This is a genomic window from Pseudomonas carassii (assembly GCF_036324045.1).
Taxonomy (GTDB): domain Bacteria; phylum Pseudomonadota; class Gammaproteobacteria; order Pseudomonadales; family Pseudomonadaceae; genus Aquipseudomonas; species Aquipseudomonas peradeniyensis.
Map to the genome: position 1 here is coordinate 1 of NZ_JAZDCT010000003.1, position 57,503 is coordinate 57,503.

Sequence of the window (57,503 nt, forward strand, 5' to 3'; positions counted from 1 at the left end):
GGGGGCGCGGCGCGGCCACCCCCCGGCCGGAAAGGGCTGCGCAGCAGCCCCAGTGGCGCCGATCAGTCAGCCAGGCGCCAGGTAGTGGTGCCCTTGCTGTCTTCCAGCACCACGCCCATGGCGGTCAGCTGGTCGCGGATGCGGTCGGACTCGGCCCAGTTCTTGTCGGTGCGCGCCTGCAGACGCGCCTGGATCAGCGCCTCTACTTCGGCGGCATCGACCTTGCCCTCGGCGCCGGCACGCAGGAAGTCATCGGCTTCCAGCTGCAGCACGCCCAGCACATCCCCCAGCTCGCGCAGGCGACCCGCCAGGCCGGCGGCGGCCGCGGGGTCGCTGTCGCGCAGGCGGTTGATCTCGCGCACCAGGTCGAACAGCACGGCGCAGGCTTCCGGCGTGCCGAAGTCGTCGTTCATCGCCACGGTGAAACGCTCGACGAACGCCTCGCCACCCTTGGCCGCGACCCGCGGCAAACCGCGCAGCGCGTGGTAGAAGCGCTCGAGCGCGCCCTTAGCGTCGCGCAGGCTGTCCTCGGAGTAGTTGATCGCGCTGCGGTAGTGGCTGGCCACCAGCAGGTAGCGCACCACTTCCGGGTGGTACTTGTCGAGCACGTCGCGGATGGTGAAGAAGTTGTTCAACGATTTGGACATCTTCTCGCCATTGATGCGGATCATGCCGCAGTGCATCCAGGCGTTGGCGTACTGCTTGCCGGTGGCCGCCTCGCTCTGGGCGATCTCGTTCTCGTGGTGCGGGAACTCCAGGTCGCTGCCGCCACCATGGATGTCGAAGCTCTCGCCCAGGCAGCAGGTGGACATCACCGAGCACTCGATGTGCCAGCCCGGACGGCCCGGCCCCCACGGCGAATCCCAGTAAGGCTCGCCCGGCTTGACGCCCTTCCACAGGACGAAGTCCAGCGGGTCCTGCTTGGCCTCATCGACCTCGATGCGGGCGCCGATGCGCAGGTCTTCGATCTTCTTGCGCGACAGCTTGCCGTAGCCGACGAACTTGCCGACCCGGTAGTACACGTCGCCGTTGCCCGGCGCGTAGGCATAGCCCTTGTCGATCAGGGTCTGGATCATCGCGTGCATGCCGGGGATATGGTCAGTGGCACGCGGCTCCTGGTCCGGCGGCAGGATGCTCAGGCGGCGCTCGTCCTCGTGCATCGCGTCGATCATGCGGGCGGTCAGCGCGTCGAACGACTCGCCGTTCTCGTTGGCCCGGTTGATGATCTTGTCGTCGATGTCGGTGATGTTGCGCACATAGGTCAGCTCATAACCGCTCTTGCGCAGCCAGCGGGTGACCAGGTCGAAGGCCACCATGCTGCGGCCGTGGCCCAGGTGGCAGTAGTCGTACACGGTCATGCCGCACACGTACATGCGCACCTTGTTGCCGTCCAGCGGCTTGAAAACTTCCTTGGTTTTGCTCAGCGTGTTGTAGATGGTAAGCACGAAGGTTCCTCAGCTGCCCCACGAATCGCGCAGGGTCACGGTCCGGTTGAATACCGGGCGACCCGGCTGGGAGTCTTTCAGGTCGGCGCAGAAGTAGCCTTCGCGCTCGAACTGGAAGCGGTCTTCTGGCTGGGCCTGGCCCAGGGAAGGTTCCGCGCGACAACCGCTGAGCACCTGCAGCGAATCGGGGTTGATGTTGTCGAGGAAGCTGCCGCCGTCTTCGGTCTTCTCCGGGTTGGCGGAGCGGAACAGGCGGTCGTACAGACGCACATCGCACTCGACGCTGCCTTGCGCCGGCACCCAGTGGATCACGCCCTTGACCTTGCGGCCTTCGGGGTTCTTGCCCAGGGTGTCCGGATCGTACGAGCAGCGCAGTTCGACGATGTTGCCGTCGGCATCCTTGATCGCCTCGTCGGCGCGGATCACGTAGCTGCCACGCAGGCGCACTTCACCGGCCGGCTCCAGGCGCTTGTAGCCCTTTGGCGGCTCTTCCATGAAGTCGTCGCGGTCGATGTACAGCTCGCGTGCGAACGGCAGCACGCGCACGCCCATGTCTTCCTTCGGATGGCGCGGCAGTTCGAGCTGCTCGACCTGGCCCTCTGGGTAGTTGGTGATCACGACTTTCAGTGGGCGCAGCACGCACATGGCGCGTGGCGCGGTGCGGTCAAGGTCGTCGCGGATGCTGAATTCGAGCATCGCCATGTCGACCACGCCGTCGGAGCGGTTGGTGCCGATCATCTCGCAGAAGTTGCGGATCGACGCCGGGGTGTAACCGCGGCGGCGGTAGCCCGACAGGGTCGACATGCGCGGATCGTCCCAGGCCTCGACGTGACCTTCGTCCACCAGCTGCTTGAGCTTGCGCTTGGAGGTGATGGTGTAGTTCAGGTTCAGGCGGCTGAACTCGTACTGGCGCGGGTGCGCCGGCACCGGCAGCTTGTCGAGGAACCAGTCGTACAGCGGACGGTGGCTTTCGAACTCCAGGGTGCAGATCGAGTGGGTGATGCCTTCGATGGCGTCCGACTGACCGTGGGTGAAGTCGTAGTTGGGGTAAATGCACCACTTGTCACCGGTCTGGTGGTGGTGGGCATGGCGGATGCGGTACAGGATCGGGTCGCGCAGGTTCATGTTCGGCGAGGCCATGTCGATCTTGGCGCGCAACACGCGTTCGCCGTCCTTGAACTCGCCGGCCTTCATGCGCGCGAACAGGTCAAGATTCTCCTCGACGCTGCGCTCGCGGAACGGGCTGTTCTTGCCCGCCTCGGTCAGGCTGCCGCGGTATTCCTTGGCCTGCTCGGGGGTCAGGTCGCAGACATAGGCGTTACCCGACTTGATCAGCTCCACGGCCCAGGCGTGCAGCTGCTCGAAGTAGTCCGAGGCATAGCGCACCGGGCCTGCCCACTCGAAGCCCAGCCATTTGACGTCACGCTGGATGGAGTCGATGTACTCCTGGTCTTCCTTGGCCGGGTTGGTGTCGTCGAAACGCAGGTGGCAGGCGCCGCCGAACTCCTTGGCCAGGCCGAAGTTGACGCAGATCGACTTGGCGTGGCCGATGTGCAGGTAACCGTTGGGCTCCGGCGGGAAACGGGTGACGATGCTCTGGTGCTTGCCCGAGTCCAGGTCGGCCTGGACGATCGGCCGCAGGAAGTTCACAGGGACGGCGGGTGCGCCTTTGGCAGCGGCGTTTGGCGCGTTGTCGGCAGTGGGCTTGCTCATAGTGTCCTTGAATGCAGGTAGCCGGCCCGGGTAGGCCGATTGAATCAAAGCGCCTATCATAGCCGAAGCAGTCAAGCTGCTGACAGCCGGAGCACCGACAAAGTGGCGCGTTTTGTCGCCGCAGCGGTCTACAATCCGGCACAATGGCGCCCCAGTGGCGTGTGCCGCGGCGGCCTGCTCCTGCGTCAGGTCATCCGAGCGCACCGCGCACCCTATTTCCCGAATGCCTTGAAAGAGCGAATTTCAGCATGTCCAAAGTCAAACTGAGCACCAACCACGGCGATATCGTCATTGAACTGAATGACGAAAAAGCCCCGATCACCGTGGCCAACTTCCTCGAATATGTGAAGGCCGGGCACTACAGCAACGTCGTGTTCCACCGTGTGATCAAGGGCTTCATGATCCAGGGCGGCGGTTTCGAGCCAGGCATGAACGAAAAACGTGACAAGCGTGCCAGCATCCAGAACGAAGCCGACAACGGCCTGAAGAACGACAAGTACACCATCGCCATGGCCCGTACCATGGAGCCGCACTCGGCGTCGGCGCAGTTCTTCATCAACGCCTCGAACAACGACTTCCTCAACCACAGCGGCAAGAATGTCCAGGGCTGGGGCTACGCAGTGTTCGGTAAAGTGACCGAAGGTACCGAGGTTGTCGACGCCATCGAAAAGGTCGCCACCGGTTCCAAGTCTGGCCACCAGGATGTACCGAAAGAAGACGTGATCATCGAGAAAGCCGAGATCATTGAGTGATACTGCTGATCTCCGATCTGCACCTGCAAGAAGAACGCCCGGACATCACCCGGGCGTTTCTTGATCTGCTCGACGGCCGCGCCCGCCACGCCAAGGCGCTGTACATCCTCGGCGACTTTTTCGAGGCCTGGATCGGCGACGATGCGATGACGCCGTTCCAGCAGTCGATCTGCCAGGCCCTGCGCCGGCTGAGCGACAGCGGCACGGCGATCTACCTGATGCACGGTAATCGCGACTTCCTCATCGGCCAGGCGTTCTGCGACGCCGCTGGCTGCACCCTGCTGGCCGACCCCAGCGTGGTCGAACTGGGGGGCGAGGCGGTGCTGCTGATGCACGGCGACACCCTGTGCACCCGCGACGTGGCCTACATGAAGCTGCGCCGTTACCTGCGCAACCCGCTGACCCTGTGGATCCTGCGGCACCTGCCGCTGGGCACGCGGCAGAAGCTGGCGCGCAAGCTGCGTAGCGAAAGCAGCACGCAGGTGCGCATGAAGAGCACCGAGATCGTCGATGTCACCCCCGAGGAAGTGCCCAAGGTGATGGCCGCCCATGGCGTGCGCACCCTGGTCCACGGCCACACCCACCGGCCGGCGCTGCACAAGCTGGTGGTCGACGGCCAGCCGGCGCGGCGTATCGTGCTGGGGGATTGGGATCGTCGGGGCTGGGCGTTGCAGGTGGACGAACAGGGCTTCCAGCTGGCGCCGTTCGAGTTTTCCTGAACGACAGACGCGCCCCCCTGTAGGAGCGGCCTCGTGCCGCGAAAGGGCCGCACAGCGGCCCCCGATTTCAGCGATTATGCAACGATCGCCGGGGCTGCTTTGCAGCCCTTTCGCGGCACGAGGCCGCTCCTACATCATCTGACGCCTGATCACTGGGCGCTGACCACCCGCCCTTTATCCCGCTCACTGATCACATACCGCCGATACTGCGGATCAGCCTTGATTTGCGCCTCGGTAAACGGGATCAGCGCCAGTTGCTTGGCCGCGAAAGCCCGCGTCTGGTCGGCGGCATGCTCCGACGCCTTTTCGCTCGACAGCGAGAACGCCAGCAATCCCTGAGCCTGTGGCCCTTGCTCGGTGAAGCTGACCACCTGCAGATAGCTCGAGCCACTGACCACCAGGCGCTTGCCCGGCCCCACCGGCACACTGACCATCGCGTTGTAGACCCCCAGGGCCTGCGGACCACCGGGTACCGGCGTGCCATCGACGGCCTGCTGGATCTGCCCCCAGCGCTGGTCGGCGGCGATACCTGCCTCGCCAACCTGCTCCAGTGACGCCAGCGCCGCCTCGCGCAGCAGCTTGCCTACCGCGGCCTGCTCCACCGCCAGGCCACGAGGCGTGTGCTGCGGATCGGCCGGATCGAATGGCACGCGCCAGCTTTGCGGGTGTTCGGCCAACGCACCGGCGATATTGATGAAGTGGACCAGCCCGATTCCGCTGTCCAGGTCGGCCTTGCCATTCCAGTCCCGCAAGCTGGCGCACACTGACTCAAGGTCCGCCTCAACGCCCTTGCACCACTGCAGCAGGTCTGGCAGCAGCAGGCTGGCCTGGTACACCTCGTCGTCAAACACCATGCGCCGCAGCTCGGCGACACCCAGCTTGTCCTTGCCCTGCAGGCGCTGCAGGGCAAAGCGGCTGCGCATGCCCAGGGGCTGGTCGGCACGGCTGACCAGCGGCGAGAAGCCGGTCAGTGGCTGGGCCGGGTTGGCCATCCACGCCGAATCGTTGGCATGCTGCACATAGTCGCGCCGCTCCAGGTTCGGCAGCAGGCTCGCCGGGAAGATCCCCGGCTGTGCCGCTTGATCATCGACCTTCCACTGGCAGGCGCTGCGCGAGCCATCGAGCACCACCAGCGGGCCGGAAGCCGCCGGATTGCTGCACTGCGCCAGCAGCGCCTGGTCGACATAGGGCACCACCGACTGGTTCAGGTACAGGGCCTGGCCGGCGGCATCCACCGCCAGGGTGTTGACCCAGGGGATACCCTGCAACTGCCCCACCGAAGCCTTGAGCGCCTCCAGGCTATCGGCGCGGTTGATCCGGTACCACTGTTGCAGGACCCGGGTATTGTCCAGGTTGGCGTCGCGCAGGCTGTAGGCCGCCTGGTTGTCCCAATCCAGCCGCCCTGGCCACTGCACCACCGGGCCGAACTTCGACAGGTGGATGGTGCGCTCCACCTCGCTCAGCGTGCCGTCCTTGCCCTTGACCGTGACCTTGAGCTGCTGGCGCTCGAGCGGCAGCGACTGGCCGTCATACAGGTAACGGGTCGCGTCCTTGGGGTCCAGCTGCAGGCGGTAGAGGGTGAAATGCTTCGAGGTATCGACGGTATGGGTCCAGGCCAGATGGCGGTTGAAACCGATATTGACCACCGGCAGGCCCGGCAGGGCCGCGCCCATCACATCCAACTGCCCCGGGATGGTCAGTTGCATCTGGTAGAAGCGCATCCCGCCGATCCAGGGGAAATGCGGGTTGGCCAACAATAGCCCGCGACCGTTGGCCGAACGCTCGCTGCCCACCGCCACCGCGTTGCTGCCACGCTCGGCGGCGAACTGTGCCTGGCGCGCCAGGGCCACGCTGTAGTCGACCGTCGGGCGTTGCGCCGCCAGCTTCGGCGGAGTCGCGGCCACCACCGCCTCGACGAACTGGCCGACACCGCCTTCGGCCAGCAGGCGTCGGGTCAGTTTGACCAGGTCGCGGCTGCTGATTGGCCGCACCCAGTCCCCTGCCCCGCACTCGGCCGGCAGGCCTTCGGCGCGCCGCTCACCCAAGGCACGGTTGTAGCCGCTGGCATAGCCGTCGAGCAGGTCGCGTACCGCCACCGGCTGCGCCTGCAGGAAGGCATCCACCGCCGCCGGTTGGTTGAGCCAGGTGAAGAACAGGTCGCTGGACAGGTTGTCACGCTGCTCGACCGTTTTGCCGTCGCCGCCAAAATAGCGTGAACGCTCGCCATTGACCGTCAGCACCTCGTTAGCCAGCAGGCACAGGTTGTCCTGGGCGTAGGCGTAGCCGATGCCGTAGCCCAGGCCGCGTTCGTCCTTGGCCAGGATATGCGGCACGCCGAAGCTGGTGCGGCGGATCTGCGCGGTGGCCTCGTCGGCGACCTCCCGGGCCTGGACGGCCAGGCTGGAGGCAACCAGGGCGGCGGCAAGGCCCAGGCGGAACAGGGGAAGAGGGATCACAGGCACTCCTCGTGCTATCGGGGTCATCCCGAACAGACGAATGGCCGGATGAAAATTTTACGTTCGACACGAGGCTGCAACGTTCTCAACAGAGCGTGTCAGATTTTTTTCACCGAGGGTTGCAGTTTTGTCGATCTCATTCGTCTTTAGATGTGAGGCACCCATGATTTCGGGACAGTCCACGAAAAGGAGCATTCACATGTACAACCCGCAACAATCGCTATCGGCGCCGCCTGCCCCAGGCCAGGCCGCCGTCCCCCAGGAGGAACGCGTGGGCAACGAACAGATCCGCGAACTGCTGCGCGCCTATGGCCTGCGCACCAGCCTGATCCGCCTGAAGGTCATCGACGCCCTGCACACTGCCGGGCGCAATGGCCGCAGCATCGGTGTGCGCGGCGTGCACGCGCAACTCGAGCAACTGGACATTCCGCTGTCGTTCCTGAGCGTGCGCGAGGTGCTCAAGCGCCTGTGCAGCGAAGGCGTCATCAGCCTGGGCAGCGACAAGTGCTACAGCCTGAACCCCCAGGCCCGGGCCGTGCTCGAGCAGCCCGCCTCGCGCTGAGCGCATGGCCGGCAAGGATATGCCGGCCCGCCCGTCTCAGGGCTTGACCTTGCGCCGCAGGATCCCGTTGATCACCACAACCACCACCGCGATGGCGATGGCGATGTACTGGAACGTCTGCTCGCTGATAGTGCCCTGCTTCTGCAGGTAGCTTAGGCCGAGCATGATCCCCAGGACCACCAGGATGATCAGGATCGAGTATTTGAGGCGCTGCACGTGGGTCATCGGTAATTCCTTGCGACATCGGGGACATGAGGCTCCAGCGGAGCCGACGCCATGATACCTCGCCCGCTTTTCCCCCGCTGAAGTTCCTGCCCGCCGCCTTTCCCTGCGCCTCCCTCCTCACTCCTTAGCCCCGGGAATGTCCCTGGATGCACGCCTGGGTCACCCACCCAAAACGCCATCATGGAACCCCTTCACTAGACGGTTTGGGGCCTGTAGCTAAAGGGTGAAGGCCTTTCCTACTTCGCGACATCAGGTTGCCCGCAAACAACAGGCAGCTACGACTACAAGCTCCGGTCCGCTTCGCGCCTAGCGACCCTTTCCACTGCTGTTCGAAAATCGGACCACGCCACTCGGACCGCCACCCGTGGCCGACCACGCCGCAGCCATTCGGGCCTCGGCGTCTGCCAAACCTACATGACGGAAGGAACCATTTCGTGGAAAAGCCAGACCTGAGCAATATCGACATCACCCAACTGCCCCAGTCGCTGCAGGCGCTGATCGAGTGCGTCGGCCTGGACAGCGCCTACCGCCTGACCTGTGCTTTCGGCGGACGCCCCAAGTACATTCCCAAGCACCGCGACCGCAGCAAACTCGCCGATGTGCTGCCATCCGCGGCGCTCGACGCGCTGATCGAGCGCTATGCCGGCCTGGCCCTGGAGATCCCCAAGCCCGACCACTTCCAGCGCCAATTGCGCAACCAGCAGATCCAGAGGGAAAGCGCCAGTGGGCTGTCGCGCAGCCTGCTGGCCAACAAGTATGGTTTGAGCCTGCGACAGATCGGCAATATTCGGCGCCAGGAGTGCCATGCCCGCTGAGCAGGCACTCCACCGGGCTTAGAAATCGCGCTTGTAGAAGATGTCCAGCGAACTGGCCAGGCCGCTGGCGGCCTCCAGGTAGACCTTCTTGCTGAGCTTGTAGCGCAAGGCAATGGTGTTGGCAGGCTCGAACACGCCGACACCATAGCGCAGGCTCAGCCGCTCGGTGAGGTTGCCGCTGGCCACCACGCTGGTCTTGTTGCCCGAGCCTTGGGTGTCGAGCTGGAAATCGTCGATACCCAGGTTCGAGGCCAGGCCCCCGGTCAGGCCGGCGCTACCCATCAGGCCCAGGCCCAGCGCCGCCTCGGCCAGCATGTTGTTGTCCTCGCCGGAGCTGTTCAGCGGCCGACCAAGCACCAGGTAGGACAGCGCCTGCTCCTGGCTCATCGCCGGCTCCGAGAACACCTTGGTGGTAGGCTGCTCGGCGCTGCCGCTCAGGCGGATACCGGCAATCACGTCATCGACCTGGCGGATGGCCTCGATGTCGAGGTACGGCTGGTCGATAGGCCCGGCGAACAACAGGCGCGCACGACGGATGCTCAGCTTCTGCCCGTAGGCGCGGTAGCGTCCGTCGGCCAGGCTCAGTTCGCCGCGGGTGTCGAGGTTGTCGCCGATATGCACATGCCCCAGCAGGTTGGCGGTGAGGCCGAAGCCCTTGAACGACAATTTTTCGCTGCCGACCTCGACATCGATGTCCATGGCCACCGCCATCGGCGGCTTGCCCTGCTCGGTCTGGTGGCCGACGATTACCGTGTCGTCCGAGACCTTGACCGTCGAGGGCGGCAACTCGCGCACGGTGATCTTGCCCTTGGGCACCCGCACCTTGCCGATGACCGCCAGGCGGTCGTCCAACAGGCGGATGGTCAGGTCGGGCGCCACTTCCAGCGCCGCGTAGGGCTCGACACTGACCGGCAACTGCTGGCCCTGCAGGCGCAGGTCCACGCCCAGCGCCTGCCCCCAGCTCAGGTGGCCGGCCAGTTGCCCGCGGCCGGCGGCGCCGCTGCGCCAATTGCCGTTCAACTGCACCTGCTCGCCGGCGATCAGTGCCTGCAGCGACAGGTCCTCGAGGCTGACCGGCAGCTCCGCGCCACTGACTTCGCCGCCGCTCAGGGCCAGGTTGCCATTGACCTGGGGCGCCAGCAGGCTGCCTGACAGGCGCCCGCTGCCGTTGAGCTGGCCGGCCAGGCGCTCGACCATGGGCAGGAAAGGGCGGATGACTGACAGGTCGAGCCCGGCCAGGCGGAAGTCGCCGGACAGTGGCTTGTTGCGGCCCAGCGGGTCGATGCGGGCATTCAGGTTCAGCTCGCCCAGGCGCTCGCCACGGAAATCCACGCGGGTGTCGACCCGGCGCGGCGCCAGGGCGCTGTCCAGGCGTAGCACCTGGTAGGGGAAGTCGATCCAGCGGTCCTTGTCGCGCACGCGCAAGGTGCCGCCGCCGGCATCAATGCGAATACTGCCCTTGGGCCCGCTGGCGGGGATGTCGAGGTTGATGTCGGCATTGAGCAGACCCTGCCAGGCGAAGTCCTTGGGCAGCCACTGGGCCAAGCTGTCCAGCGGGAACTGCTTGAGGTGGTAGCGCAGACGCGGCTCCGGTGCCAGACGCTGGTCCTCGCCGCACAGGCTGGCCTGCCCGGAACGCCAGCAGTGGGCGCCGAAATCGAGCTGGCCGCTGGCCAGGCGTTGCAGGCGCGCCGGTGCCTGCAGCTGCCAATCCTGCCCGCCGGCCTGGATGCGCCCGCTGGCCAGGCGGCCACGCCAGTCGCCCTTGCTCAAGGCACCATCCAGCGCCAGGTCGAGCTTGAGTTGCGGGCCGTCGAGGGCCAGCGTCACGGCCTGCTGGCGGATATCGCCCTTGCCTTGCACGTCGAGGCTGCCCAGGGCGGTATCCCCCAGGCGGATCCCACCGGCCTTGAGCGTCAGCTGGCCGCGCTGGGCGTTGTCCAGTCGCGCATCCAGGTTCAGGCGCTGCACACGGTTGTCCGCCTGGCCCAGTTGCTGCCCCTGCAGGGCCAGAGTGCCTTGAGGCGCGGCCAGGGTCCCGGCCAGGTCCAGGCGACCCTTGGCCTGCCCTTGCAGCTGCGGCCAGAGCTGGCCCAGACGCGGCAGATCGAGGTCGATGCGCCCAGCCAGACGCTGCTGCAGGCTGGCGCTGCCGCTGATGCGGTTGTCACCCAGTTGTACCGCCAGGCTGCCCAGGGTCCAGTGCTCTCCCGCGCCCTCGGCGTCGACCTTGACCAGCGCCGGCTGGCCACGTAGTCGGCCCTTGAGGTCCAGTTGCGCCTTGAGCGTCAACTGCTCGTGCTTGAGTTCGCCCTGACTGCGCAGCGGGCCGGCCAGGGTGCCCGGCAGTTCCGCCAGCCAATAGGCAGGATCCAGCGCCGACAGTTGCAGGTCGACATCCCAAGCCACTGCGTCGGCGAAACGCAGGGCGACACTGCCCGCGGCCTTGCCCTGCCCCGCACTGAGCAGCAGTTGCGGCAGGCGTACCTGGCCCAGGTCGCCCTCGAACGGGCTGGCCAGGCTAAAGGCGCCCGCCGGACCGTCCAGATCACCATTGAACGTGCCTTTGTAGTTGCCGTCGCGGTACTGCACCTGGGCATTGAAGCGCTTGAGGGTGACCTGGGGCGCCTGCTCCAGCGGATACAGGCGCAACCAGGGGAAGTCCAGCCAGTCGAGGCTGGCGTCGGCGCTCAGGCCCTGCTGCCAGTCGGCGCTGGCCTGCAGCTTGAGGCGCTGCGTGTCGCTGGCATTGAGGTCCAGCGCATCGATTCGGGCGCCCTTGGCGTCCACCTTCCCGGCCAGCACCAGGCCCACCGGCCCTTGCTCGGCGGGCAAAGTAGCCGAGCCAGACAATTGGTAACCCTTGAGCAGATCGCCCTGGGCGTCGAGCTTGAGCTGGTTCAGTTGCAGGGTGTCGGGCAACTCGCCGGCCGGCTTGAAGGCCTCCGAGCGGATGCTCAGGCGGGCCGGCAGGTGTTCTGCCAGGGCCTGCAACTCGCCGTTCAGCCGGGCATCCAGGTAACCACTGCTGGTAGCCTCGATGACGAGGGTCTTCTGCAGCTCGCCCTTGGCGCTCAAGGCCAGCTGCCACGACTTGCCATCGACCGCGGGCAGTTGCAGCGTGCCCTGCAGTTGCAGCGGCCAGTCGCCCTGGGGCGTCAGGTCGCCTTGAACGTCCAGGTGCAGATCGTCTCGGCGCAGTTGCAGGCTGTCCACCCGCAGGCCGCTTACAGTCCAGTGCGCGGTCAGGCTCAGGTCGCCCAGCAGGTCGCTGCCATCCAGGCGCAACTGACCCACCTTGACCTCGCCCAACTCGATGGCCAGCGGCAGGTTCAACGCAGGCAATTGCAGCGGACCGCTGTCGGGCTGGTCTTCACCCGACGCGAAGTCCATATCGATGCGCTCGGCCTGCAGGCGCTCCACGCACAGGGTGGCACGCAGCAGGCAGGCAGGCGACCAGGCCAGTTGTGGTGCCAGCAACTCGACCCGATCGTCGCCGGCAGACCAGCGCAGCAGGCTGGCCTGCCAGCTGCCGCCAAGGCGCCCGGTAAAATCGCTGACCTCGAGCCCCGGCACCCGCGCCAACACCCAGCGGCTGCCCGCCTGGGTGCCGAACACCAGCCCCAGCGCCAGGACGATCAGCAGCAGCAGGCCCGCCAGCACCAGCAGGATCGGTTTGAACACACGCATCACAGCTCGGGCCCCATTGAGAAGTGCAAGCGAAAACCACCGTCATCATCCAGCGCGCGGGCAAGGTCAAGGCGCAGCGGACCGACCGGCGACACCCAGCGCACACCGATACCTACACCGGTCTTGAGGCTGGGGAATTCCAGCGAGTTGAACGAGTTGCCCTGGTCGACGAAGGTCGCCAGGCGCCACTTTTCCGCGATCGAATACTGGTACTCGGCGCTGCCGGCCACCAGGTAGCGGCCGCCAATGCGGTCGCCCTGGTTGTTCTTCGGCGACAGCGACTGGTAGTCATAGCCGCGCACGCTCTGGTCGCCACCGGCGAAGAAGCGCAGCGACGGCGGGATGTTCTGCTGGTAGCCGTTGGTGGCGCTGCCGCCGAACTGCACGCGACCGAGGAAGCGATGGTTCTGGCCTAGGGTGGTCAAGCCTTTGAGCAAGACGTTGCCGTGGATCAGGTTGGTGTCCGAGCCCAGGCCTTCCTTGGCGGCCTGCAGGTCGAACTGCAGGCGGTAGCCGTTATGCGGGTCGATGCGGTTGTCGCTGCGCAGGTACGAGAAGCTGACGCCCGGCATCAGCAGGTTGCTCAGGCCCGAGTCGTCGCCCAGGCGGTATTCCTCGCGCTGGTACTTGAGCGAGATCACACGCTGCCAGCCACTGGGCAGCTTGCTGTGCCACTCGGGGCCGACGGTGAGCAGCTTGCTCAAGGTGTCGGTGCCGGAAATATCCTCGTTCTGGTAGCCGCCGGCGAAGCGCAGCTTGTCGGTGAGTGGCGGGTCGAGCGGGATGTCGTACCACAGCCCGACGTTCTGCCGGGGCGCCGACAGCTCGGTTTCCCAACCATAGCTGTGCCCTTGCGGGTTGACCCAGTGGCGGGTCCAGTTGGCCTTGCCGCGCGGCCCGACGTCAGTGGAAAAGCCCAGGCCCAGGCCCAGGGTACGCGGCTTGCGGGTATCGAGGCGCACATCCACCGGGATGTCCTCGCCCACCGCGGCGGTGGGCGCGGCGTCCACCCGCACGCTGTCGAAGTAGCCGCTCGATTGCAGGTCGTTGTTGAGTTCGGCGATCAGTTCCGAGTCGTAGGGGGTACCGGGCTTGAACGACACCATGCGCTGCAGCAGGTCGTTGTCCAGCGGCGCGTCGCCGCCGAAGGTCACCGCGCCCAGGCGGTAGCGCGGGCCGCTCAGGTAGACCAGCTCGATGTCGGCCACGCCGGCCTGCGGGTCCACCGCCAGCCGCTGGCGCTCGAAACGGCCGGCGAAGAAGCCGTAGCGCGATGCCTGGTTCTGGATCAGCCGCTTGGCATCCTCGTAAATGCCGTGATTGAGTTGCTCGCCCGGGCGCAGCGCCTTGCTGTCGGGGATGCGAAAGGCCTTGAGTTCGCTGGCCGGCCCGTCGATGCGCACGGTCACGTTGCGCAGGCGCACCGGCTCGCCGGGCTCGACCCGGATGATCAGTTGCGCGGGTTTGTCCTTGTCGCTGGCGGGCTTGACCTCGGTCTCGACCCGCGCCTGGTAGTAGCCCAGGGCCTGGGCAGCCTTGCGCGTCTGCTCCTCGGCGCCCCGGCTGAAGCGCAGCAGCGCTTCTTCGTCGCGCTCGCCCAAGCTGCCGATATACCCTTCGATATTGGACTTGAGCGCCTTGTTGGCGGGTTTGACCCGCACCAGCAATTCGCTCTGCGCCCATGCCATGGAGCTGGCGGCCAGCAACAGCAGGCCCCAGCCAAGTCTTCCTGAATACGTCATGCGCGGCATGCTACCAGAGCAAAGGGGTCAAGAGGGCTGTCGGCAAACGCCTGTCACAGGTTCGCCACCCTGGACGAGCAGGGATTGGGATGGAAGAACACCCGTTCCCTGATCGGCCCCACCGCGATCTCGCCGATCTCCTCATAGCCCTGGCGCTGGTAGAACGCCAGGTAGTGCGCATTGCCGGTGTCCAGCACCACGCCCTCGGTGCTGGCGTCCTCCGCGCACCAGTCGTGCACGGCCTGCAGCAGTTGCTCGCCGTAGTGCTGGCCCTGGAACTGCGGGTGCACGCCCAGCAGCGGCAGGACATGAACATTGTCGCCCGGCAGGCAGCCGGCCAGCGCCGCCTGGTAGTCCAGGTAGCGCCGGGTGCAGCGCAGGCCGGTGCCGAGGATCATGCGCAGGCGCCAGGCCCAGCTGTCGGCCACGCCCAGGCGCCGCTGCGGCGGCACGATCAGCGCCAGGCCGATCAGGCGGTCCTCCAGCAGCAGGCCGATTGCCGGCAGCTGCAGATAGAAGTGCTGGCGCACCCACTCGCGCACCATCACCCGCAGGCGGCGCTCGTAGCCGGGGCGCTGGCCCTCGAACAGCCAGGCGAAGGTCGGCTCGTGGCGATAGGCATGGTAGAGCAGCGAACGCGCCTCACGGGCGTAGCCGGCGTCGAGCAGGCAGGTCCGGGCCGGGGCGGCGATGACGTCGGGCATTGCGGGCAGTCCTCCTGGAATGGGCGTACAGTGCCTTGGAGCCAGATTCCGGCGCTGGGTTCACCTCCTCCAGCACGTTAGCAGTGCCCGCCGCGCGGCGCCATGCTGGCCGTGGCCGGCGATGTCGGCTAGCATCCGTGGCTTTTACCAGGATTATCTTTCCATGAAGATCGTCTCGTTCAACATCAATGGCCTGCGCGCCCGTCCGCACCAGCTGGCGGCGCTGATCGACAAACACCAGCCGGACGTGATCGGCCTGCAGGAAACCAAGGTCAGCGACGATCAGTTCCCGTTGGCCGACGTCGAGGCGCTCGGCTACCACGTGCACTACCACGGCCAGAAGGGCCACTACGGCGTCGCCCTGCTCTCGCGCCAGGCGCCGCTGTCGTTGTTCAAAGGCTTTGCCAGCGATGAAGAGGACGCCCAGCGCCGTTTCATCTGGGGCACCTTCGCCGATGCCGACGGCACGCCGATCACGGTCATGAACGGTTACTTCCCCCAGGGCGAGAGCCGCGACCACCCCACCAAGTTCCCGGCCAAGCAGCGCTTCTACAGCGACCTGCAGGCCCTGCTGGAAAGCCAGTTCCAGAACCACCAGCCGGTGCTGGTGATGGGCGACATGAACATCTCGCCCCAGGACTGCGACATCGGCATCGGCGCGGATAACGCCAAGCGCTGGCTGAAGACCGGCAAGTGCAGCTTCCTGCCCGAGGAGCGCGAGTGGATGGAGCGACTCAAGGGCTGGGGCCTGGTCGACAGCTTCCGCCACCTGCACCCGGAAGTGGCCGACCGCTTCAGCTGGTTCGACTACCGCAGCCGCGGCTTCGAGGACGAGCCCAAGCGCGGCCTGCGCATCGACCTGATCATGGCCTCCCAGGGCTTGCTGCCGCGGGTCAAGGCCGCCGGGGTCGACTATGAACTGCGCGGGATGGAAAAACCTTCGGACCATGCGCCGATCTGGCTTGAGTTGGGTTGAGTTCAGCCGCTAGCGCTTGACTCTAGCCTTGTAGCGCTCTCGAGATCGAGCGCCGCCCGCGTGGCGCTCGATCTCATAGGCGCCACACCTCTCCCGCCAAACACTTGTTACAAACCACGCTTAAACATCGCCTCGTTCATTTCGTCCATCAGCACGAACTCCCGCTGTCCGCCCAGCAACCCTGAACAAGGCTTTCCCATGACCGCACCCCTGAACCGCCTCACCCTGGCCGCCCTGCTGGTCGCCTGCAGCCTGCCGGCCCTGGCCGCGGCGCCCGCGCACAAACCCGGCACGGTGTTCCGCGACTGCGACAAGACCTGCCCGGAAATGGTGGTGCTGCCCGCCGGCAGTTTCATGATGGGCACTCCGGATGACGAAAAGGGCCGCCAGGACGACGAAGGCCCGCTGCACCAGGTAACCTTCAAGAAGGCCTTTGCCGTCAGCCGCTACCAGATCACCAACGGGGAATGGAAGGCCTACCTCAAGGCCAGCGGCTACAAGGTTCCCAACGGCGACACCCGCCCGGGCCGCGAATGCATCGCGGGTGTGCCGCGCTACCAGCAGGGTGACCGCCAACCCGCCGTGTGCCTGAACTTCCACGAAGCCGAGGCCTATGCTTCCTGGCTGTCGAAGAAGACCGGCAAGGTCTACAAGGTGCTCAGCGAATCCCAGCGCGAGTACGCCGTGCGCGGCGGCAGTACCGGGCCGTTCCCCTTCCCGCTCGATGACAACGACGAGCAGAAGTACCAGATCTCCAAGCACGCCAATACCTACGGCCCCACGGACGGTTTCTCATTCACCTCGCCCGTCGGCAGCTTCCCGCCCAACGCCTTCGGCGTCTATGACGGCCACGGCAACGTCTACGAGTGGACCCGCGACTGCTATGTCGACAGCTACGCCAGCGCCCCCACCGACGGCAGCCCGCAGACCAACAGCAGCGAATGCGAGGACCGCCGGGTGATCCGCGGCAACGACTACACCGAGGCACCGATCTTCTCCCGTTCGGGCAACCGCAACGAACGCAGCTCCACCCTGCGCGGCGACTGGATCGGTTTCCGCGTCGCCCGCGAACTCTAAGCCCTCCCCACTTCCGGCGCCCCTGGCGCCGGATCCGCCTCGCCACTAAATCCGCGCAAAACCCTCTCGTCTACCAAGATCAGGGCCTGGTCCGCCGCCCTGCGCCAACGAATACTCACGAGATGACTCCATGACGTCCAAGACCCCCAGCCTCGCCCAGGAAACCCTGCGGATACTCAAGCCGTTCTGGATGCTGGTCGCGCTTTCGGCGGCCCTCGGCGTGGTCAGCGGCCTGAGCGTCACCGCCCTGCTGGCCACCATCAACAGCGCAATGAACGCCGTGGGCGGGCCGGACACCCGCACCGCCCTGCTGTTCGGCGGCCTGTGCCTGCTGACCCTGGCCTGCTCCACCGGCTCGAATCTGCTGACCAACTACGTCGGGCAGAAGGTGGTGGCGCGGCTGCGCCGCGAGCTGTCCGCCAAGGTGCTGGTGGCACCGATCGCGCAACTGGAGCGCTACCGCGCCCACCGCCTGATTCCGGTACTGCTCAACGACGTCAGCACCATCAGCGCCTTCGCCCTGTCGGTGGCGCCGATGGTCATCGCCTTCACCGTCACCCTCGGCTGCCTGTCCTACCTGGCGCTGCTGTCCTGGCAGATCCTGCTGGTCACCGTGCTGACCGTGGTGATCGGCACCGGCGCGCAGTTCCTCGCCCACCGTTACGGCATGAAGAACATCCTCACCGCGCGCAACAACGAGGACGAGTTGCAGAAGCACTACCAGGCCCTTTCCGGCGGCGCCAAGGAACTGCGCATCCAGCGCAAGCGCCGCCAGCACATGCACGACCACTTGATCCACGGCGCCACCGAGCGCATCAGCAAGGCCAACATCCGCGCGGCGAACATCTTCGTCAGCGCCGAGACCTTCGGCTCGATGCTGTTCTTCGCGGTGATCGGCATCGCCATTGCCTTCCAGGCCCTGTGGCCGAGCACCGACCGCACCGTGCTGGGCGGTTTCGTGCTGGTGATGCTGTACATGAAGGGGCCGTTGGAACAGCTGATCAACAATCTGCCGAGCATCAGCCGGGCGCAGATCGCCCTGCGCCGCATCGCCGAGCTGTCCCAGCGTTTCTCCTCGCCCGAGCCGCACCTGCTGGTCAGCGACCGCACGCCGCAGGTGACCGAGGTCGCCTCCATCGAGCTGCGCCAACTGCGCTACGACTACCCTCAGGTCGAGGGCAGCCAGCCATTCCACCTGGGCCCGGTGGACCTGACCATCCGCCAGGGCGACATCGTCTTCATCGTCGGCGAGAACGGCTGCGGCAAGACCACCCTGATCAAGCTGCTGCTGGGCCTGTACACCCCGCAGCAGGGCGAGGTGCGCCTCAACGGCGAGACGGTCACGCCGCAGCACCTGGACGACTACCGCCAGCTGTTCACCACCATCTTCGCCGACTACTACCTGTTCGACGAACCGCTGCCGGGCCTCGCCGAGCTGCCGTCGGAGGCCGCCAAGTACCTCGAGCGCCTGGACATCGCCCACAAGGTCGGGATCCGCGACGGCAGCTTCACCACCACCGACCTGTCCACCGGCCAGCGCAAGCGCCTGGCGCTGATCAACGCCTGGCTCGACCAGCGCCCGGTGCTGGTGTTCGACGAATGGGCCGCCGACCAGGACCCGGCCTTCCGCCGGGTGTTCTACACCGAGCTGCTGCCGGAGCTGAAGCAGCAGGGCAAGACCATCATCGTCATCTCCCACGACGACCGCTACTTCCCGGTGGCCGACCAGCTGGTGCGCATGCACAGCGGCAAAATCCTGGTCGAACGCAACCAGGAACCCGCCCTGCCCGCCTGACGCCCCTCTCGCGGGCGGTGACCCTGTCACCGCCCGCGCCGCTTAAATTCCCCGCCGCACCGCTCGTTCCCCTATTGCCGCACGCCGAATCAACCCTGCCCACAGGGAAGTCGCAGGTCACGCCTCTACCAACCGCAATAATTATTTTTCCGGTTTTGGCATTCGCATGCGTCCTACTCGCAACGGAATAATTTTCATTTACTTTGCGTACCTTGAGCCAGAGCATAAAAATGCCAATACCAGCCAACACCCTGACCCCCTTGAGCAAAGCGCTGATGCTGCGTCGGATGCTGCGCTCCTCGCCGGCCATGGCCACCCTCGGCCTCGCACTGTCCCTGCCGCTGGCCGCCCAGGTGCAGGCCCAGGAGCAGGACTTCGACATCCCGGCCCAGTCGCTGGCCAGCGCCCTGCAAGAGCTGGGACGCCAGGGCAACCTGCAGGTGCTGTTCAGCCCGGAAACCGTCCAGGGCCTGCGCAGCAGCCCGGTCAAGGGCCGCTTCTCGCCAACCCAGGCAGCTGGGGAGCTGCTCAGGAACAGCGGGATTCGCTACAGCGTGCAGGACAACACCCTGATCATCAGCGGCGCGGCGGAGTCCGGTTCGGCCATGACCCTGGACGCCACCACCATCAACGGCCAGGTGCTGGGTGCCACTACCGAAGGTACCAACTCCTACACCACCGGCGCGGTGACTATCGGCAAGACCGCGCAGTCCCTGCGTGAAACCCCGCAGTCGGTAACCGTGGTCACCCGCAAGCTGATGGATGACAAGAACCTGGTGTCGCTGGACCAGGTGATGGCCCAGACCACGGGTATCACCCGCGCCAACCGTGGCTACGGCAACCACCACTTCAGCTCCCGCGGCTTCGACCTCACCGACGACAGCTACATGGTCGATGGCGTGCCCGGCCAGGCGTACGCCTACACCGGCTGGATGACCCCGGACATGGCGGTGTTCGACCGCGTCGAAGTGCTGCGCGGCGCCTCCGGGCTGCTGGTGGGCGCAGGCAACCCGGGTGGCGCGGTGAACCTGGTGCGCAAGCGCCCGACCGCCGATCCACGCTTTTCCGTCACCACCCGTGCCGGCTCCTGGGACAACTACCGCCTGGACCTGGACGCGAGCGGCCGTCTCAACCCCGAAGGCACCCTGCGTGGGCGCATGGTCGCCTCCTATGAGGACCGCGGCTACTTCACCGACGTGACCAAGTCCAAGCGGCCGCTGCTGTACGGCATCGTCGAAGCCGACCTGAGCGATGCCACCACCGTTGGCCTGGGCCTGCGCCGCCAGACCTCGCGCATCGACGGCTACAGCGTACTGGGCATCCCGAACAATCCCGATGGCAGCAACCCGCACCTGAAGCGCTCAACCTTCCTGGGGCAGGACTGGGCCACGCTGCAGACTGATATGGACGAGGTGTTCGGCGACATCACCCACCGCTTCAACGACAACTGGAGCGGCAAGCTGGCGCTGTCGCACTCCGAGGGCGGCTACAACCGCAGCGCCATCGAGTGGAGTGCGGATGACACCCTGGAGTACGGCGCAGCCGGCGGGCCGGTGGTCAAGGATGTCAGCTACCACAAGTTCGACGTTACCTCCAACGCCGTCGACGGCCATCTGGACGGTACCTTCGATGCTTTCGGCCTGACCCATCAGGTGACCTTGGGCGCCAACTGGTCCAAACGCAAGATGAACGACAAGGACCGTACCGAATACCTGCCGACACCTATCCCACTGAACGTATTCGATCCCAGTCACAGCAACATTCCCAAGCTGGCACGCCAGGGCTGGGACTACAAGGACGACACCATCGACACCCGTTACGGCACCTACCTCAGCACGCGTCTGCGCGCGACTGAGGACCTGAGCTTCGTACTCGGTGCGCGCCTGAGCTGGTACAAGACCGAGGCCTGGGATGGCGATCTGGTCACGACCAACGAGCAGAAACACGAGTTCACCCCCTTCGCCGGCGTGATCTATGACCTGAACGACCAGTGGTCCTGGTATGCCAGCTACGCTGATATCTTCCAGCCGCAGGCCAACTACCGCACCGCCGCCGGCAGCATGCTGGACCCCTCCACGGGTACCAACTCCGAAACCGGTATCAAGGGTGAACTGTTCGACAAACGCTTGAACGTGTCCTTCGCCGTGTTCTACATCGAACAGGAAGACGTTGCCGCACGCGACTGGGAAAACGACGGCAAATGCCAGAACGACGTGGCCGGTCGCTGCTGGGTCAACAGCAATGGCATCAACCGCAGCAAGGGCTTCGAAGCGGAAGCCAGCGGTGAACTGCTGCCGGGCCTGCAGGTGGCTGCCGGTTACACCTACAACACCACCAGCTCCTCCGACGGCGGCCCGATCTCCGCGCAAACGCCGAAACACATGCTGCGCCTGAACACCAACTATACCCTACCGGGCGAGTGGAGCCGCCTGAGCGTCGGTGGCGGCGTCTCGGCGCAGAACTCCTACGTCGACAAGGGCAACGAGGCCTACAACAGCGGCCGGGCGATCTTCGACGCGCGCGCCGCCTACAAGCTCGACGAGCACTGGACCGTCGGTGTGGACGTCGAGAACCTGTTCGACCGCAAGTACTTCGACTCGATGGGCTACTGGACCCGCGGCACCACCTACGGTACCCCGCGTAGCTACATGTTCACCCTGCGCGGCGACTTCTAAACTCCGCCTGGCAACGACCGGCGCCCCCTCTCGAGGGGGCGCTGTGCTTTGAGCGCCAGCAAGCGCCCCTGTTGTCTTTCCCCACGCGCCACCGCACACTCGTCCCCGCCAGCCAGGAAGCGGAGTCCGCAGTGCCCACGCCACGCCAGTTCAGCAAGAAGACCAGCACCAGCAACATGCTGCGGCTCAAGTCCGGTGACGCCGGCAGCCAGCGCCCCTACCGCGTGGACTTCGTCCTGCTCGAACATTTCTCCATGGCCAGCTTCACCGTGGCGATGGATGTGCTGGTCACCGCCAACCTGCTGCGCGCCGACAGCTTCACCTCCACCCCGCTGTCGCTGGCGGGCGATCGCGTGCTCAGCGACCTGGGCCTGGAGCTGGTGGCCAGCCCCCTCGAACCACGCAGCCTGCAGGACCTCGACCTGCTGGTGATCTGCGGCGGCCTGCGCACCCCGTTGAAATACCCCGACCTCGACCGCCTGCTGGGCGACTGCGCCAACCACGGCATGACCCTCGCCGGGTTGTGGAACGGCGCCTGGTTCCTCGGCCGCGCCGGGGTGCTCGACGACTACGGCTGCAGCGTGCACCCCGAACAGCGCGCCAGCCTGGCCGAGATCAGCCCACAGACGCGCATCACCCCAGCCAGCTTCACCCTCGACCGCGACCGCCTGAGCGCCGCCAGCCCCAACGGCGCCATGGAGTTGATGCTCGGCCTGGTGCGGCGGCTGTACGGCGATGCCCTGGCCGAAGGCGTCGAGGAGATCCTGTCATTCTCCGGGGCGCGCTATCGGCAGGTCGGGCCCGGGGCGAAGAAGTCCATGAGCCTGCACCTGCGCACCATCGTCGAGCTGATGGAGAACAACCTCGAGGAAACCCTGAGCCTCGACCAGCTGGCGGCCTACTCCGGGCGCTCGCGTCGGCAGATCGACCGCCTGTTCCAGGCCCAGCTGGGCACCTCGCCCCGGCGTTACTACATGGAGCTGCGCATCACCAAGAGCCGGCGCCTGCTGCAGTACTCGGACCTGTCGGTGATGGAGGTGGCGGTGGCCTGCGGGTTTGTCTCGGTATCGCACTTCAGCAAATGCTATGCGGCGTATTTTGGCTATCCGCCCTCGCGGGAGCAGCGGCTGGGGGAATGACTCTGCTGCGCCCTACCGCAACTGTAGGAGCGGCCTTGCGCCGCGAAAGGGTCGCAACGCGACCCCGGCGATTCCCACGTAATCACAGACTCTGGCAGCCTTGTCGCATTACAAGGTCGCTCTACCCCTGCTCATCCAGCAATTCGCGGATCACCCGCTCCTGCCCCGCATAATCCCCCTCACCAAAGTGCACATGGCGCACCTGCCCCTTGCGATCGACAAAATAATGCGCCGGCCAGAACTGGTTGCCCCAGGCATTCCAGATCCGATAGCCATTGTCCACCGCCACCGGGTAGGCGATGCCCAGTTGCTGCACCTGCGCCCGGACATTGCCCAGGTCATGCTCGTAGTCGTACTCCGGCGTATGCACCCCAACCACCACCAGCCCCTGCTCGCCGTAGCGCCGCGCCCAGTCGTTGACATGGGGCAGGCTACGCCGGCAGTTGATGCAGTCGTAGGTCCAGAAATCCACCAGCACCACCTTGCCCTTGAGCGCGGTGCCATCCAGCGGCGGCGAGTTGAGCCACTGCTCGGCCCCCGCCAGCGACGGCATGGGGCCGTAGCTGTCCCTGGCCAGCAGGTGGCCGGCCAGGCCCAGCCCGAGCAGGGCCAGGGCCACGCCGCCGGCCTTGAGCAGGCGGCGCTTGCCGCGCGCCTCAGTTGTCATGGCAGCCACTGGTGGCGTAGGAGCGGTACTCGACACTCTGCGGCTTGCCCTGGGAGTCGAGGTAGTCCATGCGGGTCTTCACCGGCCCACAGGTGGTGCCTGGCTCATCCTTGACCGACAGCACTTTCTTCACATCCAGCCGGTCGCCGTAGCGGTATTGCATCACACTGGCGTCGTTCAGCGAGCTGCTGCTGGCCTGGGCCGTCAGGGCGCCGAGGCCGAGGACGGCAAACAGGGCTGCGCTGGCAAGGGTCTTGAGGTTCATGGCGTGTCTCCTGGTGCGGATTCTGGTTTGGGAAGGCTTCGCTTCCCGGTCGAGAGCCATTTCACGCCTGCCAGGTATCGCGCATGTGTCCAGCCAGGGGCCGCCGTGCTTCTTCCTGTATCTATGTCGCCAGCAGATACACTGCAATACAAACCCGGGCAGGCAAGCCCGGATCCGCTCGGTACACTGCGCCCATTCCCCACGTACAAGGACACCCCGATGGAACACGCCGATCACATCCTGATCGTCGACGACGACCGCGAGATCCGCGAACTGGTCGGCAACTACCTGAAGAAGAACGGCCTGCGCACCAGCATCGTCGCCGATGGCCGGCAGATGCGCGCCTTCCTGGAAAACAACGCCGTCGACCTGATCGTCCTCGACATCATGATGCCCGGCGACGACGGCCTGCTGCTGTGCCGCGAGCTGCGCGCCGGCAAGCACCGCAACACGCCGGTGCTGATGCTCACCGCGCGCAACGACGAGACCGACCGCATCATCGGCCTGGAGATGGGCGCCGACGACTACCTGACCAAGCCGTTCTCCGCCCGCGAGCTGCTGGCGCGGATCAACGCCGTGCTGCGCCGCACGCGCATGCTGCCGCCGAACCTGACCATCAGTGAGAGCAGCCGGCTGATCGCCTTCGGCCCATGGCGGCTGGACACCACCGCCCGCCACCTGCTCGATAACGAAGGCACCCTGGTGGCGCTGTCGGGGGCCGAGTACCGCCTGCTGCGGGTGTTCCTCGACCATCCGCAGCGGGTGCTCAGTCGCGAGCAACTGCTCAACCTCACCCAGGGCCGCGAGGCGGACATCTTCGACCGCTCCATCGACCTGCTGGTCAGCCGCCTGCGCCAGCGCCTGGGCGACGACGCCCGCGAGCCGACCTGCATCAAGACCGTGCGCAGCGAAGGCTACGTGTTCTCGCTGCCGGTGCAGTTGCTGGAGTCGCCGGCATGAAATGGCCGCGCACCCTGGCCTCGCGACTGGCCCTGATCTTCTTCACCGGGCTGGTGCTGGCCTATGGCCTGTCGTTCAGCCTGCAGGCCTACGAGCGCTACGTCAGCAGCCGCTCGATGATGCTCAGCAACCTGGAACTGGACGTCTCGACTTCGGTGGCCATCCTCGACCGCCTGCCCGCCGCCGAACGGCCGGCCTGGCTGTCGCGCCTGGAGCGGCGCACCTACCGCTACCGCCTGGACGGCGGCCTGCCCGGCGAGGCCATGCCCAGCGCCGACCCGCCCATGGCCGCCGAATCCATTGTCAAGGCCATCGGCGACCGCTACGCCCTGACCTTCCAGGAAATCCCCGGCCCCAATGCGCACTTCCAGGCCCACCTGCGCCTGGCCGACGGCGCGCCGCTGACCATCGACGTCACCCCCGCCCCAGTACCGGTGGCCACCTGGCTGCCGGTGGTGCTGCTGATCCAGCTGGCGGTGCTGCTGGCCTGCACCTGGCTGGCGGTGCGCTTGGCCATCGGCCCGTTGACCCGCCTGGTCCAAGCGGTGGACAACCTCGACCCGAACAGTCCCGGCCCGCAGCTGGACGAAAGCGGCCCGCGCGAAGTGCGCTACGCCGCCGTGGCCTTCAACGCGCTGCAGGCGCGCATCGCCGCCTACCTCCAGGAACGCATGCAACTGCTGGCCGCCATCTCCCACGACCTGCAGACGCCGATCACGCGCATGAAACTGCGGGTTGAGCAAATGGACGACAGCCAGGAGAAGGACAAGCTGGCGCACGACCTGGACGCCATGGAGCACCTGGTGCGCGAAGGCGTGGCCTATGCCCGCAGCATGGACAGCGGCACCGAGGCGCCGTGCCGGGTCAACCTCGACGCCTTCCTCGACAGCCTGGTCTTCGATTACCAGGACAGCGGCGCCCGGGTGGACCGCCACGGCAGCGCCCAGGCAACGCTGGAGACCCGGCCCCACGCCTTGCGCCGGGTGCTGGTCAACCTGGTGGACAATGCCCTCAAGTTCTCCGGTGCCGCGCAGCTTGAGGTGGAATGCGAGAACGGCGTGACGCTGATCCGCGTGCTCGATGACGGCCCGGGAATTCCCGAGGCGGAACTCGACGATGTGCTCAAGCCTTTCTATCGGGTCGAGGGTTCGCGCAACCGCAGCACCGGCGGCACCGGACTGGGGCTGGCGATCGCCCAGCAGCTGACCCAGGCCATGGGCGGCAGCCTGACCCTGCGCAACCGCGCCGAGGGCGGGCTGTGCGCGCAGGTCGAGCTACCCTGAACCTGGTGCTCACAAAGCCCCAACAAGGCTTGTAGGGGCTTTGTGAACCGACTGGGCGGTGATTGGGATCAACGGTCGCGCTCGACACCGCCCATCTGGCCGAACCGCCCGGCCTGGAAATCATCGAATGACTCGGCGATTTCCGCCTGGCTGTTCATCACGAACGGTCCGTAGCCAACGATGGGCTCGTCGATCGGCTCGCCGCTGAGCAGCAGCACGCTGACCTCCTCCAGCGCCTCGAGGCGCACATCACTGCCATCGCGCTCCAGCAGCACCAGGCTGGCCGGGCCGGCCTCGCGCTCCTCGTTGACCCGCAGGTTGCCGCGCAGCACCACCAGCGCGGCGTTGCGCCCGGCGGCCAATGGCAGTTGCAAGGTAGCGCCGGCCTTCAGTCGCAGGTCCCAGACGTCCATCTCGGTGAAGGTGCGCGCCGGCCCCTGATGCTCCAGGTAACGTCCAGCGATCACCCGCAGGCTGCCCGCCTCGCCTGCCAGCGCCACCACGGGGATGTCGTTGGCCAGCAGTGTCTGGTAGCCCGCCGCAGCGCGCTTGTCCTTGGCCGGCAGGTTGACCCACAGCTGCACCATCTCCAGGGTGCCGCCACTGCGGGCAAAGGCCGGCGAGTGGAACTCCTCGTGGATGATGCCGCCCGCGGCGGTCATCCACTGCACGTCGCCCGGGCCGATCAGGCCGCCGGCGCCGGTGGAGTCACGGTGCTCCAGCTCGCCCTGGTAGACGATGGTCACCGTCTCGAAACCGCGGTGCGGATGCTGGCCGACGCCGCGACGGGCCGTGGTCGGGGTGAAATCGTGGGGGCCGGCGTAGTCCAGCAGCAGGAACGGGCTGATGTATCGGGCCAGGTGATCGTAGGTGAACAGGCTGCGCACCGGGAAGCCGTCGCCCACCCAGTGGGCGTGGGGACTGCGGTGGATGCCCTGGATCTTTTTCATGAGAAGCCTCCTCTTGGATAGGTATAACCTTACCGAGGAGGCTAATTAAGCGGTAGACGGGGGAAATGGCATTGATCGTTCTACTAATAGAACAATGCCACGATCCTGTGGGGGTGGCTTCAGCCGCGAATCAGGCGATGCGGTGCCTGGCACCGGCTGCGCCGGTGTTCGCGGCTAAAGCCGCTCCTACAGGGACCGCGTCGACCTTTTGCCACGAGGTAGATCAGGCGATCGCCGCGTCCACCAGCACCTGGGCTTCGGCCACCAGACGCGCCAGATGCGCCTCGTCGATGAAGCTCTCGGCGTAGATCTTGTAGATGTCCTCGGTGCCCGAAGGACGGGCGGCGAACCAGCCGTTCTCGGTCATCACCTTCAGGCCACCGATGGCCTGGTTGTTGCCCGGGGCGTGGCTGAGGATCTGCTGGATCGGCTCGCCGGCCAGCTCGGTGGACTTGACCTGCTCCGGCGCCAGCTTGCTCAGCAGCGCCTTCTGCCGCGCATCGGCCTTGGCTTCGACGCGGGTGGCGTAGGGTTTGCCCAGCTTGGCGGTCAGGTCGGCGTAGATCTGGCTCGGGTTGCGTCTAGTACGGGCGGTCATCTCGGCCGCCAGCAGCGCCGGGATCAGGCCGTCCTTGTCGGTGGCCCAGACGCTGCCGTCCTTGCGCAGGAACGAGGCGCCGGCGCTCTCTTCGCCGCCAAAGCCCAGCGAGCCGTCGAACAGGCCCTGGGCGAAGAACTTGAAGCCAACCGGCACTTCGTACAGGTCACGGCCCAGCGCGGCGGTGACCCGGTCGATCAGGCCGCTGGAAACCACGGTCTTGCCCACCGCCGCGTCGCTGCGCCATTGCGGGCGGTTGCGGTACAGGTAGTCGATGGCCACGGCCAGGTAGTTGTTCGGCTGCAGCAGGCCGTCGGCGGTGACGATGCCGTGGCGGTCGTGGTCGGGGTCGCAGGCGAAGGCCACGTCGAAGCGCTCGCGCAGACCGATCAGGCCCTGCATGGCGTACGGCGAGGATGGGTCCATGCGGATCTGGCCGTCCCAGTCGACGGTCATGAAGCGGAAGGTCGGGTCGACCTCGGTGTTCACCACTTCCAGGTTCAGCTGGTAGCGCTCGGCGATGGCCGACCAGTAGCGCACCCCGGCGCCGCCCAGTGGGTCGACGCCCAGTCGCAGGTTGGCACCGCGGATCACGTCGAAGTCGATGACGTTTTCCAGGTCGGCGACGTAGCTGCTGACATAGTCGTGACGCTGGGTGGTCGGTGCCGTCAGCGCCTGCTTGTAGTCCATGCGCTTGACGCCGGCCAGGTTGGCCGCCAGCAGCTCGTTGGCCTTGGCCTCGATCCACTTGGTCACGTCGCTGTCGGCGGGGCCGCCGTTGGGCGGGTTGTACTTGAAGCCGCCGCTCTGCGGCGGGTTGTGCGATGGGGTGATAACGATGCCGTCGGCCAGGCCCTGCTGGCGGCCACGGTTGTAGCAGAGGATGGCGTGGGACACCGCTGGGGTCGGGGTGTACTCGTCATCCTGGCTGAGCATCACCTGCACGCCGTTGGCGGCCAGCACTTCCAGGGCGCTGGCGGCGGCCGGAGCGGACAGCGCGTGGGTATCGGCGCCGATGAATAGCGGGCCATCAATGCCCTTTTCCTGGCGATACAGGCAGATGGCCTGGGTGATCGCCAGCACATGGTACTCGTTGAAGCTCAGCTCGAACGACGTGCCGCGGTGACCCGAGGTGCCGAAGGCCACGCGCTGGGCCGCCACCGCGGCGTCGGGACGGCCGGTGTAGTAGGCGGTCAACAGGCGGGGGATATCGACCAGCACGCTGGCCGGAGCCGGCTTGCCTGCCAAAGGACTGAGCGTCATGCGGAACCTCGAAATCAACAGAAGTAGGTGTTGGAACGCGCAGTGTACTGGGAGTTTCAGCGCCAGGCGATGGCGGCGTTCAACCCAGTTGCCACCAACTGGGGAACATCTGCCGCACCCGGGGTTCGGCGAAGCGCTCGTCGATCAGCATCAGCACGCCACGGTCCTGGTCACCGCGGATCACCCGGCCGGCGGCCTGGATCACCTTGCGCACGCCCGGGTACAGGTACGCATAGTCGAAACCGGCACCGAACTGGCGGCCCAGGCGCTGCTTGAACTGCTCGTTGACCGGGTTGACCTGGGGCAGCCCGAGGGTGGCGACGAAGGCGCCGATCAAACGCGTGCCCGGCAGGTCCACGCCCTCGCCGAAGGCGCCGCCGAGCACGGCGAAGCCCACGCCCTGCCCGTGCTCCACGAAGCGTGCCAGGAAGGCCTCGCGCCCGGCCTCGTCCATGCCCGGCGCCTGGCACCAGATGGGCAGTGCCGGATAGCGCTCGGCCAGCAACCGCGCCACCTGTTCGAGGTATTCGAAGCTGCTGAAGAAAGCCAGGTAGTTGCCCGGCTGGTCGGCAAACTGGGCGGCGATCAACTCGACGATCGGCGCCAGCGACGCCTGCCGCTGCTGGTAGCGGGTGGACACCTCGCTGACGATGCGCACCTGCAGCTGCTCGGCCCGGAACGGCGCGGCGACCTCCAGCCAGGCCGTGTCGGCGGGCATGCCCAGCAGGTCACTGTAGAAGTGCCGCGGGTTCAGCGTGGCGGAAAACAATGTGACGCTGCGCGCCGCGCTCATTCGCGGCCCCAGCAACCGCGCCGGCACCACATTGCGCAGGCACAGCGTGGCCAGGCGCCGCCCCCGTGGACCGTTGCGCGGGCTGATATCGAACAGGAAGTGCTCGTCGAACAGCTCGGCGATGCGGCTGAACTGCAGGGCCTGGAAGAAGAACTCCAGCACCTTGGGCTCGACCTCGGCGGGCGCCTGGTTCATGCGCTCCTGGATCAGCCCGATGCATTGCTGCAGGGCTCGCAGGAAGGCGTCCGGCAGCTGTTCGCTGGCCTGGTACGGCGCCACCTGGGCCTTGTACAGCGTGTTCCACTGGCGGTTCAGCCGGTCGAGGGCACTGCCCAGCCTGGCCGGCTTGCTCTGGCGCAGCGCCAGCAACTGCCCCTGGTCGAGGCTGGCGCTGTACATCTGCCGCCCCCGCTCGACCAGATTGTGCGCCTCGTCCACCAGCACCGCCGTGCGCCACTGGTTGGCCTGGGCCAGGCCGTACAGCAGGGCATGGGCGTCGAAGTAATAGTTGTAGTCGGCCACCAGCAGGTCGACCCAGCGCGCCATCTCCTGGCCCAGATAGTAGGGGCAGACCTGGTGCGCCAGGGCCACCTCGCGCAGGCTGGCCCGGTCGAGCAGCGGCACCTGCGCGGCGGCTTCGCGGGCGGCCGGCAGACGGTCGTAGAAGCCCCGCGCCAAGGGGCAGGACTCGCCATGGCAGGCGCTCTCGGGGTACTCGCAGGCCTTGTCGCGGGCGATGAGTTCGAGGCTGCGCAGGGCTGGTTGCGGCGACGCCAGGGTGATCTGGCGCAGCGCATCGAGGGCCAGGGCCCGGCCCGGGGTCTTGGCGGTGAGGAAGTAGAGTTTGTCCAACTGCTGCGGCACCACGGCCTTGAGCAGCGGGAACAAGGTGCCGAGGGTCTTGCCGATGCCGGTGCTGGCCTGGGCCATCAGGCAGCGCCCGGTGCTCACGGCCTTGTACAGCGTCTCGGCCAGTTGGCGCTGGCCCTGCCTGAACGTGGGATAGGGGAATGTCAGCGCGCCGAGATCCCGGTCCCGCTCGCTCAGCCGCCGCTCCTGGGCCTGCGCCCAGGCCAGGAAGCGCTGGCACTGGGCCTCGAAGAAGCGCTTGAGCTCATCGGCGTGGTAACGCTCGCTGATCACCGTCTGACCGTCACTGTCGACATCGAGATAGACCAGCGCCACGTCGATCACCGACAGCTGCCGTGCCTGGCACAGCAACCAGGCATACACTTTGGCCTGGGCCCAGTGCAACTGGCGGTGGTTGTCGGGCTGCCGCGCCAGATCGCCGCGATGGGTCTTGATCTCCTCCAGGCGATTGCACGCCGGGTCGTAGCCATCGGCGCGACCGCGCACCCGCAGCCCCTGGTACTCACCCTCCAGCGCCACCTCCGACTCATAGCCGGCGGCGCGCCTCGCCACCACCCGGCGGTGCCCGGCAATGCCCTCCTGTGCGGTGGGCGACGGTGTAAAGCGCAGGTCGAGGTCGCCGACCTTGGCGCTGAACTCGCACAGTGCGCGCACGGCCACGGTGTAGCTCATGCCGGCACATCGCTCCAGCGCACATGGCAGACCGCAACAGGCAGCCCGTGGGCATGACAGAACTCGAGCCAGCGCAGCTGGTTGTCCTGCAGGCGGTCACCCGGCCCCTTGACCTCGACCATGCGATAACCGCCCTGCCCCGGCCAGAACTGGATCAGGTCGGGCATGCCGGCGCGGTTGGCGCGAATATCCTGCAGCAGGCGCAGGAAGCAGGCCTTGAGGTGCGCGGGTGGCAGGTGTGCGAGTGCCTGTTCGAGCAGGGGCTCGTCGAGCATCTGCCAGAACACGAAAGGCGACTGCAGGCCTTGCTTGGCCTGGTAGCAATCGCGGATGGCCTGGCGATGGCTGCCATCGTCCAGGCGCCCGAGGCAGGCGTCGAACAGTGCCGCGCGGCGCTGCTGGAAATCGACGTCGTGCAGGTCCTGCGGCCCGCTCTGGAACGGGTGGAAGAACGCCCCCGGCACCGGGGCGAAGATCGCCTCCCAGCACAGCAGGCCGAACAGGCTGTTGAACAGGGTGTTCTCGACGTAGTGGACGCTGCCGCCATCCTGTTCCAGGTGCTGGCGCACCGCCTCTTCCACCCCCAGCGCTGCCATTTCGACTGGCAGTTCCAGTTCGATAAGTGTCACTGCCTCGCTGCGCCGGCGCGGCTGTGCCGGGCCGCCAAGCTTGCGCGCCAGGCGTGGCAGCAGGCGTTCCAGCGCCTGGCGCTCCAGGGCGTTGGCGGGCGCCTGGGCCATGTGCAGCGCCAGGGCGTGGGCCTCTGGCCATTGCTCGCTGCGCTCATGCACCCGGACCTGGCGAATACGCGCCTCGGGGTGGGCGCAATCGGCGTAGATCCGCAGTGCCAGGCCCCAGTCTCCGAGACGCTCGCACTGCTGGCCGAGGCTGAACAGCAAGCGTGCCCGGCGCCGGGACAACCAGGGGTTGCTGTGGTCGAGCCCGTCCAGCGCCGCGAGCAGTTCGGCAGGCGCGGCGCCCTGCTCCAGGCGTTCGGCACAGTGGTGCAGGGCCATGGCCAGGTCGACTTCGGTGCGCTGGCACAAGGCGCGCGAGTCGTCGCTGAACGCCACCTGCTCGTAGCGGAACACCCCGAGGTCGGCAAGCACGAAGTCCGACCAGCTCTGGTAGAGGTTGCCGAAGAACAGCAGCCGCAAGCGATCACATAACGGCTGCTGGCACCAGCGCAGGATCCGCACCGGGAAACCGGGGTACCACTGGGCCAGCGGGGCGGGCGACAAATCCAGGGCCTGCAACTGCTCCAGCAACTCGGCCTTGCCGGCGCGCGGCCGGGGAAGGCGCCCGGCGAAACAGTTCACCAACTCGTCCTTGCGCAGCAACGCCCCTAGCTGCTCGAGGGTCAACGTCGCATCGTCGGCCACCCAACCCAATGCCTGCAGTGGCGCCAGGGCCGCTTCGGTGTCGCCGATCTCGGCATAGTCGAGCTTGTCGCTGCGAAACAGCTCACCCTTGCGCATGACCATGCGCACCAGCAGGGCCTGGCTGGGGAACGGCAGTTCGCTGAAGGCGTGGATGAAACCTTGCTCGTCGCGGTTAAGCAGGTCGGCATAGCGCTGCCCGACCCAGCTCAGGACCTGGCGGAAGTTATGCAGGTAGTACAAGGGATCATCAACGGAATGGGCGATCATGGTGCGCGTCGGGTGCTGAGGAACAAGCACTGGTTATACATACAGATGGCATAGCTGGGCAAGCGTGCTGGATCGACGGTCACACGCTCGCCCAGGCAACAGGCCTACTCGACGGCGCGCAGCAGGGAGTAGCCCTCACCCCGGCTGGCCGGCAGGGGCCGCAGCCACAGGTCGCGCCGGCCCAGCAGCTGGAACAGGCGCAGGGCCTGGTGGCTAAGGGTGCCGGCATACAGCCCCCGCAGTTGCGCAAGTTGCAGACCGCTGGTTTCAACCAGCCATTGGCTGACCGGCTCCGGGCAAGGACGCCCCTGCAAGGCGCGGTGCAGGTACGGCAGCGCGACGCGCATGCCCGGATGACACCGCAGCACGAAGGCCTCGAGGTTGTGCCCTTGCGCCTCGAACGGGGTGAACAGCTGGCAGACCAGTTGCGCCTCGCTCACGCCATAGGCGCCAGCCAGGCGCGCCTGTGCCTCGCTGCGCAAGGCCCGGCCCTGGGGCCAGGCGGTCGACGGCTGGCGCAAGCGCTGGAAGAATGCCTGGGTGCCTTCGCGGTAGCTACGCTGGTCCAGGTACTGCGCCTTGAGCCCATGCAGGTGGGCTAGCGGCAAGGGATCGAACAGCCCTGACGGCCCCTGGGCCTGACCGCCCTGGGCATCCTGTCGGCCAAGCATGCGGTCCAGCGGCCCGCCGTCGTCGGGGTGGCGTAGCAGGTCCTCGACCAGCACCAGGCGCGGCTCGCTGCCGGGCTGGCGCAGCACGGGCGAAGTCGGCGGTTGCCAGGGATCGGCCAGTACCCCACCCAACTGCTCGAGGCCCGCCGCCAGCACATTGTGGGGCGTCAGGGCGTGCGCCACCTCCACCGTATGGCGCAGGCAGCGTCGCCCCCAGGCCAGCAGGCGATGGCGCTGGGCGAACGGCACGGCGCTGAGCAGGATCTGCTCGCCGACCTCCCCCGCCAGCGCCTGGCCCAGGCTGTTGGCCAGCTCAAGGTAGCCCCTGGCGCCGAGCAGCGCGTCCGGCTGGCCGCCGACCAGGTGACCGAACAGCAACCAGGCGTTGCCCGTATCGGCCAGTTGCTCGGCCGAGCAGGCCTGGCGAGCGCCGAACAGGCCGAGTTGTCCACCATCGGCACGCAGCAGCTCCACCCGCGGATCGTCGTGCAGGAACAGCGCGCTGAAACAGCGGTCGTGAAGGGCCAGGGCGGTGTCGTCGAGGGTCGGCAGACGGGCCGCCAGCACCTGCAGCCGGAAGGTCGCGCCATGGCGCAGGGCGATGCTCAACTGCGCGGCGCGCAGGCAGGCCACCAGGTGCGCGCTGCGCCGGTCGACGCCGTGCAGCACCAGCACCCGGATGTTGCCGACGTATTCCTGGCCGCCGGCGATGACCAGCAATCGCTGGACCAGCAGCTGCACCGAGGCGCGCTGGGCCTGGGTCATGTGCTCCAGCAGGCGCTGCAGGACTTGCTGGTAGACATAGTGCATGGCTTGGTCGTGGGTCTCGGTCATGCTATCGCTCCATCTCCCTGACGGCTTCGAGTTGAAGTCCGATTCTGGCAGATGAATAGCAAACCGAGCTTGAAGGAAACTTCCTAAAGCCTAGTAGGACATTTAGCTAAATTTCCAGCCCTGCAGACTGCGCCCTCCTGTAGGAGCGGCCTTGTGTCGCGAAAGGGCCGCAAAGCGGCCCCAGTGGTTGATGCGTCAACGCTGAAACCCTGGGGCCGCTACGCGGCCCTTTCGCGACGCAAGGCCGCTCCTACAGGGACCGCGTACGACCTGAGGCGTCAGTGCGCCTCCATATCCAGCACCACCCGCCCACCACACGGACACTCGTCCATGTGCCGGTGCGCCTCGACCACCTGTTCGAACGGATACACCTTGATGATCTGCGGCGTCAGCAGCTGGTCGGCGGTGAACTGGTTGATGTCGCGCAACGCCCGCTGCAGGGCCACCTGGTCCTGGGCGATGCCCAGCTCCGGCTTGCCGGTGAAGTTGCCGATGCAGTGCACATGGAACTGGATGTTCTTCTGGAACGCCGCACAGGCCGGGAACGGCGTCTGGTTGCCGCCCTGCAGGCCGTACAGCACCAGGCTGCCACGGGGCGCCAGGACATCGCCGAGCAGCGACATCTGCGGGCCGCCCATGCCGTCGAGGACCATGTCCACGCCACGGCCATCGGTATACTTGCCGATCTGCATCAGCAGGTCCTGTTCCTCGGTGACGATCACCTTGTCGGCGCCCAGGCCCAGCAGGTACTCGCGCTGTTCGGGCTCCTTGGTGGCGGCGAACACCCTCAGCCCCAGGGCCTTGCCCAGTTGCACGAAGGCCGGCCCCGCGCAGTGGCTGGCATCGGTGACCAGCGCGGTCTGCCCGGCCTTGGCACGCGCCAGGTCGACGTAGGCGAAATAGGCGATCAGCAGCGGCGTGTAGTGCACGCTGGCCTCGATCGGGGTCAGTACATCCGGGTAACGGGTGATGGCGCTGCGCGGCAGGACGATCACGTCGCCGTACACCGGGTGGTCGTTGGCGCTGGTGGCCGGGAAGCTGGCGACCCGGTCGCCCACCGCAATATCGTCCACACCCTCGCCCACGGCGGTGACCACACCGGCCATCTCGTGGCCGATACCGGCCGGCAGCCGTGCCTGGGACGGCGCCAGGTTCTGCCGCCAGAGCACGTCGTACCAGCTGACGCCGATCGCCTCGACGCGGATCTGCACCTCGCCGGTAACCGGGGACGGTTCGGCCTGCTCCTCGCAACGGAGCACATCGGCCTGGCCGAACTTGTGGAAACGGATCATGCGGGACATCGCATACCTCGCCTGTGTGAATCTCGTATTACCACGGACTTTATCCGGGCTTTCACGGTTGGACCATCAGTGGCTGTTAATAGTCGACATGCCTGTCATTGATTGGGCCCCTGACAAATCTGTGCATTGGCACCCGGAAATCGGTGCAGGGTAACAGCCTTTGGCCTTAAGATTCACCCCTGCCCCATTTCAGGCGAGCCGCATCGAATGAATCGTAACGACTTGCGTCGCGTAGACCTCAACCTGCTGATCGTGTTCGAAACGCTCATGCATGAACGCAGCGTGACCCGCGCCGCCGAGAAACTGTTCCTCGGCCAGCCGGCGATCAGCGCCGCGCTGTCGCGCCTGCGCAACCTGTTCGACGACCCGCTGTTCGTGCGCACCGGCCGCAGCATGGAGCCCTCGGCGCGGGCCCACGAGATCTTCGCCCTGCTGTCGCCAGCGCTGGACTCGATCTCCACCGCCGTCAGCCGCGCCGCCGAGTTCGACCCGGCGACCAGCAATGCGGTGTTTCGCATCGGCCTGTCCGACGACGCCGAATTCGCCCTGCTGCCGCAGCTGCTCAAGCGCATACGCGCCGAAGCCCCCGGCATCGTGCTGGTGGTGCGCCGAGTCAACTACCTGCTGATGCCCACCCTGCTGGCCTCGGGCGAGATCTCGGTGGGCGTGAGCTACACCAATGAACTGCCGGCCAACGCCAAGCGCAAGGTGCTGCGCCGCAGCATGCCCAAGCTGCTGCGCGCTGACAGCATGCCCGGCAGCATCACCCTGGATGACTTCTGCGCCCGCCCCCATGCCCTGGTGTCGTTCGCCGGCGACCTCTCGGGCTTCATCGACGAGGCGCTGGACGAGATTGGCCGCAAGCGCCATGTGGTGCTGGCGGTGCCGCAGTTCAACGGATTGGGGAGTTTACTGGCGGGGACCGATATCGTCGCCACGGTGCCGGACTACACCGCCGATGCGCTGACCGCGGCGGGGGGGTTGCGGGCGGAAGACCTGCCACTGGAGGTGCGCACCTTCGAACTGCACATGGCCTGGCGCGGGGCGCAGGACAATGATCCGGCGGAGAAGTGGTTGCGGTCGCGGATACAGATGTTTTTTGGGGATCCGGATAGCCTTTGAGAGAGGGTACGGCATCAGGTTGATGCCGCAGCCATGTGCGCCGGCGCTGAATCACTCAGTCACTGGCTCGCCCAGCGCAGCCGGCAACCACGGCCCTTGGTCGTTTCTTCCTGGTTCACCACCTCACGCCACCAGCGCTCGCCGGTACGTGGTAAATGTAGGTCAACCCGCTCTCCCATCTTCGGAGTGGCCACCGGCACCCCCTCATGCTCCGCCCACTCCAGCACTTGCTCGAAAGGCGCGTACCAGGCATGCAACGCCAGGTCGAAGGTGCCGTTGTGGATCGGCAGCAGCCAGCCCCCGCCCAGGTCCATGTGAGCCTGCACCGTCTGCCGAGGGTGCATGTGCACGTAGGGCCAATGCTCGTCGTACGCGCCGGTTTCCATCAGCGTCAGGTCGAACGGCCCGAAGCGCCGGCCGATCTCGGCGAAACCATCGAAATAGCCGGTATCGCCACTGAAGAATATCCGCAACTGCGGCGCCTCGATCACCCATGAACACCACAGCGTCCGGTTGCCGTCACGCAGCCCCCGGCCGGAGAAATGCTGGGCCGGGGTCGCCGTCAGGCGCAAACCGCCCTCTTCAAGCCCTTGCCACCAGTCCAGTTGGTGGATCTTCGCGGCCGGCACGCCCCAGGCCAGCAGGCGGTCGCCCACGCCCAGCGGAGTGAGGAAGCGCTCCACCTTGGGCGCCAGGGCCTTGATCGTCGCCCGGTCCAGGTGGTCGTAATGGTCGTGGGAGAGGATGACTCCGCGAATCGGCGGCAGTTCGACCAAGGTCAGGGGTGGCGCATGAAAGCGCTTGGGGCCGGCAAAAGAGAACGGCGAGGCGCGCTTGGAGAACACCGGATCCGTCAACCACCAGCCACCTTCGAGCTTGAACAGTACCGTGGAGTGGCCCAGGCGGAACAGGCTGGCGTCCGGCGCGGCGTCGAGCTGCGCGCGGGTCAGTTGCAGCACCGGTACCGGCGCGCGCGGCACCGTGGACTTCGGCTTGTTGAACAACGCGTTCCAGATCGTCCTGGCATCGGGCTCGGGCATGTCCGCTGGGCGCGGTGACAGGTTGTGAAAGCGCCCCTCGCGGGACTGCGCAGAGTCGCGGTGCTGGAAGACCGGTGCATGACGTTTCAAGGTGCTGACCTCATACGAGCGCAAGGCTGGAGCCGACAGTATAAGAACCGTCGACGTGACGGCCTTGCCCAATCCAACGAGGTCCATGCCCGATTCTGCGCCTGTGCGCGCCCGACACGGCCAGGACAATCCACCGCCGCGCAGCAGTCAATGCCAGCCAATGACGATGGGGTTCAGTTCAGGCGCAAGCGGCGAATGTCGCGTTGGGGCGGTTCGCCAAACAGCCGGGCATATTCACGGCTGAACTGCGAGACGCTTTCATAGCCGACCCGCGCAGCGGTCACGCTGGCATCGAGGTTCTGCGTGAGCATCAACTGACGGGCCTCCTGCAGGCGCAGTTGCTTCTGGTACTGCAGCGGACTCAAGCCTGTGATCGTGCGAAAGTGCTGGCGCAACGTCGAAGGACTCATATGGCAGTTGGCGGCCAGTTGCTCAATCTTCAGTGGTTCGGCAAAGTGGCGCTTGAGCCAGTTGATGGCACCGGCGACCTGCTGGCTGGGCGCGCCCTGGTTGACCAGATGGCGCAGTTGCGCGCCATGGGGCCCGGTCAACAGGCGGTAGGCAATCTCGCGCTGGATCAGCGGGGCCAGGTACGGCAGCAGCACCGGGTCCGAGAGTAACTGCACCAGGCGCAACATGGCATCGAGCAACCCCTCGGCCAAGGGCTCCACGGCCATCGAGCAGAATCCACGGTCGCGACTGGGCGACGGCAGGCGCAGTTCGGTGGCCAGTTGCAGGATGTCCTGTGGCGCCAGGTGCAGCATCAGGCCAAGAAACGGCTCGGTGTGGCTGCCCTCGACCACCGTGGATACCACGGGTAGATCGACGGCGGTCAGCAATGACTGGCCCGGCCCGAAACGCAGGACTTGCTCGCCGAGCACGACCTGCTTCTCGCCCTGGGCGGTGATCCCCAGTCCCAGGCCGTAGATGCAGTGCATGGGTTGGGTGACGGCCCGGCGGCGGTGCAAGGTCAGGCCGGGAATGGCCGTCTCGTAATCGCCGTCCGAGGGCGCGATTTGGGCGATGGCCAGAGCCAGGGCGCGGCTGTCGGCAAAAGACGGCCGCAACGGTTCGAAAGGCGCGTTCATGGGCTTGCTCGGTGGACGGTTGCCGGGGCCGCGCGGGCCTGCTGATGGCATCACTGCAGATGCTTGCGCAGGAAGGGCACGGCCTGCGCCATGGCCAGTGCGACGGGCTCGGGCTTGTCGTACAGGTCGTAGTGCGACCAGCCTTCGGCCACGTAGATCTGCTTGTCGGTGGAGGCCGCCCGGCCATAGATTTCCCAGCCATCGCGGTAGGCGCCAAAAGCCCCCGGCTTGTCGCCGATAACCACTAGCAAAGGCTGGGTCAACAGCGATTCGGCATGGAGGAAGGCATCCCAGCCAAACGCCGCGCTGTTGAACGAGAACAGACCGCTGGTAGCGCCGTTGGGCTGTTGCCCACGCGGGGTCTTGTAGTAGTCGGTCGCTTCGAGCACGTCGATATCGGTGATGCCCGCCCGGCGCCCCTCCTCGACCGAGTTCGGCAGGTAGTTGATCACGTTGCGCACGCCACCTTGGGCTTCGGCGGTGCGCTGGGCGGCCATGGCCTGCAGCGCCGCGACCGGCTGGAAGTTGCTGAAGCCTTCGCGGATCAGGCGGCCGAAATTGACCCCAGTGATCGACACCAGCGCCTTGATGCGGTGGTCGGTGATGGCGGCATGCACGGTGTAGGCTCCACCGCCGCAGATGCCGATGGCACCGATGCGCGCCGGGTCGACGTAGGGCAGTGTCACCAGGTAGTCGATGGCGTAACGGATGTCGGACACGCGGATCGACGGGTCTTCCATGAAGCGCGGCTCACCACCGCTGGCGCCCTGGAAGCTGGCGTCGAAGGCGATCACCACAAAGCCCTCCCTGGCCAGGCCCGCGCCATAGACGTTGCCTGAGGTCTGCTCCTTGCAGCTGCCGATCGGATGGGTGCTGACGATGGCCGGATACTGTTTGGCAGGGTCGAAGCCTGGTGGCAGGTATAGGTCTGCGGCGGTCTCCCAGCCCAGGTTCTGGTAACGGACGTGCTGGATGGTGATATCGCTCATGGGTTTCTCCAGATAGATCGTATGCACAGGGAGTAGCGAGTGATCAGAGGTTGACCTGGAAGAACGGCGTAAGGTGTTGCATGGCCGTATGTACCCCTGGACCGTCGTACAGGTCCATGTGCGCCAGGCCATCCAGTACCACCAGCTCTTTCTTGCCCAGCGCCTTGGCGTGCAGCTCCTGGCTGTGCCACAGCGAACCGGCTTCGCTGCCGGCGATGACCAGCGTGGACTGGGTCAGCAACTGCTCGACCAGGTCGAAGGCATCGAAGGCGCCCCAGGCGCCCAGGCCGTTCATCAGCATCTTGTTCTGTGCGTTGGGATGCTGGGCGCGGGGCGTCAGGTAGTAGTCGGCGGCTTCCTGCAGGTCACGCGGCGCGCTGGTGTCGCCCAATTGCGGCACATAAGGCGCGTAGACCGGCGCGGCACCGGCCGCTTCGGCCGTGCGTTGGCCAGCCAGGGCGTCGAGCACCGGCAGCAGGTCGTTGATCGAGCCCTTGCCCTCCCAGCCTTTGCGGGTGGCGGTACCGACGTTGACTGCGCTGGCGGTGGCCAGCGCCTTGATGCGGCGGTCGACCGAGGCCGCCTTGGCCGCGAAGCCGCCACCGGCGCAGATGCCCAGCACGCCGATGCGCTGGACGTCAACGAAGCCAAGGGTGGTCAGGTAGTCGACGGCACTGTATACATCAGCCACGCGGTTCATGGGCTCATCGAGGAAATGTGGTTCACCGCCGCTGGCACCCTGGTAGGAGGCATCGAAAGCCAGGGTGACGAAGCCCTGCTCGGCCAGCAGCCGGGCGTAGGTGCCGGCAGTCTGCTCCTTGACGCCACCACCTGGGTGGACGGTGACGATCGCAGGGTACTGTTTACCTTCATCGAACTCGGTCGGCAGGTAAAGGTGGCCGGCCATCACGATGTTGCGGTTGTTGAACTGGACGTCTTGCATGGTGTTGCCTCCGGGTGGGCCAGGCGTCGCGCCAGAGGGCGCGACGGCAGGGTTTGGGACGGTGTGGCACCTATGTGTTGATCGGTGCTTGCCGTTCGTTGGAGACAAGTATAGGAAGGGGGGATACAAGGTTTTTGCCTGATCCGACGCCTTACTTGCACGTTCCAAGGAAAGTGCACCGTCATCGAAGATGGACAAAAACGGGCCAGGCCCACGTTTCATCTAGCCTTAAGCGAAGGCTAGCAGCTACAGGGCGCCGAGATTAGCCATAAGCAGATTGCCTATTACACAGCGCTCAGCCTTGCTGGCGCATGCGCCGCACATCCCGCTGCGGCGGTGCGCCAAAGGCCCGGCTGTACTCGCGGCTGAACTGCGAGGCGCTTTCGTAGCCCACCCTTCCTGCGGCCTGGCCTGCGTCCATGTGCTGGTTGAGCATCAACTGCCGGGCCTCCTGCAAGCGCAATTGCTTGTGGAACTGCAACGGGCTCACGCCGGTCAGCTCGCGAAAATGCTGGCGGAAGGTCGATGGGCTCATATGCACCCGCTCGGCCAGGTCGTCGATGCGCATCGGCTCGGCCAGGTGCTGTTTCAGCCAGGCGACCACCTTGGCGATCTGCTGCATCGGCGAGCCGGCGGCAACCAGGTGACGCAGGGCGACACCATGCTGGCCGACCAGCAGCCTGACGATGATTTCCTGTTGTATTAGCGGGGCGAGATGTTCGAACAACGCCGGCTCGTCAAGCAGCCCGAGCAGGCGCTCCAGCGCACGCACCACGCCGCTGTCCAGTTCGGCGATGACGATGGCCTGGTGGGTGCCGGCCTTCGGCGGCGGTGGCAGCTGCAAGTCTTCGACCGTGCGCATGACCTGACTGGGGTCGAGGGTCAGCATCAGCCCCAGGAAGGGCTTGGCGGGTGTGGCCAGGGCGACATGGGAGACCACGGGCTGGTCGATGCTGGTCAACATGCCCTGCCCCGCCTGGTAATGCAGCACGGCCTCCTGTTGCATGACCTGCTTGCTGCCCTGCGCCACCACGCCCAGACCCAGGCCGTAGATACAGGGCATCGGCTCGGTGGGCGAGGCGCGGCGGTGCAGGCTCAGGGCCGGTAGCCGGGTGATCAGGTCCCCTGCGCTGGGGACGTGGCGGGCGATCAAGGCGCTCAGGCCTGGCAGGCCTGATTCGACAGGGTCGTGGGGGGGCTCGAGGCGGGTCATGCGCTTCTCCATCGGCACTGCCGTCATGCTCCGGGCAATGATGAGGGTTTTTGCACGAATCAACCACTGTGCCGACCGCCCGGCAAATGTCTCAATGTGTAACCAGCGTGCCCCCCAAGTACTGTTCATCGGTCACGGGTTCCATCCACTCGGTGTTCTTGCCATCGAGTGTTTCGGTGATCGCAACGTGGCACATTGCCGTCGCCGCCGCCGCTCCATGCCAATGGCGCTTCCCGCAGGCACAGGAAATGACATCACCCTCGCGGATTTCGGTACGCGGCCCACCTTCGCACTGGGTCCAGCCCACCCCACTCAGCACGATCAAGGTCTGGCCCAGCGGGTGCGAGTGCCATACGGTTCTTGCCGAAGGCTCGAAGCTGACGATGGCCCCGGCCGCGCGGCCAGGGGCCGCAGCCTGGAACATCGCGTCGATGCGCACCGTTCCGGTAAACCAGTTGGCGGGGCCTTCAATGGTAGCGCGGCTGCTGCGACGACTGATGGTCTGATTGGCTTGGCTCATGGATATCTCTCCAGGTCAGGGGGCCGCTGCGGCCCCGTTACAGGTCAATGGAATGCCTGGAGAAACTCTACGCCTCAGCGCACTGCATGATTAGATGGCAAAATATGAATACATTAATGCAGAGAAACATAAATGCCAGCGCCCGATCTGAATCATCTCGTCGCGTTCCTGACGGTCGCCCGGGAGCGCAGTTTCACCAAGGCCGCTGTTCGGCTGGGCGTCTCGCAGTCGTCATTGAGCAGAACCGTCACGCTCCTGGAAAACGACCTCGGCATGCAGCTGCTGGCACGAACCACCAGAAGCGTGTCCGCCACCGAGGCAGGGCGACGGCTACTGGAGGCGGTCGCGCCCAAGCTCGAAGAGATCGAGGCCGAGTTGCTGGCGGTCGCCGAGTTACGTGAGAAGCCCATCGGCACCGTACGTATAAACGCCACCGACTACGCCGCCAACCAGTACGTCTGGCCAAAGCTTCAGACACTGCTCAAGTCCAATCCCCAACTGCGCATCGAGCTGATCAACGACTACGGCCTTGCAAATATCGTCGCGCAGCGTTTCGACATTGGTGTACGCCTCGGCGACCAGGTCGAGAAGGACATGATTGCCGTGCGCATCGCGCCCGATGAAACCCTGGCCATTGTCGGCTCCCCCGCTTACCTGCAACAACGCGAAGCACCCCGGGAGCCCGCCGAACTGATCCAGCACGATTGCATCAACCTGCGGTTGCCTTCACGAGAGACGCTGCTGCCGTGGGAATTGAGCAAGGGCGATCAGCGCATCGAGGTAAACGTCCGCGGTCAGCTGGTGTTCAACAATACCTATCAGATGCTGCATGCCGCCCTGCAGGGGTTTGGCCTGGCCTATCTGCCCAAGGCGCTTGTCGAACCGCAGGTGAACGCCGGACGATTGTGCTGGGTGCTTGAAGAGTGGTTCCCCACGTTTACCGGGCATCATGCCTACTATGCGAGCCGACGGCAGTCGTCTCTGGCGGTGCGGATGGTCATAGCAGCGCTGCGTGCTTAGGGGAATGGATAATCGAGCGGTATTTCTGGGGGGACATTTGTGCTGTACCAGCCGTCACTGGAGACCCAGTGACGGCTGAGATCGCGGCAGCCAGCCAAGACCATCACAACAGCCAGATCAACTGTTGTCCATTAGCCTCAAACCAGTCCACGGAGATTGCTGTTTAAGGAGCGTTGTAGATTCGATACATGGTGACGATCCTCCAGTCAGAGGGTGATGCGATGGAAGTTTTCGTTGCCCACTCGAGGGCCCGCGTCAGGGATGGCCCCGGCCGTAATTGGCAGCTCGCACAGCATCAGTACTGCCCGGACTTTGCGCAGCTCTTCGAAGTGCTCGCTCAGGAAGGCACGTAGCCGATCCTGCTCGATGTTCGCCGCAGTGGCGGCCCTCAATAGCTGTTGGGCGAGCGCAGGAGGACTGAGTCGGTGCCAGAACCGGGTCACACGAGCACGGCTCGCACTTGGAAAATACAGCTGCAACATGGCCAGGCTATTCGTTTTTGATCCACTCATTTCTGCTTCTCCTCGACGACCGGTTTTGCTGCGCTCGCGGCGTTGCGCTGTGCGTGAAAGGTCTTGATCTGCGAAAGGCGGATATCAGTGGGCAGGACGCCGCGGTGCTTGCTATGACCCACACGCTGGGCGTGATAGATCCCGGTATGACCCGACACCAAATAGCTGGCGATGCAGGCAATCGCGGCGAGGGGGGCGATCTCGGGGCCGAACAGCTCCATGGCCATGACGATGGTCGTCAGCGGGGTGTTGGCGGCGCCGGCAAAGACCGCGACGAAACCGATGCCAGCGAGCATCGAGAACGGCAGGTGCAGCAGCGGCGCAAGGGCATTGCCCAGCGTCGCGCCGATGTAGAACAGCGGCGTGACCTCACCACCTTTGAAACCTGTGCCGAGTGAGGCCACGGTAAACGCAAGCTTGCCAAGCCAGTCCCAGGGCACTACGGGAGCTGCAAAGGACTGAACGATGCCTGGAATGCCCAGACCGATGTACTGATAGGCGTCCAATGACCACACTGCCGTGGCTACCACGGTTCCGCCGAGCACAGGGCGCAACGGGGAGTAGGGAATCAGCTTTTTTATCCACGCGCCAAGGGTATGGGTGGCAGTGGCGAACAGCAGCCCCGCAAGTCCGAACACGATGCCTGCGACGACCACAGCCATCACCGTCCAGAACTGCACGGGCGCGATCTCGCCGATGACGTAGTGGGTGTGCACTACGCCCCAGAGCAGCCCTACCTGATCAGCGACGATGGCGGCGACCATGCACGGGAATAGCGCGTCATAACGCATGCGGCCGATGGCGAGCACTTCAAGGCCGAACAGTGCCCCTGCCAATGGCGTACCAAAGACGGAGGCGAAGCCTGCGCTGATGCCCGCCATCAGCATGGTGCGGCGATCTTCGCGGCGCAGGCGGAACAGGTGCGTTATCTGATCGGCTAGGGCACCGCCCATTTGCACGGCGGTGCCTTCGCGTCCGACCGATGCGCCGAACAGATGGGATACCAGCGTACCTGCAAGCACCAGAGGCACCATGCGCAGTGGCACGGTTTTCTTCGGGTCGTGAATCTCGTCGATCAGTAGGTTATTGCCCGCGTTCACCGGCTTGCCGATCAGGTGATAAACCAGCCCCACCACAAAGCCGGCCAGAGGCAACAACCAGATGGCCCAGCGATGGGTTTCACGCCATTGGGTCGCGTGATCGAGGGAGAACAGGAACAGCGCGGACGCCGATCCCGCAAGAAGCGCTACAGCGCTGGCAAGCACCATCCACTTCCCTATGTAGGGAAGCAGGTCGAGTTGTTCAGGTTTTCTGAGTGTTGACATGGGGTCAGCCGCACAAGGGAAAGTGAGCCTGACCAAAAAGGGATTTTACGCACGAACGCCTACAGCCCTGTTTGGATCAGGTGTCTGTAGGCATCATCAGCTGCTACGGGCGCAGCGGTTGGTAAGTGGAGGAATGCCATCTCCAGTGCCCGATCATAGAGATCTCGCCTAGAGATGTAAAACTTCGTTACAACGAAGCGTGGCGGCACGCCTGAAAATCGTGGTGGGCGACAAAAGTGGTGCCGCGTACATACCCCAAGCCAAGCAACACCTCGTCTCGGACTGCCGCATTGCGATGCTCTGAAACCTCGATCAGCACATCGATATCGGGTTTGCCAGCGGTCAGGCTTTTAGCAACGGGAACAACGAGATCACCAGCAGCAAGGCCATGCCGTAGTTGAACAGGCGCAACCATCGCGGATCGCGCAAGACGTTGCGCAACACGCTGCCGAACCCGGCCCAGACCCCAACGCTCGGCGCATTGATCAAGGCGAACAGGCTGGCGATCACCACCACGTTGAAGAAGTATCCCTGCAAGGGCGTGTAGGTGCTGATAGCCCCCAGCGCCATCACCCAGGCCTTGGGGTTGACCCACTGGAACGCCGCAGCCCCCCAGAATCCCAATGGCCGCCCCTTGCCGTCGACGTCCTGGGACACCGGCCCGGAGCGCGCGATGTTCCAGGCCAGGTACAGCAGATAGGCCGCACCGACGTAACGCAGCACTTTGTACAACACCGGATAGGCCTCGAACACCGCTCCCAGGCCCAGGCCGACGGCCAGCACCAGCACCAGGAACCCCGAGCTGATGCCCAGGATATGCGGCACCGTGCGCCGGAACCCGAAGTTCACCCCCGAGGCCAGCAGCATGGCGTTATTCGGTCCGGGGGTCACCGAGGTGACAAAGGCGAACAGAGCGAAAGCCAACAACAAGTCGATCGACAACGGCATACATTCATCCTGAGAAATACATGCTCCGAACAGAGCCCTGATTCATTGTTTTCGCCCCGCGTTCGCCGCAGGCGATCCTCTCGACGCTTACAGCAAGGACCCGATGAAGCCTGCGGCGACCACCGAGTAGAACGCAGCACACACCAGGCCGAATGCCTTGCGCGTACGGACGAAAAACGGTTCCGCGGAACGTGCGGAAAACGCCAGCGCATAGGCGCAAAAAATCACCAAGCCGGCGACCGCGCAGCTGCCCACCAGCACGAAGCTGGCCCAGGAAGATGCCGTCGCGCTGAGGCCGACGGTGGTCACGGTGAACCAGGTCAGGGCGGCCTTGGGGTTGGTCAGATGGATGCCCAGCCCTTGCAGGTAGAACCCCAGCGTGCGGCTCTGCCTGGCCTTGACGCGATTGAGGTTGACCGTGTTCGGACTCAGGGCCCCGCGGATCGATTTGCAGGCCAGCCACAGCAGGTAGCAGGCGCCGAGGATCTTCAGCCAGACCAACACCTGGGCATTGGACATCAGCAAGGCCGAGACCCCCGCAGCGGTCATCGCGCCCCAGCACAACGAACCGGAAATGACCCCGGCCGCCAGCGTCAGCCCCGGGGTCCGCCCATAGCTGAGCGAAGTGTTGGCGATCGCCAGGTTACCCGGGCCAGGGCTGGCGGTTCCGATGACATACACAGCCATGGCAGCACCAAAGCTCGACAGATCAAACATTTGACGTTCTCTTGTAGAAGTCGCGGGAGCAGGGTTTACCAACCCGGGAAGCCGGCCCCTGCGGACCGGCGTCCTTCCTCGCTATTTGTAGCAGCGATGATCGGGCTCTTTGACCCGGATCCTTTCCATCCAGGGCTTGAGTTCGGATTGCTTGTACAGCCGCTCGCCCCAGCCTGGGAGATTCTGAATGGCGCTACAGCTGTATTCAGGAACAACCACTACAGTGCGATGCGAGCCATCTTCCCAAAGGGAATGACTGTCTTATAGGTATACGCTCCAGGATTTTCGTCAGTACAGATTGCCTTTTGGCCCTGAAAAATTTTCAAAAAAAGTGAAATCTGTAACTTTTTACACGACAGATGAGTCGCTACAGTCCCCCGCATGACTCGATACCTGAATCTCGCCGAATACATCAGCAGCCGCATTGAGCAAGGGTTGTATGGGCCGGGGGAGCGTTTGCCCTCGGTTCGCGCCCTGAGCCTCGAGCATGGTGTCAGCCTCACCACTGTCCAACAGGCCTACCGGGTCCTGGAACGCTCCGGACTGGCTATTCCCAAGCCCAAGTCGGGGTATTTCGTCCCGGCCGGCCGTCGTGTGCCGGAACTGCCGAAGATGGGACGCCCCTCGTTGCGGCCTGTGGAGATCGCCCAATGGAACCTGGTGCAGAACCTGATGCGCCAGGAGCAATGAAAGTTGCTCACAGAGAAGATGGCAATGACTGAATTTCCAACCCGTGTCACAAAGCGCCTACGCCTGCGAGAGCTGACAAAAAACGATGCGCCGACCTTGCTGGCAATCCATAGTGATGCAGATGCCATGAAGTGGTTCGGCTCTGATCCGATCGCCCACATTGAGCAAGCAGAGCAGCTTGTTGAGCTATTCAACAGCTGGCGTGCAGCACCAAACCCGGGCATTCGCTGGGGCCTGGAGGATCTCACTCAAAAGCAGCTGATTGGGACCTGTGGGCTGTTCAAATGGAACCGCTCATGGAGGAGTTGTTCGATCGGCTTTGAGCTGGCTCGATCAGCACAGGGGAAAGGATTCATGAGAGAAGCGATAAGGTCCTGCATTGATTGGGGTATTGCGCACATGGACCTTAACAGGATAGAAGCGCTCGCTCACCCAGAAAACGTACCGTCATTGCGTCTGCTTGAGCACATGGGTTTCGTGCGTGAAGGCGTCCTTCGCAAAGCCGGGTACTGGGGGAATACCTATCACGATTTAGTGCAGTACTCCCTACTGAGAGAGGAAGTTACAGACCCCTCTTGATCGTCACAGCCTTGACGCTCGCGCGCTGACTTCAGACTTACCCCAGATAATTCCTCTCTTCGAACCCAATCACAGTTCCATTTAGCCAAGCCTGGTTAGCTCACACGATAACGGCAAATACGTAGGGTGAGCGCATTCAGCCAATCTGTGTCAGACACTCCTGATCCAACCAGTACCGCCCAATTTTGCACACCGGACCCTGCATGAGTACGTTATTCTCCTCATCGAGTTCGATGGTGATTTGACCGCCAGGCATGTGCACTGTCACCTGATCGTCTACGAACCCAAGTCGGCGTGAGACTGCCGCAGCGGCACAGCTGCTGGTGCCCGAAGACAGGGTGTAGCCCACGCCACGCTCCCAGATGTGCACCATCAGGTTACGGCGATCGACAACGTTCACGAATTGAACGTTGGTTCTGTTTGGAAAGAGCGACAAATGCTCAATGGTTGGCCCGAGCTTACGTGCAAGTGCCTCAGTGGTCTGATCGACAAACACCACGCAATGGGGGTTGCCCATCGACACCGGGTTCAGATACAGGTGCCTGCCATCGATTTCAATTGAGTGTCTTTCGGTATCGGGGAATGTCGCCATGCCCATGGCGATGGAAATGCGCCGACCGTAGTCTAGCACCTGGCAATGAACCTTCCCGCCTTTGGTCATCAACTCGAAGGGTTCGTGGGAAACGACGCCCTGATCCCAAAGGTAGCGACATAGAATTCGCAAACCGTTGCCACTCTTTTCCGCCTCGGAGCCATCTGTATTGAAAATGTGCACTGAGAACCCCCTACCTGGCTCAATGACTGGAACCAGGATGCCGTCACTGCCCAATCCTCTATGCCGGTCGCATATCACCGAGATAGCCCGGGCTGAGCAATCGAACGGGGTATTGTCGTGGTAGACAAGATAGTCGTTGCCAGCCGCGTGATATTTTACGAACTGCATGAGTTGTGGCACCAGGGCACGTCGGAGCGGAAAATAATAAATGGAGTCAGAAACATAGCACACGACCGCGCAAGCCACCCGCCAAGAGAAAACGTATTTCCGAGGCAGGACACTAGCGGCCAACAGTAGCATTAGAGATAACTCAATCTCACGGGTACTACCCGTCAATGTCGGTGGATTACAACCCGGAGCCCCTCATCCTCATGTGGCGCTCGAAAGTAGCGAGTGATCAGATCGAACTCCGCGTCAGTCGCCGCAAACTCATGCTCGCCACGGTGGTTGCGAAGATGCAACCTGTCTCGACAGGTGTCATCGTCCACCTCGATGTAGTGGACGCAATGTGAAACCTCGGCTGCGTCAGCCAGATCGCGCAACCATTGTCGATCTTGAGGTGTATTTGCAGGAAAATCCAAAACGACAGTCACTCCAGCCCTCAGAACATCGATGACGAGCGGGCCCAACACCTCCCGAATCTGGCGTGCAAGACGCACATAGTCTGCCACTGACTTGACCTGTTCAGGGTAAAGCCGTGACAGCCAATGATCCTCACTCAACAAAATCGCCGCCCCTTCAGTTGCCAAGCTTTTAGCCAGCGTTGATTTGCCGGATGCAATTTTTCCTGAGATCAGATGCAGCACTGGTTTGGGCATAGGGACGTCTCCTTGTCGAACCCCGATGATGCTCATTGAAAAGCGCCGAAGCAATCACCGAGCATTCAAGCGCCACCATGGGTCGATCCCGGTCAGACGCGAACGACGGCTTTCGACCCATAGTTGCTGCTGGTGAAGAGCGGCGATCGATCTTTGCTGGTTATTCACTGGTCTCGATGTCGTTCAGGTAAGCTCAGCCCTCTGCAGCGCCACCAAGGACGGTACCCATGCATTCACTCACCGATGAGCAGCTACTTGAGATCATCCGTCATAACCCAATAAACCGAGAGCTATTGGAGATTCTCCCAACGCTCGGCATCCCTGGTTCCATGGTGGCCGCAGGCGCTTTGTTCCAAACGTTCTGGAATCACCGCTCGGGACAACCTCCTGAGTGGGGTATCAAGGACTATGACATCGCCTACTTCGACAATGACTTGTCTTGGGAAGCGGAAAACCGGGTCATAGTTCAAGCTCATCAGGCGTTCTCGCACCTGGGTGTTAACGTCGAGATACGCAACCAGGCCCGCGTGCATTTGTGGTACGAAGGGAAATTCGGCGGCACCTATCCACCGCTGAAAAAGGTAACGGATGGTATCGACCGCTATCTGATTCGGTCGACCTGCCTCGGCGTTGATGCTTGTACGGGTAAGCTCTACAGCACCCATGGCCTGAACGACCTCTTGAACAACTGGCTCAGGATGAACGAGTTGAATCCGCGTCCAGACTTATTCAGGGCGAAAGCTGCCAGCTATCAGGCGCGCTGGCCGTGGCTTCAATTGGTTGAATGAACGTCCGCAATGGGTCGATAGCAGTCGTTCGTGAAAAACATTCCCATACAGCCACCGCCCCATTTTCACTGTCCAGCAGCAGGCCAATGCCCCGTCCCCCAACCACATTCGTTGCAATGCCGTGAGCGGTTTGCGACACCATGTGCAGACGTTGACGATAAAAGTGCTTGACCTGCGAACACTGAAGCCTGGCCGCTACGAGCCGTTCACATACGCATGGAAATGAAGTCGACGAAACTGCGCAATTTCGGCGTGATAAACCGGCTCGAGGGCCATAGCACACTGAAGTGGATGGTGCGGGTCACCTCCTCGGTCAACACGGCCTGCAACTCTCCGGAATCGAGCGAAGCCTTGACCGCGAACTCGGGTAAGCAGGCGATGCCGCGCCCCGCCAACGCGGCGTTGAGCAGCATGTCGATGTTGTTGCATATCAGCGCCACGCGCAGGTTCTGTGCCGCATTATGGGCCTGGTCCGGCAGCGGCCAGCGCTCAAGCTTGCCGGTGGACGGAACCCGGTACAGCAAACAGTCATGCGCGCCCAGATCACCAGCCCCCCGAGGCTCGCCCTGGGCCTGAAAGTACGCGGGCGCACCCACCAGAAGAAAACGGAACGCCCCCAGGCGCCGAGCCACCAAGCGCGAGTCATCCAGGACGCCAGTCCTGATCACCGCATCGAACCCCTCCTCCACCACGTCCACAAGCCGGTCGCTGAAGTCCAGTTCCAAATGGATATCCGGATAGCGCTTGGCGAAGCCAGACAACAGGCTGAAGAGGAACTGCCCAGCCAGCGGCACGCTCACCCGCAGTTTTCCGCGCGGCTCACCACTACTGCTCGACAGTTCCAGCTCCGCCGCTTCCAGCTCATGCAGCACACGCTGGCAACGCCCCAGAAACAGTTCCCCCTCCGCAGTCAGGTTGATGCTGCGAGTGCTGCGGTGAAAAAGCCTGACCCCGAGGCGCTGCTCCAGGCGGGCGATACTTTTGCCGATGGCCGACGGCGACACGCCTTATTGCCGGCCCGCCGCGACGAAACTGCGAGTTTCAGCGACTTGCACGAAAACCGAGATACCACTGAGATTGTCCACTCGCTGTCCTTGAATCCTACGCTCCGGATTACAGAACATAACGTCCGCTGTGTCCGGAACTCCAGCCTCTGTTTGCACCAATGTCCGCGATCTAGCATGGCCACCTCGACCACAGCAGGTAATCGCGCACATGACTATCAAACAAAGCATTCCACTCGCTACTGGCGTCGCAACCGAGCCGATGCAGACGCGGATCGACGCGGCGCTGAACAGCGCCATCGAGGACAAGCGCCTGGTCGGCGCTGTAGTACTGGTGGCCCGTCGCGGCGAAATCACCTACCGCAAGGCCGTCGGCCTGGCTGACCGCGAAGCCGGCGTGCACATGCGCCCCGATGCCTTGTTCCGCCTGTCCTCGGTGACCAAGCCCATCACTTCGACGGCCGCCTTGGTCCTGGCCGCCCAAGGCCGCATCGGCCTGGATGATCCCATCGATCGCTGGCTGCCGGAATTCCAGCCACCCCTGGCAGACGGAACCAGCGCCACCATTACCGTGCGCCAATTGCTCAGCCATACCGCGGGCCTGGGCTACGGCTTTCTTGAGGTCCGGGGTGGTGGCGACTATGCCCGGGCAGGCGTGTGTGACGGGCTGGATAACGCCTCGCTCACCCTGGAGGAGAACATTCGCCGCCTGGCGACTGTGCCACTGCTGTATCGCCCAGGCACCCACTGGGGCTACTCGATTGCCACCGATGTGTTAGGCGCCTTGATCGAACGGGTAACCGAGACCGGCTTGGCCGAGGCGATCGAGCAACTGGTGAGCAAGCCGCTGGGCCTCACCGATACCCGCTTCACCGTCGCCGACCCTTCGCGCCTGACCGCCGCCTACCTCAATGCCAGCCCTGCGCCACGGCGCATGCAGGGCGTCGAAGTGATCGAGGTGTTCGAAAACACGGCGGGCATCCGCATGGAGGCTGACCGTGCTCTGGACAACAGCGCCTACCCGTCTGGTGGTTCGGGAATGGTCGGCAACGCCGAGGAGTTCCTGATCCTGCTCGAGACCCTGCGTCAGGGTGGTGGTGCACTAATGCCAGCAAGCTTGGTCAAGGAATTGGGCACTGTGCAGACCGGCCAACTTGCCCTCGCCAATTGGCCTGGGCGCGGCTTCGGCCTGGGTTTCACCGTACTGACCGACCAACAGGCGGCGCAGACTCCAGAGTCCGTCGGTACCTGGCGCCTCGGCGGCGCCTTCGGCCATTCGTGGTTCGTCGATCCGGCGCAACAGCTGTCGGTCGTGGCCTTCACCAACACCGCCTTCGAAGGCATGTTCGGCCAGTTCACCGTCGACCTGTGCAACGCCGTCTACGGCGCGTGAAACGTTCACATCCATTGCGAGAAATATCATGACCCGTGTCGTTCGCTTCCATGAGTATGGTGGTCCAGAGGTCCTGCGGATCGAAGATCTACCCGTGAGTCAGCCAGGTGCCGATGAGGTGCGCATCCGTGTGCGAGCCTTCGGCTTGAACCGCGCCGAATCGATGTTCCGTCGCGGCCAGTATCTTGAGCAGGCGGTGTTTCCCAGCCGCCTGGGCTATGAAGCGGCCGGCCTGGTGGAGGCCGTGGGCGAAAACGTGCGCGACTTCCAGGTCGGTGACGCGGTGAGCCTGGTGCCGCCATCGAGCATCGCCCAATGGGGCACCTATGGCGAACAGGTGGTAGTGCCGGCGGCCATGCTGGTCCGCCACCCGGATCACCTCGACATGCGACAGGCCGCCGGCGTGTGGATGCAATACCTTACCGCCTGGGGAGCCCTGTTACCTGTAGCCGGGCTGGCCGTCGGAGACTTTTTGCTGATCACCGCCGCGTCCAGCAGCGTCGGCCTGGCAGCCATCCAGATCGCCAACCGGCTCGGGGCGATCCCCATTGCCGTAACCCGCAGTGAAGACAAAGTGCGCAAGTTGCTCGCTGCCGGCGCGGCCCATGTGATCGTCAGCGACCAGGATGACGTGGTGGAGCGGGTCGCGCAGATCACTGGCGGTGACGGTGCGCGGGTGGTCTTCGACCCTGTCGGCGGCCCTGGCATCGAGCAGCTGGCCGAGGCCACCCGACGCGGCGGGATCATCATCGAGTACGACGCGCTCAGTAGCCAAGCCTCGCCCTTCCCGCTGTTCACCGTACTGGGCAAGAGCCTCACCCTGCGCGGCTACCTGCTGCACGAGGTGGTCAACGACCCCGCGCTGTTCAGTCAGGGCAAGGCCTTCGTCATCAGCGGCCTGGAAGATGGCAGCCTGTCGCCGGTGATCGCCAGGACTTTCGCCTTCGAGGACATCGTCCAAGCCCACCGCTACCTGGAAGCCGGCGAGCAGTTCGGCAAGATCATCGTCTCGCTGGAGGATTGCCCATGAATCTGTTCACTTCGCTGTTCTTCATTACCCTGGGCCTGTTCGGTGTCTATACCATCGAGTTCGGAGAGGCATCTGGCTCATTGGGGTCGAGGCCACTCAGGTCACCACAAGCCCGAGCCCGTGGCGCGATGTAGTTGCAGGCATGAACCGAGGCTTGCCCGTGAATGGCCGTTCATCGCCGGCCATCAGGCCTTGCCCTGGGGATTGCGCCCTCCTCCTCACTTCGCCGTACTAGCTGCAGGCCGCAGCTCCAACAGGCTTTCGGTATGCTCGACGACATCACTGTCGGACAGGTGCATGGGCTGGTAGCGCCCCTGCACGAACGCCTTTGCCTGGTCCTTGTAATGACCATCGAACAGCACGCCGCTCTGCCCCAGAGGCAGTGCGCCAAGTGCTGACTGCGCCGCGCCCATGTCGATGATGCGACGAATCGACGGCCCGTAGCTGACCGCCCACGGCGCTGGGCCGGGCGGCGCGGAGAAGTTGTTCGGCACCTCGTGGCTGCCACCCACCTCGAACGGCCCGACGTTGTACAACAGCCCCAGCAACGGCTGGATACCCAGTGGATGCATCTGGGTCAGGTGATGCACCTTGCCCCATTGCCAGCCCCGCACATCGTCGCCCAAGGTCGAGCGCAGATGATCGATTCCCGCCTGCCAGGCCTTGAGCACTGTTTCGTTGCGTCCCTCCTTGGCCGGGGTGTCGCGATCATCCCACCAGGGCGACTGTTCGTCCGCGACCAATTTCGGCATCGCGGTGTCCAGCACACGGCTACCCAGCAGATTGTCGAACAACGCATCGCCCAGTTCGTCATGCACGGTGGCCCGCGCCAGTTCGTAGAAGAACTGGTTGAACAACGTGGCCTCCAGCGAGTCGCGCGGGTAGCTGCCATCCCAGCGAGCCAGCTGCTCCAGCCACTGGCGCTGGCGAGGATCGGTCACTTGCCGGCGCAGCTGTGGCAGTAGCGGTTTTAGAACTCGCGCGGCGTAGTCGGTGCGCACGTCCTGCTGCAACGGCTCGCTGTTGCCCATGTCCCAACCACTGCCCTGGGCGAGCAACCGGTCCAGGCGCTGGCCACGGTCCGGCAGGTTGTAGTAGCCGGGAATCACCCGCCCGCTGGGCGAGGACGGCTGGCTGTTGGCGGAGAGGATGTAACCTCGCCCAGGGTTCTCCTCATGGGGGTTCTCGGCGAAGGGGTAGTAACCCGCCTTGTCCGCCTGCGCGCTGGCACCGTCGAGAATGAAGGCCGGATCGACGTTCTCGGGGCGCCGCGGCAAGGCGGCGGCGGCCCACCAGGCGATGTCTCCCTGGGCGTTGGCATACAGCACATTGAGCCCAGGCGCCTGGATACCGGCGACCGCGCTGCGCGCCTTGTCCAGGGTGTCGGCGCGATTCAGCCGGTAGAAGGCCTCGACAATCGGATTGGGCGCCTCCAGATAACTCCACCACAGGGCGATGGGTCGGGTACCGGCGTTCTGGCCCAGCACATCGTTGACAATCGGACCATGGGGCGAACGGCGCAGGCGCAGTTCGACCGCCTGCTCCCCCTTGACCTCGATGCGCTGCGTCTCTTCCTCCAGGGCGACCCACTCGCCGTGATACAACACCTGGCCCGGATGGGCGGCGTCAGTGGTTTCGGCGATCAGGTCGATGTCATCGTTCTGGAACATGGTCAGGGTCCAGGCGAAGCCCTGGTTATGTCCCAGCAAGGCGAAGGGCACCAGGCTCTGGTAGTCGCCGTACAAGTCGAAGCCAGGGGCCGACAGCTGGGCTTCGTACCACACCGAGGGTGCGGCGAAGCGGATATGCGGGTCGCCCGCCAGCAGCGGCTTGCCGCTTGCGGTACGGCTGCCGGCGATGACCCAGCCATTGCTGCCTTCGAATTGCGCCATCCCGGCATTGCCCACGGCGTCCTGGCTCAATTTGGCCAACGCCGCCATCGCGCGCCAGTCGGCCGCGGTCAGTTGCGGCGTGGCCAAGGCGCCGTCGGGTTGCCAAGTGCTGGAGAACGGGCGCAGGTAATCCTCGCCCAGTGTGTCGCGGATGTAGGTCATCAAGGGTTCGGTACGGAAGGCGGCGGCGAAGCTATAGGCCATGTAGCCGATCACACTGTAGACATCGGCTGGGGTAAAGGGACGCGAGGGGATGCCCAGCAGATCGAACTCAAGTGGTCGGGGATGGCTCTGCTGGTAGGCGTTGATGCCCTCCAGGTAAGCCTGCAGGGCCCGCGTCGCCGGGCTGTCGGGGTCGGCCTCGGCGGCCTGGGCATCAGCCCGCTGGCGTATGCGCAAGGTTCGGAACAACGTGTCGGTGGGCAGCAGCCGCGGGCCCAGCACCTGTGCCAGTTCGCCACGGGCCAGGCGCCGCACCATCTCCATCTGGAACAGTCGCTCCTGGGCCTGGACATACCCTAGAGCGCGATACAGGTCCGCTTCGTTCCCAGCGCGGATATGCGGCACGCCGCGCTCGTCGTAGCGCACCGACACCGGCTGGCGCAGGCCGGCCAGGGCCTGCGCGCCCTCGCGCACAGGCTGCTTGCCCTGTAGATAGAGAAGCATGCCCATGGCGACAGCCAGCAGCAATGCAGCGAAACACAGCACGATGCGTTTGATCACGTTCGATTCTCGGCTCAAGGAAAGAAAAGAGGTTCGCGCTCAGAGGCTGCCCAGCAGGCGTCGATTACCGGCCTGTCGCTCCAACAGGATGAGCAGCGGCCCGGTCATCATGGTGGTGACCACGGTCATGATGACGAACAGTGTGAACAGCCGATCATCGATCAGGCCCAGGTCCATGCCGATCTTCAGGACCACCAACTCCATCAGGCCGCGAGCGTTCATCAGCACGCCGATCTGCACCGACTGAGCCGCCGGGTATCCCGCCACCCGGGCGCCGATCCCCGCCCCCAGCAGCTTGCCCGACACCGCCACCAGCAGCACCAGGGCCAGCAAACCCAGGCCGACGCCGCTGAACGCGGCAAGCGAAGTGTTCAGCCCGGCGAGGGCGAAGAAGCTCGGCATCAGCACCACGACCGCCAGGTGCTCCACGCGTTCGACCAGCATTTCCAGCAGGCGCTGGTCACGGGGTAGGCAGGCGCCGAAGAGGAAGGCGCCAAATACCGAATGCACCTGCAGCCAGTCGGTGATGCTGGCGTAGATCAGCGCGCCGCAGATCAGGATCAGCAGCAGGTAGGGCGCGTTCGGCCCCACCCGATCGATCCAGCCCTTCAACAGCGGGCGCACGACCCAGAACGATGTCACGCAGAGCAGAACCAGGCCGAACAGGCGCAACAGCAGATCCTGCCAGTGTCCGTCGACCTGCAAGCTCAAGGCAATGATTGCCAACATGACCCACACGCCGATATCGCTCAGCGCGGCGGACATCAGTGCCACCGCGCCCTGCTCGCTGTCGAGCAGGTGCCGCTCCTTGAGGATGCGCGCCAGCACCGGGAAGGCCGTGACCGAAAAAACCGTGGCGATGAACAGGGTAAAGCCCAATGTTGGTGCGCTTTGCGGAGCGAAGGCGCGATACAGCACCGGTGCGATCAACGCCCCCATCACGAAGGGCACGACAATACTGCACGCCCCGATCAGCAACACGCCATGTCGCGGCCCGTGGCGCTTGCGCTCGGGAAAACGAAA

At 64.8% G+C, this 57,503-nt stretch carries 47 protein-coding genes, 1 pseudogene and 1 riboswitch (1 of these 49 running past the window's edge); of the genes and pseudogenes, 18 read left to right on the forward strand and 30 right to left on the reverse strand.

What is annotated here, in order from left to right; translation table 11 throughout:
- Positions 1–62 precede the first annotated feature (62 nt).
- Together cysS and V0R62_RS02680 are read right to left on the reverse strand one after the other, a co-directional pair.
- Complete coding sequence (gene cysS / locus V0R62_RS02675; RefSeq protein WP_330102621.1) at positions 63–1,445, reverse strand: cysteine--tRNA ligase; 1,383 nt, start codon at positions 1,443–1,445, stop codon at positions 63–65.
- A 9-nt stretch (positions 1,446–1,454) separates the two neighbouring features.
- Positions 1,455–3,158 carry a glutamine--tRNA ligase/YqeY domain fusion protein gene (locus tag V0R62_RS02680; RefSeq protein ID WP_330102622.1) on the reverse strand — a complete coding sequence of 568 codons (1,704 nt, stop codon included), beginning with the start codon at positions 3,156–3,158 and terminating at the stop codon, positions 1,455–1,457.
- A gap of 248 nt (positions 3,159–3,406) precedes the next feature.
- Between V0R62_RS02680 and V0R62_RS02685 the strand changes: the two genes are divergently transcribed.
- The gene (locus tag V0R62_RS02685) at positions 3,407–3,910 is read left to right on the forward strand and encodes a peptidylprolyl isomerase (RefSeq protein WP_110699387.1); all 504 of its coding nucleotides are present in this window, start codon (positions 3,407–3,409) and stop codon (positions 3,908–3,910) included.
- On the forward strand, positions 3,907–4,629 hold the full coding sequence (locus V0R62_RS02690) for a UDP-2,3-diacylglucosamine diphosphatase (protein ID WP_096049958.1): 723 nt from the start codon (positions 3,907–3,909) through the stop codon (positions 4,627–4,629). The genes V0R62_RS02685 and V0R62_RS02690 overlap by 4 nt, the downstream gene beginning before the upstream one ends.
- A 149-nt stretch (positions 4,630–4,778) precedes the next feature.
- Here V0R62_RS02690 and pvdQ read toward each other — a convergent pair whose 3' ends face one another.
- On the reverse strand, positions 4,779–7,085 hold the full coding sequence (pvdQ, locus tag V0R62_RS02695; RefSeq protein ID WP_408005621.1) for a bifunctional acylase PvdQ: 2,307 nt from the start codon (positions 7,083–7,085) through the stop codon (positions 4,779–4,781).
- Between the two features lie 199 nt (positions 7,086–7,284).
- Here pvdQ and V0R62_RS02700 point away from each other — a divergent pair, with 199 nt between their 5' ends.
- Entirely contained in the window at positions 7,285–7,647 is a 363-nt protein-coding gene (locus V0R62_RS02700; RefSeq protein ID WP_330102623.1) for a fe2+ zn2+ uptake regulation protein, read from the forward strand.
- A 36-nt stretch (positions 7,648–7,683) separates the two neighbouring features.
- On the opposite strand, the gene V0R62_RS02705 is transcribed toward V0R62_RS02700, so the two are convergent.
- Positions 7,684–7,872 carry a hypothetical protein gene (locus V0R62_RS02705; RefSeq protein ID WP_011533313.1) on the reverse strand — a complete coding sequence of 63 codons (189 nt, stop codon included), beginning with the start codon at positions 7,870–7,872 and terminating at the stop codon, positions 7,684–7,686.
- 434 nt (positions 7,873–8,306) lie between these two features.
- Here V0R62_RS02705 and V0R62_RS02710 point away from each other — a divergent pair, with 434 nt between their 5' ends.
- Positions 8,307–8,687, forward strand: coding sequence for a Mor transcription activator family protein (locus V0R62_RS02710; protein ID WP_330102624.1), 381 nt, complete (start codon positions 8,307–8,309; stop codon positions 8,685–8,687).
- Positions 8,688–8,705: 18 nt separating this feature from the next.
- On the opposite strand, the gene V0R62_RS02715 is transcribed toward V0R62_RS02710, so the two are convergent.
- Genes V0R62_RS02715 through V0R62_RS02725 form a run of 3 tightly spaced genes read right to left on the reverse strand, consistent with a single transcriptional unit; the run spans position 8,706 to position 14,823 of the window.
- Positions 8,706–12,380 (reverse strand): translocation/assembly module TamB domain-containing protein, encoded by a 3,675-nt coding sequence (locus tag V0R62_RS02715; RefSeq protein WP_408005622.1) that lies wholly within the window; start codon positions 12,378–12,380, stop codon positions 8,706–8,708.
- The gene (locus V0R62_RS02720) at positions 12,377–14,119 is read right to left on the reverse strand and encodes an autotransporter assembly complex protein TamA (RefSeq protein WP_330102626.1); all 1,743 of its coding nucleotides are present in this window, start codon (positions 14,117–14,119) and stop codon (positions 12,377–12,379) included. The genes V0R62_RS02715 and V0R62_RS02720 overlap by 4 nt, the downstream gene beginning before the upstream one ends.
- A gap of 53 nt (positions 14,120–14,172) precedes the next feature.
- Positions 14,173–14,823, reverse strand: a complete 651-nt coding sequence (locus tag V0R62_RS02725; protein WP_330102627.1) for a GNAT family N-acetyltransferase — start codon at positions 14,821–14,823, stop codon at positions 14,173–14,175.
- 163 nt (positions 14,824–14,986) lie between these two features.
- Here V0R62_RS02725 and xthA point away from each other — a divergent pair, with 163 nt between their 5' ends.
- The 5 genes from xthA to V0R62_RS02750 all read left to right on the forward strand — a co-directional run bounded on the left by xthA (position 14,987) and on the right by V0R62_RS02750 (position 22,485).
- Positions 14,987–15,799 (forward strand): exodeoxyribonuclease III, encoded by an 813-nt coding sequence (gene xthA, locus V0R62_RS02730; RefSeq protein WP_330102628.1) that lies wholly within the window; start codon positions 14,987–14,989, stop codon positions 15,797–15,799.
- 198 nt (positions 15,800–15,997) lie between these two features.
- The gene (locus tag V0R62_RS02735) at positions 15,998–16,876 is read left to right on the forward strand and encodes a formylglycine-generating enzyme family protein (protein WP_330102629.1); all 879 of its coding nucleotides are present in this window, start codon (positions 15,998–16,000) and stop codon (positions 16,874–16,876) included.
- Positions 16,877–17,006: 130 nt separating this feature from the next.
- Positions 17,007–18,671 carry a cyclic peptide export ABC transporter gene (locus V0R62_RS02740; protein ID WP_330102630.1) on the forward strand — a complete coding sequence of 555 codons (1,665 nt, stop codon included), beginning with the start codon at positions 17,007–17,009 and terminating at the stop codon, positions 18,669–18,671.
- A gap of 230 nt (positions 18,672–18,901) precedes the next feature.
- Positions 18,902–21,346 carry a TonB-dependent siderophore receptor gene (locus V0R62_RS02745; protein ID WP_330102631.1) on the forward strand — a complete coding sequence of 815 codons (2,445 nt, stop codon included), beginning with the start codon at positions 18,902–18,904 and terminating at the stop codon, positions 21,344–21,346.
- Between the two features lie 131 nt (positions 21,347–21,477).
- Entirely contained in the window at positions 21,478–22,485 is a 1,008-nt protein-coding gene (locus V0R62_RS02750) for a GlxA family transcriptional regulator (protein ID WP_330102632.1), read from the forward strand.
- 121 nt (positions 22,486–22,606) lie between these two features.
- Here V0R62_RS02750 and V0R62_RS02755 read toward each other — a convergent pair whose 3' ends face one another.
- Complete coding sequence (locus tag V0R62_RS02755; protein ID WP_330102633.1) at positions 22,607–23,152, reverse strand: thioredoxin family protein; 546 nt, start codon at positions 23,150–23,152, stop codon at positions 22,607–22,609.
- Positions 23,142–23,417, reverse strand: a complete 276-nt coding sequence (locus V0R62_RS02760) for a DUF2790 domain-containing protein (RefSeq protein ID WP_203646871.1) — start codon at positions 23,415–23,417, stop codon at positions 23,142–23,144. Before V0R62_RS02760 ends, V0R62_RS02755 begins: the two co-directional genes overlap by 11 nt.
- Positions 23,418–23,636: 219 nt before the next feature.
- Here V0R62_RS02760 and V0R62_RS02765 point away from each other — a divergent pair, with 219 nt between their 5' ends.
- A complete protein-coding gene (locus tag V0R62_RS02765; protein WP_050705623.1) occupies positions 23,637–24,377 on the forward strand; it encodes a response regulator in 741 nt (246 codons plus the stop codon).
- On the forward strand, positions 24,374–25,660 hold the full coding sequence (locus V0R62_RS02770; protein WP_330102634.1) for a sensor histidine kinase: 1,287 nt from the start codon (positions 24,374–24,376) through the stop codon (positions 25,658–25,660). The genes V0R62_RS02765 and V0R62_RS02770 overlap by 4 nt, the downstream gene beginning before the upstream one ends.
- 68 nt (positions 25,661–25,728) lie before the next feature.
- Here V0R62_RS02770 and V0R62_RS02775 read toward each other — a convergent pair whose 3' ends face one another.
- From V0R62_RS02775 to V0R62_RS02800, 6 genes are all read right to left on the reverse strand, one after another.
- Positions 25,729–26,610 carry a pirin family protein gene (locus V0R62_RS02775; protein ID WP_330102635.1) on the reverse strand — a complete coding sequence of 294 codons (882 nt, stop codon included), beginning with the start codon at positions 26,608–26,610 and terminating at the stop codon, positions 25,729–25,731.
- Between the two features lie 223 nt (positions 26,611–26,833).
- The gene (gene pgm / locus V0R62_RS02780; RefSeq protein WP_330102636.1) at positions 26,834–28,471 is read right to left on the reverse strand and encodes a phosphoglucomutase (alpha-D-glucose-1,6-bisphosphate-dependent); all 1,638 of its coding nucleotides are present in this window, start codon (positions 28,469–28,471) and stop codon (positions 26,834–26,836) included.
- A gap of 79 nt (positions 28,472–28,550) precedes the next feature.
- On the reverse strand, positions 28,551–30,806 hold the full coding sequence (locus V0R62_RS02785) for an ATP-dependent DNA helicase (protein WP_330102637.1): 2,256 nt from the start codon (positions 30,804–30,806) through the stop codon (positions 28,551–28,553).
- Positions 30,803–32,455: a VRR-NUC domain-containing protein gene (locus V0R62_RS02790; RefSeq protein WP_330102638.1), complete on the reverse strand. Its 1,653-nt coding sequence runs from the start codon at positions 32,453–32,455 to the stop codon at positions 30,803–30,805. Before V0R62_RS02790 ends, V0R62_RS02785 begins: the two co-directional genes overlap by 4 nt.
- Positions 32,456–32,559: 104 nt before the next feature.
- Positions 32,560–33,960: a hypothetical protein gene (locus V0R62_RS02795; protein WP_330102639.1), complete on the reverse strand. Its 1,401-nt coding sequence runs from the start codon at positions 33,958–33,960 to the stop codon at positions 32,560–32,562.
- A 278-nt stretch (positions 33,961–34,238) separates the two neighbouring features.
- Entirely contained in the window at positions 34,239–35,261 is a 1,023-nt protein-coding gene (locus V0R62_RS02800) for a zinc-dependent alcohol dehydrogenase family protein (protein WP_330102640.1), read from the reverse strand.
- 207 nt (positions 35,262–35,468) lie between these two features.
- Here V0R62_RS02800 and V0R62_RS02805 point away from each other — a divergent pair, with 207 nt between their 5' ends.
- On the forward strand, positions 35,469–36,383 hold the full coding sequence (locus tag V0R62_RS02805; protein ID WP_232857215.1) for a LysR family transcriptional regulator: 915 nt from the start codon (positions 35,469–35,471) through the stop codon (positions 36,381–36,383).
- A gap of 59 nt (positions 36,384–36,442) precedes the next feature.
- Here the strand turns inward: V0R62_RS02805 and V0R62_RS02810 are convergent, their stop codons facing one another.
- From V0R62_RS02810 to V0R62_RS02835, 6 genes are all read right to left on the reverse strand, one after another.
- The gene (locus V0R62_RS02810; RefSeq protein ID WP_330102641.1) at positions 36,443–37,513 is read right to left on the reverse strand and encodes an MBL fold metallo-hydrolase; all 1,071 of its coding nucleotides are present in this window, start codon (positions 37,511–37,513) and stop codon (positions 36,443–36,445) included.
- Between the two features lie 173 nt (positions 37,514–37,686).
- Positions 37,687–38,601 (reverse strand): AraC family transcriptional regulator, encoded by a 915-nt coding sequence (locus V0R62_RS02815; protein ID WP_330102642.1) that lies wholly within the window; start codon positions 38,599–38,601, stop codon positions 37,687–37,689.
- A 50-nt stretch (positions 38,602–38,651) separates the two neighbouring features.
- Positions 38,652–39,590 (reverse strand): alpha/beta hydrolase, encoded by a 939-nt coding sequence (locus tag V0R62_RS02820; RefSeq protein ID WP_330102643.1) that lies wholly within the window; start codon positions 39,588–39,590, stop codon positions 38,652–38,654.
- 43 nt (positions 39,591–39,633) lie between these two features.
- Positions 39,634–40,755: an alpha/beta hydrolase gene (locus tag V0R62_RS02825; protein WP_456239203.1), complete on the reverse strand. Its 1,122-nt coding sequence runs from the start codon at positions 40,753–40,755 to the stop codon at positions 39,634–39,636.
- A 73-nt stretch (positions 40,756–40,828) separates the two neighbouring features.
- Entirely contained in the window at positions 40,829–41,746 is a 918-nt protein-coding gene (locus V0R62_RS02830; RefSeq protein WP_330102645.1) for an AraC family transcriptional regulator, read from the reverse strand.
- 91 nt (positions 41,747–41,837) lie between these two features.
- Positions 41,838–42,266: a (R)-mandelonitrile lyase gene (locus tag V0R62_RS02835; RefSeq protein WP_330102646.1), complete on the reverse strand. Its 429-nt coding sequence runs from the start codon at positions 42,264–42,266 to the stop codon at positions 41,838–41,840.
- A 132-nt stretch (positions 42,267–42,398) separates the two neighbouring features.
- On the opposite strand from V0R62_RS02835, the gene V0R62_RS02840 reads away from it, so the two are divergent.
- A complete protein-coding gene (locus V0R62_RS02840) occupies positions 42,399–43,286 on the forward strand; it encodes a LysR family transcriptional regulator (RefSeq protein ID WP_330102647.1) in 888 nt (295 codons plus the stop codon).
- A gap of 206 nt (positions 43,287–43,492) precedes the next feature.
- Here the strand turns inward: V0R62_RS02840 and V0R62_RS02845 are convergent, their stop codons facing one another.
- From V0R62_RS02845 to V0R62_RS02865, 4 genes are all read right to left on the reverse strand, one after another.
- A complete protein-coding gene (locus V0R62_RS02845) occupies positions 43,493–43,798 on the reverse strand; it encodes a hypothetical protein (RefSeq protein WP_330102648.1) in 306 nt (101 codons plus the stop codon).
- A complete protein-coding gene (locus tag V0R62_RS02850; protein ID WP_330102649.1) occupies positions 43,795–45,123 on the reverse strand; it encodes a voltage-gated chloride channel family protein in 1,329 nt (442 codons plus the stop codon). Before V0R62_RS02850 ends, V0R62_RS02845 begins: the two co-directional genes overlap by 4 nt.
- An 80-nt stretch (positions 45,124–45,203) precedes the next feature.
- Positions 45,204–45,276: riboswitch (Fluoride riboswitch) on the reverse strand.
- 189 nt (positions 45,277–45,465) lie between these two features.
- Positions 45,466–46,071 carry a LysE family translocator gene (locus tag V0R62_RS02860; protein ID WP_330102650.1) on the reverse strand — a complete coding sequence of 202 codons (606 nt, stop codon included), beginning with the start codon at positions 46,069–46,071 and terminating at the stop codon, positions 45,466–45,468.
- A gap of 87 nt (positions 46,072–46,158) precedes the next feature.
- A complete protein-coding gene (locus V0R62_RS02865; RefSeq protein WP_330102651.1) occupies positions 46,159–46,788 on the reverse strand; it encodes a LysE family translocator in 630 nt (209 codons plus the stop codon).
- Positions 46,789–47,169: 381 nt separating this feature from the next.
- Between V0R62_RS02865 and V0R62_RS02870 the strand changes: the two are divergent.
- A pseudogene (locus V0R62_RS02870) lies at positions 47,170–47,475 on the forward strand (GntR family transcriptional regulator); the annotation flags it as partial.
- Positions 47,476–47,502: 27 nt separating this feature from the next.
- Positions 47,503–48,057, forward strand: a complete 555-nt coding sequence (locus V0R62_RS02875) for a GNAT family N-acetyltransferase (RefSeq protein ID WP_330102652.1) — start codon at positions 47,503–47,505, stop codon at positions 48,055–48,057.
- A gap of 136 nt (positions 48,058–48,193) precedes the next feature.
- Here V0R62_RS02875 and dapF read toward each other — a convergent pair whose 3' ends face one another.
- Positions 48,194–49,000 (reverse strand): diaminopimelate epimerase, encoded by an 807-nt coding sequence (gene dapF, locus V0R62_RS02880; protein ID WP_330102653.1) that lies wholly within the window; start codon positions 48,998–49,000, stop codon positions 48,194–48,196.
- A 164-nt stretch (positions 49,001–49,164) separates the two neighbouring features.
- On the reverse strand, positions 49,165–49,650 hold the full coding sequence (locus V0R62_RS02885; RefSeq protein ID WP_330102654.1) for an AAA family ATPase: 486 nt from the start codon (positions 49,648–49,650) through the stop codon (positions 49,165–49,167).
- A gap of 227 nt (positions 49,651–49,877) precedes the next feature.
- Between V0R62_RS02885 and V0R62_RS02890 the strand changes: the two genes are divergently transcribed.
- On the forward strand, positions 49,878–50,438 hold the full coding sequence (locus tag V0R62_RS02890) for a nucleotidyltransferase family protein (protein ID WP_330102655.1): 561 nt from the start codon (positions 49,878–49,880) through the stop codon (positions 50,436–50,438).
- A gap of 206 nt (positions 50,439–50,644) precedes the next feature.
- Here V0R62_RS02890 and V0R62_RS02895 read toward each other — a convergent pair whose 3' ends face one another.
- Positions 50,645–51,442, reverse strand: coding sequence for a LysR substrate-binding domain-containing protein (locus V0R62_RS02895; protein WP_330102656.1), 798 nt, complete (start codon positions 51,440–51,442; stop codon positions 50,645–50,647).
- Between the two features lie 211 nt (positions 51,443–51,653).
- On the opposite strand from V0R62_RS02895, the gene V0R62_RS02900 reads away from it, so the two are divergent.
- Both V0R62_RS02900 and V0R62_RS02905 read left to right on the forward strand, forming a co-directional pair.
- Positions 51,654–52,835, forward strand: coding sequence for a serine hydrolase domain-containing protein (locus V0R62_RS02900; protein WP_330102657.1), 1,182 nt, complete (start codon positions 51,654–51,656; stop codon positions 52,833–52,835).
- A gap of 28 nt (positions 52,836–52,863) precedes the next feature.
- Positions 52,864–53,865: a zinc-dependent alcohol dehydrogenase family protein gene (locus V0R62_RS02905; RefSeq protein WP_330102658.1), complete on the forward strand. Its 1,002-nt coding sequence runs from the start codon at positions 52,864–52,866 to the stop codon at positions 53,863–53,865.
- A 218-nt stretch (positions 53,866–54,083) separates the two neighbouring features.
- Here V0R62_RS02905 and V0R62_RS02910 read toward each other — a convergent pair whose 3' ends face one another.
- On the reverse strand, positions 54,084–56,477 hold the full coding sequence (locus V0R62_RS02910; RefSeq protein ID WP_330102838.1) for a penicillin acylase family protein: 2,394 nt from the start codon (positions 56,475–56,477) through the stop codon (positions 54,084–54,086).
- Positions 56,478–56,519: 42 nt separating this feature from the next.
- On the reverse strand, positions 56,520–57,503 hold the 3' portion of the coding sequence (locus V0R62_RS02915) for a cation:proton antiporter domain-containing protein (protein ID WP_330102659.1). Its footprint extends 243 nt past the window's final position; the window shows 984 of its 1,227 coding nt (coding positions 244–1,227); its start codon lies off the right edge, out of view — the gene reads right to left on this strand; the stop codon is at positions 56,520–56,522.

What these genes read in the sequence shown, in the direction of transcription:
- V0R62_RS02805 (WP_232857215.1), top strand. Translation starts at nt 35,469, where the DNA reads ATGAATCGTAACGACTTGCGTCGCGTAGACCTCAACCTGCTGATCGTG.
- V0R62_RS02700 (WP_330102623.1), top strand. Translation starts at nt 7,285, where the DNA reads ATGTACAACCCGCAACAATCGCTATCGGCGCCGCCTGCCCCAGGCCAG.
- V0R62_RS02850 (WP_330102649.1), bottom strand. Translation starts at nt 45,123, where the DNA reads ATGTCAACACTCAGAAAACCTGAACAACTCGACCTGCTTCCCTACATA.
- V0R62_RS02790 (WP_330102638.1), bottom strand. Translation starts at nt 32,455, where the DNA reads ATGATCGCCCATTCCGTTGATGATCCCTTGTACTACCTGCATAACTTC.
- dapF (WP_330102653.1), bottom strand. Translation starts at nt 49,000, where the DNA reads ATGCAGTTCGTAAAATATCACGCGGCTGGCAACGACTATCTTGTCTAC.
- V0R62_RS02770 (WP_330102634.1), top strand. Translation starts at nt 24,374, where the DNA reads ATGAAATGGCCGCGCACCCTGGCCTCGCGACTGGCCCTGATCTTCTTC.
- V0R62_RS02835 (WP_330102646.1), bottom strand. Translation starts at nt 42,266, where the DNA reads ATGAGCCAAGCCAATCAGACCATCAGTCGTCGCAGCAGCCGCGCTACC.
- V0R62_RS02820 (WP_330102643.1), bottom strand. Translation starts at nt 39,590, where the DNA reads ATGAGCGATATCACCATCCAGCACGTCCGTTACCAGAACCTGGGCTGG.
- V0R62_RS02685 (WP_110699387.1), top strand. Translation starts at nt 3,407, where the DNA reads ATGTCCAAAGTCAAACTGAGCACCAACCACGGCGATATCGTCATTGAA.
- V0R62_RS02785 (WP_330102637.1), bottom strand. Translation starts at nt 30,806, where the DNA reads ATGAGCTACACCGTGGCCGTGCGCGCACTGTGCGAGTTCAGCGCCAAG.
- V0R62_RS02745 (WP_330102631.1), top strand. Translation starts at nt 18,902, where the DNA reads ATGCCAATACCAGCCAACACCCTGACCCCCTTGAGCAAAGCGCTGATG.
- V0R62_RS02755 (WP_330102633.1), bottom strand. Translation starts at nt 23,152, where the DNA reads ATGACAACTGAGGCGCGCGGCAAGCGCCGCCTGCTCAAGGCCGGCGGC.
- V0R62_RS02860 (WP_330102650.1), bottom strand. Translation starts at nt 46,071, where the DNA reads ATGCCGTTGTCGATCGACTTGTTGTTGGCTTTCGCTCTGTTCGCCTTT.
- V0R62_RS02800 (WP_330102640.1), bottom strand. Translation starts at nt 35,261, where the DNA reads ATGTCCCGCATGATCCGTTTCCACAAGTTCGGCCAGGCCGATGTGCTC.
- V0R62_RS02705 (WP_011533313.1), bottom strand. Translation starts at nt 7,872, where the DNA reads ATGACCCACGTGCAGCGCCTCAAATACTCGATCCTGATCATCCTGGTG.
- V0R62_RS02830 (WP_330102645.1), bottom strand. Translation starts at nt 41,746, where the DNA reads ATGACCCGCCTCGAGCCCCCCCACGACCCTGTCGAATCAGGCCTGCCA.
- V0R62_RS02890 (WP_330102655.1), top strand. Translation starts at nt 49,878, where the DNA reads ATGCATTCACTCACCGATGAGCAGCTACTTGAGATCATCCGTCATAAC.
- V0R62_RS02885 (WP_330102654.1), bottom strand. Translation starts at nt 49,650, where the DNA reads ATGCCCAAACCAGTGCTGCATCTGATCTCAGGAAAAATTGCATCCGGC.
- V0R62_RS02900 (WP_330102657.1), top strand. Translation starts at nt 51,654, where the DNA reads ATGACTATCAAACAAAGCATTCCACTCGCTACTGGCGTCGCAACCGAG.
- V0R62_RS02760 (WP_203646871.1), bottom strand. Translation starts at nt 23,417, where the DNA reads ATGAACCTCAAGACCCTTGCCAGCGCAGCCCTGTTTGCCGTCCTCGGC.
- V0R62_RS02845 (WP_330102648.1), bottom strand. Translation starts at nt 43,798, where the DNA reads ATGAGTGGATCAAAAACGAATAGCCTGGCCATGTTGCAGCTGTATTTT.
- V0R62_RS02825 (WP_456239203.1), bottom strand. Translation starts at nt 40,755, where the DNA reads ATGAAACGTGGGCCTGGCCCGTTTTTGTCCATCTTCGATGACGGTGCA.
- V0R62_RS02735 (WP_330102629.1), top strand. Translation starts at nt 15,998, where the DNA reads ATGACCGCACCCCTGAACCGCCTCACCCTGGCCGCCCTGCTGGTCGCC.
- xthA (WP_330102628.1), top strand. Translation starts at nt 14,987, where the DNA reads ATGAAGATCGTCTCGTTCAACATCAATGGCCTGCGCGCCCGTCCGCAC.
- V0R62_RS02865 (WP_330102651.1), bottom strand. Translation starts at nt 46,788, where the DNA reads ATGTTTGATCTGTCGAGCTTTGGTGCTGCCATGGCTGTGTATGTCATC.
- V0R62_RS02775 (WP_330102635.1), bottom strand. Translation starts at nt 26,610, where the DNA reads ATGAAAAAGATCCAGGGCATCCACCGCAGTCCCCACGCCCACTGGGTG.
- V0R62_RS02875 (WP_330102652.1), top strand. Translation starts at nt 47,503, where the DNA reads ATGACTGAATTTCCAACCCGTGTCACAAAGCGCCTACGCCTGCGAGAG.
- V0R62_RS02725 (WP_330102627.1), bottom strand. Translation starts at nt 14,823, where the DNA reads ATGCCCGACGTCATCGCCGCCCCGGCCCGGACCTGCCTGCTCGACGCC.
- V0R62_RS02680 (WP_330102622.1), bottom strand. Translation starts at nt 3,158, where the DNA reads ATGAGCAAGCCCACTGCCGACAACGCGCCAAACGCCGCTGCCAAAGGC.
- V0R62_RS02740 (WP_330102630.1), top strand. Translation starts at nt 17,007, where the DNA reads ATGACGTCCAAGACCCCCAGCCTCGCCCAGGAAACCCTGCGGATACTC.
- V0R62_RS02795 (WP_330102639.1), bottom strand. Translation starts at nt 33,960, where the DNA reads ATGACCGAGACCCACGACCAAGCCATGCACTATGTCTACCAGCAAGTC.
- V0R62_RS02905 (WP_330102658.1), top strand. Translation starts at nt 52,864, where the DNA reads ATGACCCGTGTCGTTCGCTTCCATGAGTATGGTGGTCCAGAGGTCCTG.
- V0R62_RS02840 (WP_330102647.1), top strand. Translation starts at nt 42,399, where the DNA reads ATGCCAGCGCCCGATCTGAATCATCTCGTCGCGTTCCTGACGGTCGCC.
- V0R62_RS02815 (WP_330102642.1), bottom strand. Translation starts at nt 38,601, where the DNA reads ATGAACGCGCCTTTCGAACCGTTGCGGCCGTCTTTTGCCGACAGCCGC.
- V0R62_RS02720 (WP_330102626.1), bottom strand. Translation starts at nt 14,119, where the DNA reads ATGACGTATTCAGGAAGACTTGGCTGGGGCCTGCTGTTGCTGGCCGCC.
- V0R62_RS02765 (WP_050705623.1), top strand. Translation starts at nt 23,637, where the DNA reads ATGGAACACGCCGATCACATCCTGATCGTCGACGACGACCGCGAGATC.
- pgm (WP_330102636.1), bottom strand. Translation starts at nt 28,471, where the DNA reads ATGACGCTCAGTCCTTTGGCAGGCAAGCCGGCTCCGGCCAGCGTGCTG.